The following is a 56,856-nucleotide window of genomic DNA, read 5'->3' as shown; positions in this document are numbered from 1 at the left end:
ACCGCTGGGTGAAGAGGCGGTGCTGTGGGTTGAGAATTACCTTGAATACGGGCGCCCCTGGCTGCTGAACGGCGTGGCGTCCGATGTGCTTTTTCCCAGCCAGCGCGCGCAGCAGATGACGCGCCAGACGTTCTGGCATCGAATTAAGCACTATGCCGTACTGGCGGGGATTGACAGCGAAAAGCTCTCCCCGCACGTGTTACGCCATGCGTTCGCGACGCATTTACTTAACCATGGCGCCGACTTACGCGTGGTGCAGATGCTGTTAGGACACAGCGATCTCTCCACGACGCAGATCTACACCCACGTGGCGACCGAGCGTCTGCGACAACTCCATCAACAGCATCACCCGCGTGCGTGAGTGCTGAAAAAAAGGACTGAGTATGAAAAAAGGTTTACTGATGTTCACTCTGCTGGCGACCACCTTATCCGGTGCGGCGCATGCCGATAGCGCGGCGATCAAACACCTGCTGGCGAAGCTGGGCGTGCAGAGTTCGGACGTGCAACCTTCGCCGATCAAAGGCATCAGCACCGTATTGACGGACAGCGGCGTGATATACGTTACCGATGACGGTAAGCACATTATCCAGGGGCCGATGTACGACGTCAGCGGCGCGCAGCCGGTAAACGTCACCAATACGCTGCTGGCCGGTAAGCTGAACGCGCTGGAAAAAGAGATGATCGTCTATAAAGCGCCGCAGGAAAAACACGTCATCACCGTCTTCACCGATATTACCTGTGGTTATTGCCATAAATTGCATGAGCAGATGAGCGACTATAACGCGCTGGGTATTACCGTGCGCTATCTGGCCTTCCCGCGCCAGGGGCTGCAAAGCGAAGCCGAGCAGAATATGAAGGCTATCTGGTGCGCTAAAGATCGTAACAAAGCGCTGGATGACGCGATGAGCGGTAAGGGCGTGCAGCCGGCCAGCTGCGATGTTGATATCGCTAAACACTACATGCTGGGCGTGCAGCTTGGCGTTAACGGCACGCCGGCGATGGTGCTGAGCGACGGCACGCTGATGCCCGGCTATCGCGATCCTAAAGACCTGAAAGCGCTCCTTGATGAGCATCAAAAACAGACAAGCGGTAACTGATTCGCGTGAAACAACAGATACAACTACGCCGCCGCGAGGCGGCTGACGGCGTCGATTTACCTGCCGATCTCCCACCGCTGCTGCAGCGGCTGTACGCCAGCCGCGGCGTGCGTAACGCGCAGGAGCTGGAGCGCGGCGTGAAAGGCATGCTGCCGTGGTCGCAGCTGACCGGCGTCGAAAAAGCGGTAGAGATGCTCTACGGCGCATTTCAGCAGGGGCTGCATATTGTGGTGGTCGGCGATTTTGACGCCGACGGCGCCACCAGCACCGCGCTGAGCGTTCTGGCCCTGCGGGCGCTGGGCTACGGCAACGTCTCGTACCTGGTACCAAACCGTTTTGAAGATGGCTACGGCCTGAGCCCGGAAGTGGTCGATCAGGCTCACGCCCGCGGCGCGCAGATGATTATGACCGTGGATAACGGTATTTCTTCGCACGCTGGCGTCGATCGCGCCCATGCGCTGGGTATTCCGGTGCTGGTGACCGATCACCACCTGCCGGGGGATTCGCTGCCCGCGGCGGAAGCGATTATTAACCCGAACCTGCGCGACTGTGAGTTTCCGTCGAAATCGCTGGCCGGGGTGGGCGTGGCCTTTTATCTGATGCTGGCGCTGCGCACTTTTCTGCGCGATAAAGGCTGGTTTGAGGAACGCGGCATTGCGCCGCCGAATCTGGCTGACCTCCTCGACCTGGTGGCGCTCGGCACCGTGGCGGACGTCGTACCGCTGGATGCCAACAACCGTATTCTGACCTGGCAGGGGCTGAGCCGCATCCGGGCGGGGAAATGCCGTCCGGGCATTAAGGCGCTGCTGGAGATCGCCAACCGCGACCCGCAAAAGCTGGCGGCAAGCGATCTCGGCTTCGCGCTCGGTCCGCGGCTTAACGCGGCTGGGCGGCTGGACGATATGTCCGTCGGCGTGGCGCTGCTGCTGTGCGACAACACCGGCGAAGCGCGGGTGCTGGCCAATGAGCTGGACGCGTTGAACCAGACGCGCAAAGAGATAGAGCAGGGGATGCAGGCGGAAGCCCTGACCCTGTGTGAGAAGCTGGAGCGCAGCGGTGAGACGCTGCCCGGCGGCCTGGCGATGTACCATCCGCAGTGGCACCAGGGCGTCGTTGGCATTCTGGCCTCGCGTATCAAAGAGCGTTTCCATCGTCCGGTTATCGCCTTTGCGCCCACCGGCGACGGTACGCTCAAAGGCTCAGGTCGGTCGATTCAGGGGCTGCATATGCGCGATGCGCTGGAGCGTCTGGATACGCTCTATCCCGGGCTGATTCTGAAGTTTGGCGGCCATGCCATGGCGGCGGGGCTATCGCTGGAAGAGGCGCGCTTTGAAGAGTTCCAGCAGCGCTTCGGCGAGCTGGTGACCGAGTGGCTCGATCCTGCGCTGCTGCAGGGGGAAGTGGTCTCCGACGGTCCGCTGGCGGCGGCAGAGATGAGCATGGAGGTCGCGCAGATGCTGCGCGACGCCGGACCGTGGGGGCAGATGTTCCCGGAGCCGCTGTTTGACGGCCGTTTCCGTCTGCTACAGCAGCGCCTGGTCGGCGAGCGTCATCTGAAGGTGATGGTTGAGCCGGTCGGCGGCGGCCCGCTGCTGGACGGTATCGCGTTCAATGTTGATACTTCCCTTTGGCCGGATAACGGCGTTCGCGAAGTTCAGCTTGCCTATAAGCTTGATATCAATGAGTTCCGCGGCAACCGCAGCCTGCAGCTGATCATTGACCACCTCTGGCCAAATTGAGAACAGTATATTAATGAGGGCGCGAATCCGGTAGAATTCCGCTCTTATCACCGCATTTTGACGAATCCATTAAAAGAAACCGACCATGTTTGAAATAAATCCGGTAAAAAACCGTATTCAGGACCTCACGGAGCGCTCGGACGTTCTTAGGGGGTATCTTTGACTACGATGCTAAGAAAGAGCGTCTCGAAGAAGTAAACGCCGAGCTGGAGCAGCCTGACGTCTGGAACGAACCAGAGCGCGCGCAGGCGCTGGGTAAAGAGCGTTCCTCGCTGGAAGCCATCGTTGATACGCTGGATCAGATGTCTCAGGGGCTGGAGGACGTTTCCGGCCTGCTGGAGCTGGCCGTTGAAGCCGAAGACGAAGAGACCTTCAACGAAGCCGTCGCCGAGCTCGATGTGCTGGAAGAGAAGCTGGCGCAGCTGGAATTCCGCCGGATGTTCTCCGGTGAATACGACAGCGCCGATTGCTACCTCGATATCCAGGCCGGTTCCGGCGGAACGGAAGCGCAGGACTGGGCCAGCATGCTGATGCGCATGTATCTGCGCTGGGCCGAAGCGCGCGGCTTCAAGACCGAGATCATCGAAGAGTCTGAAGGCGAAGTGGCGGGCATTAAGTCCGTGACCATCAAGATTATCGGCGACTACGCCTACGGCTGGCTGCGTACCGAAACCGGCGTTCATCGCCTGGTGCGTAAGAGCCCGTTCGATTCCGGCGGCCGCCGCCACACCTCTTTCAGCTCCGCGTTCGTTTATCCGGAAGTGGATGACGATATTGATATCGACATCAACCCGGCGGATCTGCGCATTGACGTTTATCGCGCATCCGGCGCGGGCGGTCAGCACGTTAACCGTACGGAATCCGCGGTGCGTATTACCCACATTCCGACCGGCTTAGTGACCCAGTGCCAGAACGACCGTTCACAGCACAAGAACAAAGACCAGGCCATGAAGCAGATGAAAGCGAAGCTTTATGAGCTGGAAATGCAGAAGAAAAATGCCGAGAAGCAGGCGATGGAAGATACCAAATCCGACATCGGCTGGGGCAGCCAGATCCGTTCTTACGTGCTGGATGACTCCCGCATTAAAGATCTGCGCACCGGGGTGGAAACCCGCAACACTCAGGCGGTGCTGGACGGCAGCCTGGATCAATTTATCGAAGCAAGTTTGAAAGCAGGGTTATGAGGAACCAACATGTCTGAACAACAAGCACAGGGCGCTGACGCGGCAATTGACCTTAATAATGAACTGAAAGCCCGTCGTGAGAAGCTGGCCGCGCTGCGTGAGCAGGGTATCCCGTTCCCGAATGATTTCCGTCGTGACCACACCTCAGACCTTCTGCACGCTGACTTCGATGGCAAAGAAAACGAAGAGCTGGAAGCGCTGAACGTTGAAGTCGCCGTCGCTGGCCGCATGATGACCCGTCGTATCATGGGTAAAGCCTCCTTCGTTACGCTGCAGGACGTTGGCGGCCGCATTCAGCTGTACGTCGCCCGCGACGATCTGGCGGAAGGCGTCTATAACGAGCAGTTCAAAAAGTGGGACCTCGGCGATATCATCGCGGCGCGCGGTAAGCTGTTCAAAACCAAGACCGGCGAGCTCTCTATTCACTGCACCGAGCTGCGTCTGCTGACCAAAGCCCTGCGCCCGCTGCCGGACAAATTCCACGGCCTGCAGGATCAGGAAGCGCGCTATCGTCAGCGCTACCTGGACCTGATCTCCAACGATGAATCGCGCAACACCTTTAAAGTGCGTTCGCAGATCCTGGCCGGCATTCGCCAGTTCATGGTCGGCCGCGGCTTTATGGAAGTTGAAACCCCGATGATGCAGGTGATCCCCGGCGGCGCGTCCGCGCGTCCGTTCATCACCCATCACAACGCGCTGGATCTGGACATGTACCTGCGTATCGCGCCGGAACTGTACCTGAAGCGTCTGGTGGTTGGCGGCTTTGAGCGCGTGTTCGAAATCAACCGTAACTTCCGTAACGAAGGTATCTCCGTTCGCCACAACCCTGAGTTCACCATGATGGAACTCTATATGGCGTATGCGGATTACAAAGATCTGATTGAGCTGACCGAATCCCTGTTCCGCACTCTGGCGCAGGACGTTCTCGGCCATACTGAAGTGCCTTACGGCGATCAGACTTTTGATTTCGGCAAGCCGTTTGAAAAGCTGACCATGCGCGAAGCGATCAAGAAGTATCGTCCGGAAACCGAGATGGCCGATCTGGATAACTTCGATTCTGCAAAAGCCATTGCGGAAAGCATCGGTATCCACGTTGAGAAGAGCTGGGGTCTGGGCCGCATCGTGACCGAGATCTTCGAAGAAGTGGCGGAAGCGCACCTGATTCAGCCGACCTTCATTACCGAATATCCGGCAGAAGTCTCTCCGCTGGCGCGTCGTAACGACGAGAACCCGGAAATCACCGACCGCTTTGAATTCTTCATCGGCGGGCGTGAAATCGGTAACGGCTTTAGCGAGCTGAACGATGCGGAAGACCAGGCGCAGCGTTTCCTCGATCAGGTTAACGCGAAAGCCGCCGGTGACGACGAAGCGATGTTCTATGACGAAGACTACGTTACCGCGCTGGAGCACGGCCTGCCGCCGACCGCGGGCCTGGGTATCGGTATCGACCGTATGGTGATGCTGTTTACCAACAGCCACACCATCCGCGACGTGATCCTGTTCCCGGCGATGCGTCCGGTAAAATAAGTTCTGAACCCTGAATCATTCGAGTTGCATGAAAGCCAACGCACATGCAACCTGAAGTATGGCGGGTAGACTGTAATAAACCAAACCCCAGCAGGCTGGGGTTTTTTATGCCTGGCGGCTAAAGCTTATTAAGGCATTACGCGCATTATCATCCGCAGCCTGCATGACCATCCACGGGCTAAAAGCCCAGGGCGTCGCGCGAATTGCGCTTAACACATCCGCAAGATTGCTCCACTGAAAATCCATCACTTCGTCAGGATTTATCCGTAACGCGCTGGCTACTCGTGCCGCATAGACCGGGCAGACCTCGTTTTCGACAATGCCATTCGGAGCAACGGCCCGATAGCGGAATCCCGGGAAGACCGGGGCGATGCGGGTAATCTCAACGCCGAGCTCAAAGCGGCAGCGGCGCTCAACGGCCTGTTCGAAGGTTTCGCCGGTTTGCGGATGCCCGCAGACTGAATTCGTCCATACGCCTGGCCAGGCTTTTTTGCCCAGCGAACGGCGCGTGACCAGCAGCTGACCTTGTTCATTGAACAGCCAGCAGGAAAACGCGAGATGCAAAGGGGTATCGAGGGTGTGGGCGGCATACTTCTCCAGCATACCTGTAGGCTTATCTTGCTCGTCCAGCAAAATGACATGTTCCCCGGCCATGACAACTCCTGAAATAAAAAATGACCCGGCACAAACCCGCCGGGTCATGTACTCAGGCCACTAGGGTAGCCCATAAATGGGACAAAGGCATTACCAAAACATGTTGGCCTCCGGGAGAGCGTGATATTGCAGAGGTGCCGGCAGGGGGCTAATTGAATCACGAGCGGCTTAACCTGGACGCACCGCGACTGCCGGGAGAGTGAAGATGTTCAGCCGTTTAGCAGGCCTTTAATACTTCTGTATGACGGGTAGCGATTGGGGAATGCCTTAGGGACTGGTATGATAATCGCCCCTGGTTTTGAGGTGAATGTTTGTGTTAAGCGCAGGACGCCTGATGAGAAAACGCTTTGTTATCGCAATAATGTTGCTGAGCAGCCTGATCGTCGCGGGGTGTTCCAGCTCATCCGATTCCGGTTCCACCTATACCGTGAAGCGCGGCGATACGCTGTACGCTATTTCACGCTCCACTGGCACCAGCGTCAGGGATCTCGCCCGTCTCAATAATATTTCACCTCCTTATACCATCGAAGTCGGGCAAAAGCTGAAGCTGAACAGCGGTTCCGGGACCACGGCGAAGGCGGGGGCATCCGGCAAGACATCGTCAGCGAAACGTACCGCCGCCGTGACGCCATCTTCGGCGGTGCCGCAATCCTCCTGGCCACCGGTCGGGCAACGCTGCTGGCGCTGGCCAACCAGCGGTAAAGTAGTGCTGCCATACTCCACCAGCGATGGCGGCAATAAAGGTATCGATATCGCCGGTAAGCGCGGCCAGCCGGTGTATGCGGCAGGGGCGGGCAAAGTGGTCTACGTGGGCAACCAGCTGCGCGGCTACGGCAACCTGATTATGATTAAGCATAATGAGGACTATATCAGCGCCTACGCGCACAACGACAAGCTAATGGTGAATAACGGCCAGAGCGTGAAGATTGGCCAGCAGATTGCTACCATGGGCAGCTCGGACGCGGATTCCGTGCGCCTGCACTTCCAGATTCGCTACCGGGCGACGGCGATCGACCCGCTGCGCTATTTGCCGCCGCAGGGCAGTAAGCCTAGGTGCTAAAAGGTTATTTTATCGGCATTTAGCCTGGTTTGGGCTTGTCAGCGGGTGCGTAAGGTCTATAATGGCCCTCGCACCTCTTCGCGGGCGTAGTTCAATGGTAGAACGAGAGCTTCCCAAGCTCTATACGAGGGTTCGATTCCCTTCGCCCGCTCCAGACTTCTGAACTCTTTTCTTCCCCTATAAATTGATCTGGTTAACCCGCCAGGCATACTTGTCTCTTTTTTTGTTACTTAATATATGTGATTTTTCATATGTGTTGTTGAACTTATATCTCTGTAGAGTATCCTGTCCGTCGACGATTGGGAGGAATGATGTCATTAACACCCTTACAGCTTTTCAAAAATCTGTCCGATGAAACCCGTCTGGGTATTGTGCTACTGCTTAAAGAGATGGGGGAGCTTTGCGTGTGCGATCTCTGCACGGCGTTGGATCAGTCGCAGCCTAAGATCTCCCGTCACCTGGCTATGCTGCGGGAAAGCGGATTGTTGCTGGATCGCAAGCAGGGTAAGTGGGTACACTATCGCTTATCACCGCATATGCCTGCATGGGCGGCACAGGTAATAAAGCAGGCCTGGTTAAGCCAGCAGGAGATCGTACAGGCCATCGCCCGCAAGCTGGCATCAGCAAACTGTTCTGGAAGCGGTAAAGCGTTCTGCCTTTAAAAATTTGCCGTAACATATATGTTTTTTCGAATGTGATTTTCAGGGAGGGGGTATGCTACTGGCAGGTGCTATTTTTGTCCTGACCATTGTTCTGGTTATCTGGCAGCCGAAGGGGTTAGGCATCGGCTGGAGTGCGACGCTGGGCGCGGTACTGGCTTTGATTGCTGGCGTCGTACATGTAGGTGATATTCCGGTGGTGTGGAATATTGTCTGGAACGCGACGGCGACCTTTATTGCGGTGATTATTATCAGCCTGCTGCTCGATGAGTCCGGCTTTTTTGAATGGGCTGCGCTGCACGTATCTCGTTGGGGAAACGGTCGTGGCCGTTTGCTGTTTACGTATATCGTTCTGCTCGGCGCGGCGGTGGCGGCGTTGTTTGCCAACGATGGTGCGGCATTAATATTGACGCCCATCGTGATTGCCATGCTGCTGGCACTAGGATTCAGCAAGAGTACGACGCTGGCCTTCGTGATGGCTGCCGGGTTTATTGCCGATACTGCCAGCCTGCCGCTTATTGTGTCGAATCTGGTGAATATCGTCTCGGCGGATTTCTTTGGGCTGGGATTCACCGAATATGCGTCGGTAATGGTGCCGGTCGATATTGCCGCCATTGGCGCCACGCTAGTGATGCTGCACCTGTTCTTTCGCAAAGATATTCCGCCGGCCTACGATCTGGTCCTGCTTAAATCACCGGCAAACGCAATTAAAGATCCGGCTACGTTCCGCACCGGCTGGATAGTATTGATTCTGCTGCTGGTAGGTTTCTTCGTCCTCGAGCCGCCTGGCATTCCGGTCAGCGCGATTGCCGCGGTAGGGGCGGTAATACTGTTTACCGTGGCGAAACGAGGCCATGCCATTAACACCGGCAAAGTGTTACGCGGTGCGCCCTGGCAGATCGTGATTTTCTCGCTGGGAATGTATCTGGTGGTATATGGTCTGCGCAACGCCGGGCTAACCGAATACCTTTCAGGGGTGCTGAACGTGCTGGCGGATAAAGGACTCTGGGCCGCGACGCTGGGTACTGGCTTCCTGATGGCTTTCCTGTCTTCCATCATGAACAACATGCCTTCCGTGCTGGTTGGTGCGCTCTCTATTGATGGAAGCACCGCAACCGGCGTTATTAAAGAGGCGATGATCTACGCTAACGTAATTGGCTGCGATCTGGGCCCGAAAATTACACCAATCGGTAGCCTGGCAACGCTGCTCTGGCTGCACGTACTTTCACAGAAGAATATGACCATCACCTGGGGCTACTATTTCCGCACCGGGATCGTCATGACTCTGCCTGTGCTGTTTGTAACGCTGGCCGCGCTGGCGCTACGTCTCTCTTTCACTTTGTCATGAGATACTGCTATCTATGAGCAACGTCACCATTTATCACAATCCGGCCTGCGGCACCTCGCGTAATACGCTGGAGTTGATCCGCAATAGCGGTACTGAACCCACCGTTATTCATTACCTTGAAAATCCACCGTCACGCGATGAGCTGGTCAAACTCATTGCCGATATGGGGATCGCGGTGCGGGCGCTGCTGCGTAAAAATGTTGAGCCTTATGAAGAGCTGGGGCTGGCGGAAGATAAATTTACCGATGACCAGTTAATCGACCTTATGCTGCAGCATCCGATCCTGATTAACCGCCCGATTGTGGTGACAGCGTTGGGAACGCGTCTGTGCCGTCCTTCTGAAGTTGTTCTGGAAATTCTTCCCGATGCTCAGCAAGGAGCTTTCGCTAAGGAAGATGGCGAGAAAGTGGTGGATGACGCGGGTAAACGGCTGAAATAAAAAAATCCGGGGCGATCTCATTCTTTATGAACATTGCCGTGGAGGTGACGATTATCTGTTGATGCCTCCTGATGCCGCTTACGCAGTTCCAGCAGCCGGGAAACCAGTATTACCACGGCGATACCGGCCATCAGCGCCGCGCAGTGGAAGGCGATTCTGCCTCCGGCATGGAAGTAGATCCAACGGGTTGCCTCAATGGAAGTGGCAAACGTGCTCAGGGCCAGAATATTCAGCGTGGCGGACACGGTACCTTTTGGCAGATGATGGGAAAAGAGCGTGAAGCGGAACAGCACCGGGTAGAGTAGCCCAATCCCCAGCGCATAAATGCTGGTACCCAGCACCGACCAGAACCAGACATGCGGCCACAGAAGATTACCGACCAGCAGGATCAGCAGGCCGGTCAGCTGTATCGGAACGGTACGCCAGATAAAGCGCGGTGAAGTTGGGTTTTTTACCACGTTCGCCACGATCGCGCTGGCGATAATCAGCCCACTGAACACCGGCACCTGAGTCCAGGCATATGCCGCAGGAGACAGGCCGCCGTGTTCAATCAGAATCACCGGAGAGAGCGCCACCCAGGTGATCATCGGCACGTTGCCAAAGGCCACCGCCAGCGAACCGGTCAGCACCACGGGATGACGAAACGCCGCGATGAAATCAGCCAGCACTTCCCCCGGTTTAAATCCCCGTCCCTGAGAGATAACGGTTTCCGGCATCTTAAAAAGCAGCAGGGCCCAGGCCACCAGGCCCAGCGCGCCAATAATGGCAAACAGCAGTTTCCAGTGCATCACCGTCATTAGCGCCGCGCCCGCCAGCGGTCCGATAACTGGCGCAAGCAGGACGATAGAGGTTAGCGCAGCCATGATTCTGATCGAATCGGTTTCCCCAAACGCTTCCTGAATCGACACATAGCCCACGGTTGAGATAAAGCAGATGCTTGTTCCCTGGATAAAACGGGCGACGAAGTATTGCGCGATCGAAGCGACAAACAGCATGCTCAGGCAGGAGAGAGCAAAAATCAGGGCACCGGTGAGCAGAACGGGGCGGCGGCCGATACGATCTGACAGAGGGCCCAGCAGCCACTGCAGCGCCAGGCCTCCAGCCATATACAGGCTGACCGATGCCGGAGCAAGGGTGACATCAGCCTGAAGCTCGTTGATGATATGAATAATGCCTGGCTGAATAAGATCCGTGGTCAGGTAAGCCGAAAAATCATAAATAATCATCGCCAGCGGAAACAACATGACGCTGCCGTACTGGATTAAACGCCGTGGCGGGGTATTCATGCGGGCTCCGGGGAATCTGCCATCCTGCATCTTAGTATCTGTAAACCAACTCAACCGACCCTAAACGGAGATAAAATAAGCATGTTGTTTGTGTGGTTTTTTGGGCCTTATACCACGTGCGCGCATCAGCGCTGGACGTGAGGCGATCGGCGCTCTATTGTCATCAACGTCCGGAAGTTGTCATTCATTAAAGGTTCTTGAATAACGGGATATCTATGTTACTGATCTTTGGCGGCCTGCCCGGTACCGGGAAATCAACCATTGCTCGCCTGCTGGCCGCCAGGCTGGGGGCCGTCTGGTTACGGATTGATTCAATTGAACAGGCGCTGATCCGCGCCGAAACCGTCACCCTGCACGATATAGGACCGGCCGGATATCTGGCGGCGTACGCCATTGCCGCGGATAACCTCAGGCTGGGCAACGTGGTGATTGCCGACTCAGTTAACCCTATAGCCATTACCCGCCAGGCCTGGAGAGCGGTCGCGAACGAGAATGCCGCGCCTTATCTGGAGATAGAAGTGATCTGCTCCGACCAAATGCAGCATCGGTATCGCGTGGAAAACCGCGCAGCGGACATTCGCGGCCATATCCTGCCGGACTGGCAAAAGGTCATCACCCGTGATTACGAACCCTGGCACACCGCCAGCCTGACTCTGGATACCTCGGTGCTGACCGCAGAAGAGGCGGTAGAGCGGATCGTTGAGCATATTGCGTCACGCGGCCGCCACGCGCCGGTAGGTTCATAGAAGCCGCCGGGCCATCGGCGGCAACAATCTACATAAAGAATTTCACGGCCTGCTGGAGGGTGGTACCGACGCCCCATAACAGCGGCACGCTCACCGCCAGCCAGCTTACGGTTAACAGCAGCGTGGACGGGCGGGGCTCCCACGTGAGCTGGGCATCCTTGTTGATGGTATACAGTCCTTTCGCCTGCTGCTGCTGTTCCGCGGTCATCGCATGCTCTTCCGTCAGCGGACGCACCAGCTGATTACAGATAAAACCCAACACCAGCAGGCCGGTCAGGACCATCAGCGTAATATCGTAGACGCGCTCGGGCGAGACCCCGTGCGTTAGCTGATACTCGCGCAGATAGTTCACCAGAACCGGGCCGCTGATCCCCGCCGCCGACCAGGCGGTTAACAGGCGCCCGTGAATCGCGCCCACCATTTGTGAACCAAAGACGTCGGCCAGATAGGCGGGAATACTGGCAAAGCCTCCGCCGTACATCGAAATGATAATGCACATCGCGCAGACATACAGCGCGATATAGCCGCCGTGATTCACCAGCGGCAATGTGCCGTACAGCACGGCGCCCAGGCAGAAAATGATCGCAAAGGTCATTTTGCGCCCGCACAGGTCGGATACCGATGCCCAGAAAAAACGTCCCAGGATGTTAAACAGGCTGAGCAGGCCGGTAAATCCTGCGGCCATGGTAGCAATGCGTTTCAGCTGCTCGCCGTTCAGCTCATGCCAGCTGAGATCGAGCGACAGCAGTTTGCCGGCAAAGATCTCCTGCAGCATCGGCGAAGCCATACCGAGAATACCGATTCCCGCGGTGACGTTGAGCCACAGCACCATCCACAGCAGCCAGAACTGCGGAGTGCGGCAGGCAACGCGGACGTGCACCTGGATCGTGGGATTATTGCGGATCGTTTTTTGCGCCTTCTCGCCCGAAGGATGCCAGCCCATGGGCGGCAGGCGATAGCCAAAGGTACCGGCGAGCATAAACAGCGCATAAATCGCCGCCAGCGCCAGAATGCTTTGCCATACCCCGTTGCCGGCCGGCCCGGCGAAGTAATTCATCAGACCGTTTGCCAGCGGCGCGCCCACCAGCGCTCCCCCGCCAAAACCCATAATCGCCATCCCGGCCGCCATTCCGCGCTTGTCAGGAAACCAGCGCAGCAGCGTCGAAACCGGTGAAATATAGCCCAGTCCGAGACCGATTCCGCCGATGACCCCGGCCCCCAGCCACAGCAGCCATAGCTGATGGAAATAGATAGCGACGCTGGATAGCAGCAGGCCGCCGCACCAGCACAAGGTGGCAATAAAGCTCACCAGCCGCGGTCCAACCTTCTCAAGCCAGCTGCCCCACAGCGCCGCCGAACAGCCGAGAAAAACAAAAAACAGCGTGTAGGTCCAGCCCAGCATGGAGATTTTCCAGTCGCAATCGCGGGTAAACAGCTGCTGCCAGAACGACATCGTGGCGGGGCATTGCAAGGACGCGCTTCCTCCTATGAGCTGCGACATAGGCAGCCAGTAAACGGAAAATCCATAGGCCATACCTATGCAGAGATGAACCGCCAGCGCGGCCGGTGGCACCAGCCAGCGGTTAAAGCCGGGCCTGGCGATGATACGGGGTTTCGCGAAAAAATCGCGGAGGGGAGAGACCGGTGCGGTCGCGATGTTTTCATTCATTTGCGCCATTTTCCTGTCCTTTTTATCGATATTGGCCGACGAATGCTGCGGTCGGGGAACGTAGATAAAAGGCAAGAACGGTGCCATTTGATTAAATTGTGTACAAAAATGGCGACTGAAGCGAGCAAGCTTCGCCGAACGGCTGAGGCGAAAAGCCCGCCATCGGCGACGGAGGCACCGCCCGCGATAAAATCGCCGGGCGCGCTATTATTTTGATAAACGGCGATCTCAGAGTGATACGCGGTGCCAGGTGGCGAGGGCGCGTACCGGCCTGCTCGCCCGCCGCACGTTAGCTTAAGGTATCAATCCATTCGCTCTGGCGCGGGTTCTGCCGACGATAGCAGTGTACCGACACCGCCAGCTGTGTCAGGTCGGTGAAGACCATCGGATCGAGCTGAATATGCTTTTTAATCTGCTGCAGCCGGTAGGTGAGCGTATTGCGATGAATCCCCAACAGCAGCGACGTTTTTCCCGGCTCGGCGTTATTGGCAATAAAGCTGCTCAGGGTATCCAGCAGCACTTCGCCGGAATCATGCTCAAGCAGCTGGCGTACGTTATTGATAAAAAAATTGACCATATAGCTGTCTTCCAGCACCCGGAACAGGCAGAGCATCGCCATTTCGCGAAAGTAGTAGATCTGCCGCTGCGGCTGCACTTTGCTCCCCACCTCAATCACCGAACGGGCGAATCGGATGGCCTCGCGAATATCCGGAGCGCTGTCCGCCTGCACGCCAATGCCGATATGGTAATGGCTGATCTGATTGCTGAGGACAAACTCGATGCCCCGCAGCAGCGTTTCCTGGGGTTCGCTCAGCGTATTGAGGAGCAATATTTCATTGCTGCCCAGCAAAATAACGTCTCTTACCCCGGCCAGCTGCGAGAATTCCCGCAGCAGCGTACTCAGTATTTCGCTTAGCTGGTGCTGTTCGACCTGGACGGTTACCACGACCGGCACCAGCGGCGCATCAAAAGCGAAGCCAAGCTCCACCAGGCGATGAAGCGCTTCCTGTCCGGCGGGCGAAGCGCCTTGATCAAGATATTGACCAAACAGGGTATCGCGCAGACGCTGTCGCCAGTTGGTTTCCCGCATCTCTATGGCCTGGCGGACCAGCAGCTCGGCGGTGAGTACCGCCAGTTCAGCATAGCGGCTGATCGCCGCGGGATCGCCGCTGATGCCCACCACCATCACCACGCGATCGTCATAGATAATGGGATGATTAATACCGGGATGCACATTCTGAAAACGCGCGGCTTCCGCGGTGTTATTAATACAAATGCGTTTACCGGTGCGTATCACCTCACGGGCGATCTCATGCTGCTCGCCGATACGATGCCGTTCACCTGAGGCAATGATCTGTCCATGATGGTCAATCACGTTCACGTTATGATGAATTATCGCCATTGCCCGGGCGACAATTTCATTAGCCAGCGCCGTCGTAATAATCATACAGTTATCCGCTTATGTGCCTCTCCGCGCCGCCCGCTCAGAAAGGTTCGTAGAACATTCTCCGCTGCGTCGGCGAGGAGCTGTTCGCATGTGTTCATCGACTCCGCCAGCGGCATAGGGCGCTGGCAGATAGACCACATCGCGTCAATATGGTGTTGATACAATTGCCGACTGCTTTCATCGCGTCCGCCGCAAAGGGCCACAACCGGTACGCCGTGGCGCGCCGCTTTGCCCGCCACGCCCACCGGGGCTTTACCAAAGGCGCTCTGACGATCGAGCCAGCCTTCCCCGACGATGGTCAGTGCGGCATCGCTAAGATGACGGTCGGCGTTAAGCAGTTCGAGCACCAGGTCAATGCCCGGGCGCAGCGTGGCGCCCGCATAGGCGATCAGCGCGGCCCCCATACCGCCCGCGGCCCCGGCGCCGGGCCGTTCGCTGACGTCGTAGCCGAGCGTTTGCGTAAGCTGCCGACTGTAGTGCGCCATACCCGCCTCCAGCTCCCTGAGCGCCGCCTCATCCGCGCCTTTCTGCGCGCCATACACCCAGGTGGCGCCATCTTCCCCAAGCAGAGGATTTGTGACGTCGCAGGAGGCCTGTATTTCGGCCTGTCGTAAGCGCGGGTCCATGGCGCTTAAATCGATGCGCTGAATATGCGCTAGGTCCTTGCCCGCCGCGGGAACCGGCAGCAGCGTGCCGTCCTCGCGCCAGAAGCGGGCGCCAAGCGCCTGGGCAAAACCGATGCCGCCATCGTTGGTCGCGCTGCCGCCCAGCCCGATAATCAAACGCCGACACCCGGCATCCAGCGCCGCTTTTACCTGCTCACCCAGGCCAAAGCTGCTGGCCTGGCGCACATCCCGCTGCGCTTTCGGCGTGAGCTCCAGCCCACAGCTTTGCGCCATCTCGATAATGGCCCGTTCGCCGGGCAGGATCAGAAACGCGGCCTGTACGGAGAGACCGTAAGGCGAGGCGCAACGCTGCTGCTGCCACCTCGCGCCCTTCAGCTGCGGACTTTCCGCAAGGGCCGAGAGCAGCCCCTCTCCGCCGTCCGACACGGGCATTTCGACCAGCTCCAGCTCCTCGTCAACCCGGCGCAACCCCTGTGCTACCGCTGCGCAAGCGGCCTGCGCGCTACAGCTACCCTTAAACGAATCCAGCGCGATAACAATCTTCATGCGTTCTCCTGCGTTAATGCGCTTTGCGCGGCGTTTTATCGGTGGTCATGAGCTGCAATAACATCCCCAGCAGCGCGCATCCCGCCATGGTAAAGAAGGCGTAGATATAACCCGCCGGATTTTCCCATCCCCCACCGAACTGGATGAGCCAGCCCATAAGCAATGGCGAAATGCCGCCGCCGATAAACATCGCCGTGGTGATAATGCCGTTGGCGGTAGAGGTGGCGCGTTCTTCGGCGGAGTCCGAAGCCATGGCGTAGTAGATAGGCCACACGGCGTTGGCCACCAGGCCAAAAAATAGCTGAATGGCGATAAGGCGCGGCATATTGGTGGCGAAATAGAACAGCGCAATGCCGATACTCATCCACAGACCGCAGACGATCAGAGTACGTTTACGGCCAAAGCTATCGGACAGCCAGGGCCAAATTATCTGGCCCAGGGTACCGGTAAGCGTGAAGATAATACTTAGCCCGGCGGATGCCGCCAGCGACAGGCCGGAGACGTGATAAAGGTACGGCGGCAGCACAACGTTAATGCCCATATAGACAATTTGCGTCAGCAGGGTATTGCCCGCCGTTAGCGAAATATTGCGGTTGCGCAGGGTGCGTAAAAAGGTCTTCATCCCTTCGCCTTTGGCAACATGGCTGCTTTCCTGGGTCGCCGGGCGAGTCATCCCCTGGCTATCGATATGCAGATAAAGCGTGTTGATGCGATCGGCGGTGGAATATTTCGCCCAGAAAATCATCAGCGGGATGGCGACGATCAGCGCCAGCAGGAAGCAGTAGCGCCAGCTGCCTTCGCCAAATGCGGAAAGCACCAGACTTGCCACCACGCCGCTCAGCAGCGCGCCAATCGGATAGCCGGTATGATGCACCCCCAGCGCGAAGCCGCGTTTCTCTTTCGGCCACCACTCTGCGGTGTTGCTGACGCCGACGGGCTCGCCCCAGCCGGCCCCGAGGTTGACGCCAACGCGCAGCAGCACAAAAGCCGTCAGCCCGTGGCTGATCGCTTTAATTCCGGAAAGAAAAGAGAGGGCGGTATAGCCCAGCACCAGCGGTACCTGAAAGCGCGCTCGCTTCCAGCCTGAACCGTAGCGATCGCTCCAGATGGAGCCGGGGATATCCAGCACCGCAAGGGCAACCATAATCAGGGCGACGACGTTGCCCCACTGTTCCGGCGAGAGCGAAAACTCTTTAGAGATGACCGGGCCAAGGCGCAGGATCATCTCGCGATCGTAGGCGTTAAGCACCCAGATTAGCCAGCAAACCAGCAGCGAAACCCAGGAGAAACGATGTATCAGCCGCTTTTTTCCACCTTGTTCGCCGGCAGGCGTGTGATTGATTGTTGTCATAGTCGTGTTTACTCCGCGGCGTCGCGACAGCATGATGCGCGCCGCCTGGTGTCAGGGTCCGAGTCAGTTCGCCGGGTATTATTGTTATCGCGGCGAGCCGGAGGTTGGCTTAGCCGGCAAAACGCCGTTCCGCTACGCCGGTCACGCCCAGGTCGTATAGGGCGAACAGGCTGCCGCGCAGCTGATTATCTTCCGGGAAGCGCGGGAGGGGCGGCTGCGCCATTGAGGTGACGTACAGCACGTCGAGGTTTTCGCCGCCGAACATGACGCTGGTCACTTTTTTCACCGGCATCTCAATGATGCGATCGACCTTGCCCTCCGGCGTGTAGCGCACCAGCTTGCCCGCGTAGACCAGCGCGTTCCACAGGTAGCCTTCGCTGTCCACGGTGGCGCCATCCGCCGCGCCGCCTTCGCTGCTATCGACACGGCAAAAGACTCGTTCTGCGGAGAGATCGCCGGTCGCGGTGTTGTAGTCCCAGGCGCAGATTTCGCCTGTCCAGGTATCGGCAAAATAGAACGTCTCGCCGGAGGGGCTCCAGCAGGGGGCGTTAGAGACGATGATATTTTTCTTCAGCACGTGCAGTGACAGATCGGCGTCCAGGCGATATAGCGCGCCGCTCGGCTCCTCTTCACGCATATCCATCGATCCAAACAGAAAACGTCCCTGACGATCGACTTTGCCGTCGTTGAGCCGGTTAAAGGGTCGGTCCGCTTCCGGATGGTGCAGTAGCGTCAGCTCACCGCTGGCGAAGTCGAGCAGATGCACGCCATTCTGTAGCGCCACCACCGCGCCTTCGCCGTTCTGGCGCAGGGCGAACGAGCCAATTTTCTGCCGCACGTCCCAGCTCTTAATCGCGCCGCCCTGCGCGTTACAGGCGAACAGGCGCCCGTCGAGGCTGTCCACCCACCAAAGACGCTGCTGTTCGACATCCCAGACCGGGCTTTCACCGAGTCGAGTTTTTAAATCCAGTAAGACTTCGATGCGCATAAGAACCTCCTGATTACGCTTTTTCGCCGTCGGCTTGTTTTGCCGATGCACTGCCGGGGGATGACGAACTTTTGATGAACACAGACACCAGCGCGCCGACGATCAGTAGCGCGACGGCGAACCATAAGCCGGACGTTGCCGCGCCGGTGCGGTCCTCAAACGCGCCGAGGATAAACGGCCCGAGAAAGCCGCCGCACAGCCCGAGGCAGTTAAGCAGGCCGAAGCTGCCCGCCAGCATATGCCCGCTCATGATCGAGGGGAGCCAGTTAAAGATGATGGATTGCATGGCGAAGAACATGAAGGCGGCCAGCGAGAAGCCAAGCAGCGCCACGCCGTGACCGGCAATTGCGCCAATGGCCATGCCGGTCGCCATGACCAGATATCCAGCCATCAGCATGCTGCGCGAACGCTGCTCCGTCCGGGCGAAACGCGGCAGCAGGATCCCGCCAGCGGCGGCTGCGATCCACGGGATGGCGGTCAGCAGACCGATCTGCAGCGGGGTAAGCTGGCCCCAGCTACCGATGATCCCCGGCAGGAAATAACTCAGGCCGTAAACCGAAAACTGGTGAGTAAAGTAAATCAGCACCAGCAACAAAAACACCCGGGTGGTGAGCGCGCTTTTCAGGGAAAAACGGCTCGGCGTATGGCGCGTCTCCTCGGCTTCTTTCTCCAGTATCGCGTTGATTGCCTGCACGTCGTCGCTGTCCAGCCAGCGGGCGTCAGCCGGTTTATCCGGCAGTCTGCGCCAGACGACGAAAGCCAGCGCTATCGCGGGCAGCCCTTCGATAAAGAACATCCACTGCCAGCCGTGCCAGCCGGACATTCCATCAAGGCTTAATAACAATCCGCCCAGCGGCGCGCCGATAATATTGGCCAGGCAGACTCCCAGCAGGAACAGGCCGGTGGCTTTAGCGCGCTCTTCGCGGCCAAACCAGAGGGTCAGGTAGTAAATAATGCCCGGATAGAGCCCCGCTTCGGCGGCGCCGAGCAAAAGGCGCATCACGTAAAAGGACGTAGGCCCGGTGACAAACGCCATGCCGCAGGAGATGATCCCCCAGGTGATCATGATGCGGGCGATCCAGCGCCGTGCGCCAATCCGGGTTAAAAACAGGTTGCTGGGGATCTCCAGCACCGCGTAGGTGAGAAAAAACAACCCGGCCCCGAGGCCGAATGCGGTTGCGGAAAGGCCGATATCCACCGACATGGTCGCTTTCGCCATGCCAATATTGGTACGATCAATAAAGCTGATGATGTACGCCACGATAAGCAACGGCATCAAATGGCGGTAGATCTTTTTATGGGTGCGCTGTAGCTGCGCCCCGTTTACCGCCTTTTCATTTATTGCGGACATGGTTATTATTTCCCCGTATTCGTGGTCAGAAGCCTTGCCGGGATCGCGTCGATCCCGTTCGTCAGCTCACAGGTTGTCGCCGGGTGCTGACCCGAACGACGCCCGGCCCGAAGCCCCACTTCGGGCCGTCTTTTCCTAAGCGCCTTCGCGCTCGAACAGCATAGAAATCCCCTGGCCGCCGCCAATGCACATGGTGACCAGACCGGTGCGTGCGCCGCTGCGCGCCATTTCATACATCAGTTTGACCGGCAGGATCGCACCGCTGGCGCCCACCGGGTGGCCGAGGGCGATCGCGCCGCCGTTGACGTTAACGCGGGCTGGATCGAGACGCAGATCGTTCATCACCGCCAGCGCCTGGGCGGCGAAGGCCTCATTGAGTTCAATTAAATCGATGGCGTGAACATCCATATTGAGACGGTCCATCAGGCGTCGGGTAGCGGGAGAGGGGCCAAACCCCATAATCTCCGCGCCGCAGCCGGCGACCGCCCAGCCGCGAATCCGCATGCGCGGGGTTAAGCCGCGCTGTTCCGCCTGCTGGCGGGTCATCATCACCAGCGCGGCCGCGCCGTCGTTAATGCCGGAGGAGTTGGCCGCCGTCACCACGCCGTCGGCTTTAAATGCCGGACGCAGCGCGGCGAGCTTTTCGCGCGGGGTGTCGCGCGGGTGTTCATCGGTCGCGAACAGGCGGGTCGCTTTTTTGCCGTCCGGTACCTCAAGGGCCAGAATCTGCTCGCGGAAGCGATCCTCAGCGATCGCCTTCAGCGCCTTCTGCTGGCTCGACCAGGCGAAATCGTCCATCGCTTCGCGAGAGATACCGAAGCGTTGCGCAACGTTTTCCGCCGTGATGCCGTTGTGATAAGGCCCTTCTGGCCAGGTAAGGATGGAGATCAGTCCATCTTCCAGCTCGCCGTGGCCCATGCGATAGCCATCGCGCGCTTTGCGCAGGTAGTAGGGCAACTGAGTCATATTTTCCGTTCCGCAGGCGACGACCACCTCGGCCTGGCCGCTTTGCAGCTGCATCATGCCGTCCGCCAGGGCCTGAAGCCCGGAGCCGCACTGGCGGTTAACCGAATACGCGGTGCTCTCCTGCGGGATCCCCGCCCGCAGCTGGCAGATGCGGGCGATAAAACCGCTTTCGGCGATTTGCCCGACGTTGCCGACGATCGTTTCATCGATATCCTGCGGCGCAAGCCCGGCGCGGGCGATCGCTTCGCGAATAACCGCTGCCCCGAGATCGTGCTGGTGGGTATGCTTAAGACTGCCGTTAAACGTGCCAATAGCGGTACGAACGCCGCTGACAACCACAATATCATTAGCCTGTGTCATCGTTTTTCTCCTTACAGCACCATGCCGCCGCCGACGTTAATCACTTCACCGTTGATATAGCGCGCGCCGTCGGACGCCAGAAACGCCACGCACTCGCCAACGTCTTTCGCCTCCCCGGCGTAGCCCGCAGGGATCTTGTTAATCATGATTTGCCAGACGTTTTCCGGGACGCCGCGCGTCATATCGGTATCGATAAAGCCCGGGCAGATGGCGTTAACCGTGACGCCTTTTTTCGCCAGTTCGCGGCAGGCGGTTTTGGTCATCCCCACCACGCCGGCTTTTGACGCCGAATAGTTGGTTTGTCCGACGTTGCCAAGCCAGCTGGCGGAAGCGATATTGATAATGCGGCCCGCGCCGCGCTCGCGCATGCGGATGGCGGCCTGCTGCATACAGAGAAAAGTGCCCTTCAGATTGACATCGATCACCGTGTCCCAGTCCGCTTCGGAGAGTTTGTGCAGCATGGCGTCGCGGTTGATTCCGGCGTTATTCACCACAATATCCACCGGGCCAAACGCCTCTTCGGCCTGGGAAAACAGCGCTTCGACCTGCGCTTTTTCACCGATATTGCAGTTGATAAACAGCGCCTGTGCGCCCGATTCGCGCAGGGACGCGGCGGCGGCTTCGCCGTGCGCGTCGCGATCGGCGATGATCACTCGCGCGCCTTCCCGCGCAAGCACCTGAGCAATGCCAAAGCCGATACCGCGCGCGGCGCCGGTAACAATGGCGGTTTTACTGGCAAGTTTCATAGCTAATTTCCTTGTGAGTCAGAGGATGAATTCCGGGACAGATGTTCCGCGAGGCCGCAAGGCTGCGGGGTGAACAAGCGACTGTCCATAACCTGAAGATCCGCGGCGATCGCCGGACGAAAATCCATATGCGCCAGGATGTCGCGCTCAAGATCGATACCGGGAGCGATTTCCGTCAGCACCGGCCCCTCCGGGCGCAGTTCGAAAACCGCCCGTTCGGTGACGTAATGCATGGTTTGTCCTTTGGCGCGGGCCAGCTCGCCGTTGTAGGAAACCTGATTCACCCCGGCGACGAATTTGCGTACCTCGCCTTCGCGGCGGATATGCAGGGCCCCTTGTTCACAGGCGATCTCCAGCCCTTTGGCGGTAAAAGAGGAGCAGAACACGACGTGGCGGGCATTCTGGGTGATATCGATAAAACCGCCCGCGCCGGGGCAGGATGCGCCGAGCCGCGTGGCGTTGACGTGGCCGTGCGGGTCCATCTCGCCGGCGCCCATAAAGGTGATATCGACCCCCGCGCCGTTGTAATAGAGCATTTGATCCTGGTGGCTTATCATCGCGCTCAGGTTACGACCGATGCCGAAATCAACGCCGCCCGCCTGCTGCCCGCCGTAGATCCCTGACTCCACGGTGATGGTGACCTGCTCGCCGAGCCGTTCTTCGTGAATGATGGCGCCAATAACATCGTTAGGAATGCCGGTGCCGAGATTGATGACGCAGCCGGGCGTCAGATAGCGGCAGGCAATCCGCCCGATAAGCTTGCGCAGGTCGAGCGGCAGCGGTGCGTTCTGCGCGGCAGGCAGCTGGATATCGCCGCACAGCGCCGGATCGAAGTCCCAGCTGGAGGTCTGGCGGTGATCCATCTGCGGCTCTTCGCATACCACAATGGCGTCGATCAGGTTGCCGGGAACGGTGATGCTTTTCGGATGCAGCGAGCCTTTCGCCACGCGATATTTCACCTGCGCCAGCACCTTCGCCCCATAGCGTCTGGCGGCGAGAACCGCGTGCAGAACTTCCAGCTTCATCACCTCTTCATCGGTCGTGAGGTTGCCCTCTTCATCAGCATGGGTGCCGCGCACAATGACCACGTCCAGAGGAATGGCCGGGTAGAACAGATATTCGTCGCCGCGAAACGTCACGTGCTCGATCAGATCGGGCCGTTCGCGGGTGCGGGCGTTCATCCGCCCGCCTTCCATGCGCGGATCGACAAAGGTACCGAGCCCGACGGGGGAAAGCCGCCCGGTAAGCCCGGCGGCCATCGCGCTATAGAGATGGACGATCTGCCCCTGCGGCAGACACCAGGCTTCCACTTCGTTGTTGTTGATCATCGCCATCCAGCGCGGCGCCAGGCCCCAGTGCGAGCCGATAAGCCGCGTTACCATACCCGGGTGGGCGAAGTGCTGGATGCCGCGCTGGCGATCGCTTTGTCCTGCGGCATGCAGCAGCGTCAGGTCGCGCGGTTCGCCCGCGGTCAGAAAGCGCGCTTCGATAGCGCTTAAAATGGACTCCGCCGCGCCGATAAGCGTCATCCCGACGGTGCAGACGGTGTCGCCGCTGGCGACCCGCTGGGCCGCTTGATGGGCGTCGATAAATTTGCTGCTCACTTTTTATCCTCCGTTGATAGCGTGATGATGGATTCCGCGAGGCGCGTTTTGAGCTGTTGTTTGCTCACTTTTCCGTTATGGGTGCGCGGTAAAACGCGGGTGAAAATAATGCGCGCCGGCAGCTTAAAGCGGGCGATTTTGACCTTCAGCCAGCCGAGGATCTCTTCGCTGGTCAGGTGGTGCTGGCCGTCCGGCACGATAAACGCCACCGGCTCTTCGCCATAGATCGGGCTGGGGGTCGGGATGACGGCAACTTCCCGCACTCCCCGATAGGTAGAGAGAATGTTTTCCAGCTCCAGCGAGTAAATCTTCTCTCCGCCGCGATTGATCATGTCCTTGCTGCGGTCTTTTATGTACAACCAGCCTTCATCGTCGAGATAGCCCAGGTCGCCGGTACAAAACCAGCCCTGCGCATCGCAGCTCGGGCGTCGTTCGCTGTGCTGCCAGTACTCGCGGATCACCACGTCGCCTTTTAGCCAGATATGCCCGATTTGCCCGGCGGGGAGGAGCTGCTGGCGATCGTTGCGGATCGTAATGGCGAGGCCGGGGATCGCCTGGCCCGAACTGCCGCATTTATCGCTGCCCCAGACGTCGCCCGGAAAAATCGTCGCGGGTGAGGTCGTTTCGGTGAGCCCGTAGATCGGCTGAATCGCCGTATGCGGAAACAGGGTTTTTAACTCGTTGATCAGTCCATCGCTCAGGTGGCCCGCGCCGCAGGCAATCGTGCGTAACGCGGGGAAATCGCCTGGATGACTGGCGCTCTGCTCGCGTGCCGCCTGGCAGAGAAGGATAAAGATGGTTGGCGAGCCGTGCAGAAAGGTAATGTTCTGTTCGCGCAGGGTGCCGATCACCTGCGGGGCGTTGAACCGGTGCTGCAGCCAGATGCTCGCGCCGAGGCTAATAAACAGCGCCAGCAGCGCCGACAGGCCGGTGATGTGATAGATAGGTACCGCCAGAATGGTGCTATCCGCGGCGGTGAGATTCAGTTTTTGCGTATAGGCGTCAATCGCGCAGAGCAGGTTATTGTGCGTGATAATCGCCCCTTTCGGTTCTCCGGTGGTACCGGAGGTGAACATCATCACCGCCGTATCGTCGCGGTTAACCGGGACCGGCTGGCGGGTCAGCGGTTCGGGAAGGGTGAGCGCCTGCCATTCGCTGAGCGAAACCGCGCGCGCGTCGGGGGTGTTTTTCAGCCAGTCCTGCACGGTCGCATCGAACAGCACGACCCGCGGGGCGATATGGCCCACCAGCTCCTCGCTTTCGGCCTGCTTAAGCTTCGTGCTGAAAGGCACCACTTCGATGCCCAGACCAAGCGCGGCAAAAAGGACTTCGCAAAATGCGGGATGATTCCCCCAGGCCAGCAGGATTCGATCGCCTTTGCGCAGCGACCAGACCTGGTCAAGCTGCGCCATCGCTCGCTGTACCCGCAGGTGAAAATCGCGGTACAGATAGCGCCGATCCTCAAACGCCAGCGCCAGGGCATCCGGGCTGCGGGCGGCGCTGTGTCTCAGGGCCTGGTACAGATTCTGGAAGTCGGCGGAGGTGCTGCTCATTTGTCTCTCCTGATATTGCGTATTGACTGGAAGTAGTCTGGGGAAATTCAGGAGAGGAAATTGCCGAATGGCTCACAATAGAAAATCAACAAAACAGAAGCAATTTTGTAACATTGCACAATAGGCAGGAGAGGCCGGTTGGGGGAGAGAAAATCTGGAAGCAGACAGGCTTTTGTAAAGCCTGATGAAGCCCACTTTTAGACCCGTGTTAACCGGGCCTAAAAGGGAGAAGGGGATCAGCCCGGCCGTTTAGCGTTTAAAGGCATCGAACTCGAGCCGTTCGCCATCGGGGCCGCGAATAAGCAGGAAGCGCACATTTTCTTCCTCAATCGGCCCTTCATCGAGCGGATAACCGAGCGCTGCCAGCCGCTGCTGCACCGCATCCAGATCGCTGACTTCCAGCGCCAGATGATCGATACCGCAGCGAGGGGCGTCAAAAGGCGTTCCTTCGGGAAGCTGGTACAGCTCGAGGACGGCGCCCGCCATTTCAAGAAACGCGACTTCAATAGCGCCCTGCGGCGACGGTTTGCTAAACCGCTGCTGGCGCTGAAAGCCCAGCGGTTCATAGAAGGCAAGCGAACGCGTTAAGTCGCTGACCTGATAGCCAATATGAGCAATCGTGTTGATCAGTTCGCGCATGTTATACCCCCTTACGCACGCACCAGAAGCCGTAGAAAGCGACATACACAAAGCACACAAGTGGGGCGATAAAGGCGATTTGCATATTGCCGCCGTTCATATCCGAGATAATGCCCATCACCAGCGGAATAACGGCCCCGCCGATAATCGACATCACCACGATCGAGCCTGCGGTCTGGGTATCTTTCCCCATCCCTTTGATGACCAGGCCAAAGTTCGTCGGCCAGCATGGCGCCATACAGAAGCTGACCAGAATGAGCGCATAGACCGCCAGCATTGAACTGCTGAATACGGCAACCAGTAAAAGGGCGGTGGCGGCCAGGGCAAAGGTACCGAGCAGCAGCGCCGGGTTCAGGCGGTTCATCAACCAGGTGGCCACGGTTTTACCCACGGCGTAAATCACCAGAGAAGCCAGCAGCCAGTAAGTCGCGGAGTGCTCGCTGGTGCCCTGCTGCACGAGCTGCACAAAGCGAATCGTGAAGCTCCATACGCCAACCTGGGCGCCGACGTACAAAAACTGAGACAGGATCCCGAGGCGAAAGCGCGGGATGGCAAACAGGCGTTTCAGCGTAGGCCCCATGCTTTCCGTCGGGAGCTGTTGCTGCTGAGAGGGCGTGCCCTTGCAGGATGGGAATTTAATAAACACGAACACCAGCGCCAGCACCACCAGCACGGAGCCGATAATCAGATAGGGCCCGACCACCTGCCCGACCATCTGATGGCGCGCGGCGTCCGCGGCGGCGGCGGGCATCGCCAGCAGCTGTTCATGGCTTGGATCGTTTTCGCCGAAGACCATCACCTGGCCAATCAGCACGCCGGAAATCACGCCCAGCGAGTTGAAGATCTGCGAAAAGTTAATGCGCTGGGTGGAGGAGTGGATCGGGCCCAGCAGGCTGGAGTAGGTGTTTGCCGAGGTTTCCAGAAAAGAGAGTCCGCAGGCGATCACCCCCAGGCAGGCGAGGAACGCGCCGTAGGTCATGATCTGCGCGGCCGGAACGAACAGGAAACAGCCGAGGGCGTACAGGCACAGCCCAATAATAATCGCCGCTTTATAGGAATAACGCTTAATCAGCGCCGCCGCAGGCAGGGCGACAAAGAAGTAGCCGAGGAAAAAAATCGACTGCACCAGCGCCGTCTGGGTATCCGTTAAATCGAAGCCCTTTTTAAACTGGGCGATCAAAATATCATTCAGGTTGCCCGCCATCCCCCAGAGCGCAAACAGGCAACAGACCAGTAAAAATTGCAGCCAGGGGGTGTGCGGTAAATACGCGCTGGTGTCCAGTTTTTCATTGTGGACCGCCGCTTTATCGACCTTATCCGTGATTAGCGTACTCATTGAGCTATCCTCTTAATGGTTTTTATACAGTAGGGTTTAAGCCATTTCATAATCAGAGGCGGCACGTAAAAGCCGTTCTCGTGCCTCCTGGTAATCCGGTAAAGATGATGCGCCCTGCTTTTCGACGCTGACGGCGGCGTAGGCCGCCGCAAATCGGGCCGCGACATGCAGCGGCTCGCCGCAGGCCAGACGCGCCGCCAGCGCGCCGTTGAAAGCATCGCCCGCGCCAGTGGTATCGCGGGGATGAGAAGGAAAGCACGGAACAGGGGATTTCACGCCCTGCTCGCTCAGCAGGGCGCCCTTTGCGCCGAGGGTGATAATGACGTTGCGCGCGCCCTGGGCATGCAGCGCATCGGCGGCCTCGGCCGCGGCCGCCAGAGAGTCAACCCGGCGCCCGGTCATTAACCCGGCCTCTGTGGCGTTCGGCGTGAGCAAATCCACTTTGCTTAGAAAGGCGTGCTCAACGGGCTGCCAGGGAGCGGGATTGAGCACCAAGAAGGCCCCGGCTGCTTTCGCGGCGTCAACGACCTGTTCAATGGCGGAAAGATTATTCTCCAGCTGAACCAGCACCACATCCGCGCAGCCGATAGCGGGAATGCAGCTGGCGATTTCATCATCGGTCACCGTCATATTCGCGCCGGGGTCGACGGCAATCATGTTTTCGGCATCGTTGCCGGCCACATAAATCAGCGCATTGCCGGTGGGAACGTCTTCGGCGACCAGCAGCGTCACGGCGTTAAACCCCACGCTCTTCAGATGACGACGGGCAAAATGGCCGAAGGTATCATTGCCAATCTTGCCGATATAGTGGACATTCGCCCCCGCTTTTAGCGCGGCGGTGGCCTGGTTCGCCCCTTTTCCGCCGGCGCTGGTCATGCTCCCGCAGGCCACTAACGACTCGCCCGGCACCGGAAAGCGCTCCACTCTGGCCACCATGTCGAAATTGAATGAACCAAAAACACAGACTTTTCCTGACATCATTCGCTCCTTTATACGTGCTCGGGGGAGTGCAGCGCGGCGGACAGATCCCGGGACATTTTTTCCCAGGCCTGCTCGAGCGGCATATCCGGGCGGAATAAACCGCTGCTGCCCATCACCAATACCTGCGCCCCGGCTCCCAGCAGCTCACGGTAGGTGCTGCGGTTGCATGAGCCGTCGACTTCCAGCAAGAAGTTGAGGCTGCGGCTCTCTTTTAGCTGATGAAGCTGCGCAATTTTGGCGGTCATTTCGGGAATAAACGGCTGACCGGCATAGCCCGGATCGACGGTCATCACCGTGACCTTATCGAGCAGATGCAGATAGTGCTGGATGCTCTCAACCGGCGTGGCGGGATTAAGCACCATCCCCACCTCTTTCCCCGCCTGGCGAAGCATATTGATGACCCGAAAAGCTTCGCGGCAGATGGTTTCCGGATGCAGGGAAATGGCGTCTGCTCCGGCTTCTATCAGCGCCGGGATAAACGGGGCGGGCTCTTCGACCATCAGGTGGACATCGATGGGAAGCGACGTATAGGGCCGAATCTGCGCCACAAAGCTGGCCGATAGCGCCAGGTTTTTCACATAGTGCCCGTCCATCACGTCGACGTGCAGCCTGTCGGCTTTGCCGTTTAAAAAGTGCAGCTGTTCCGCCAGCTTCATCATGTCCATACACATGAGCGAGGGAGAAAGGTAATAACGCATAAGGCCTCTTTTATTCCGGTAGTGGCTGATTTCAGGCAAAGTCTGGCCCTGCCGCGGGAAGCAGCGTTTCGACAATGCGCGTAGTCACCGTCACGTCATGACGGCGTACTCAGGCGATCTGTAGCCCGACGTTATGCCAGGTCATCTCTTTTTCCAGCAGCGGATCGACAAACTTTTCGGTGATTAAACAGTCCAGCTCGCCCAATCCGCCGATCCGCGCGACGCCTGTTCGCCCCAGCTTGCTGCCGTCGACCAATGCCACGGTCTGACGGGCGGCCAGCATCATCTGTTTCAACAGGGCGGCATGGGCTTCCGTACCCGCATATAAACCGCTATCGCGCTCCAGACCCTGGCAGGAGAAAAAGAGCGTATCGACGGCGTACTCGCGCAGCGTTCGTGAGGCGGTTTCACCGAAGAACGACTCCTCGGTCGGGGAAAAATCGCCCCCCAGTCCCACGAGATGCAACGAGCGTCTGCTCATCAGCGTTTGCAAAATGCGGATAGAGGGCGTGATAACCGTTAGCGCCATCTCCGGCATCTGCCGGGCCAAAAACCAGCTGGTGCTGCTGCCGTCCAGGACGATGGTCTGTCCCGGCTGGAGACACTGCAGCGCTTTGCGGGCAACGCGCATTTTTCCTTCGCTGTGCAGCAGCGTTCTCTGCTGAAAGCTTCCCTGGCTATCTTCGACCGGCAGGGCGGGAGACGCCGCTCGGATCGCCGGCAGCGGGTTCTCCGCCGCCAGCGCTCCGCCATGGCTCCGATTTAAAATCCCTTTCCGTTCCAGCTCGCTCAGATCGCGGCGAATCGTTTCCCTGGAGACCCGAGTCGCTTGCGCAATCTCATTCACCCGCATCACGCCGCGTTGGCCCAGCAGTTCAACAATCAAACGATGACGTTCCAGCGGCAACATAGCTCTCTCCTGAAGTACATAATCAGATTACCTTTCCCTTGCGCAGGGCGTTGAGACCTCCGGAATATCCGGCGAAGGCGACCGTTTTGTCGCCGGTCAATGTGACAGCGTACGCATTTTGGCGTCATATCCGGCAGCGGTTTCGCTCTCTCGCCCGTTATTCAGGCATAAACAAAAACAAACAAAAATAAATGCAATATTGCCTTTGCGCCCGTTTATGCCCGTTTGCGCCCGTTCATCAAGGGCATCGTTCATTTCTTGCCTGCTAATTAAAAGCAAATGAAAATAAAAAAATGCTAATTTGATCACGTTATTTTCATTTGATGCGTTTTTAAATGGATTTAAGCCGATTAAGAGCATTAAATGAAAGCAACTAAAAACAAAGAGCAGGATAAAACCATGAATGAAACAACCCGTCGTTTTGCACGTTTAGTCGACCTGAGCGCAGTCCAGGCCACCAGTACCGAAGCGGACGTTCGCGCCTGCGCCGAGCTGGCAACCCGATACAACATTATTTCCGTCCACGTTCTGCCCTGCTGGACGCGTTTTCTCAGTACGTTGCTGCCGCAGCAGGGGACAGGAGAGGTGATGATTGGCGGGCCGGTCGGCTTTCCCGGCGGCGGGCATGCGACTGACACCAAGGTTCAGGAAGTGCGGCAGCTGATTGCCGATGGCGCCCGCGAAGTGGATATGGTGGTGAATATCGGCAAAGTGTTATCCGGCGATTATGACTATGTGCGCGAAGATTTGCGCCGCGTGGTGGAGGCCGCCGCGCCGGTACCGGCGAAGGTGATCCTCGAAACGCACTATCTCAATGAGGAGCAGATTCGCCGCGTGTGCGATATCGCCGTAGAGGTGGGGATGAAGTGGGTCAAAACCTCCACCGGCTGGGCGCCGACCGGCGCGACGGTGGAAAAAGTCAGCATTATTGCCGACCAGCTTAAAGGACGAATCGATATCAAAGGCGCCGGGGGGATTCGCGATCTGGCAACGGTGCGCGCCCTGTACCAGCTTGGCGTCCGCCGCTTTGGCATGAGCCATGGCGCGGTCACAAAGGTGCTGGCTGAACTGGAGCAGCACCCGGAACGCTTTCCCGAGCTGAACGCCGATTAAACTGAGAGACCGCGGGCCTGATGGCCCGCCTTAAGACGTCACCGGAGTCAGTGATGAAAGATAAAATACTCACGATTGATGTTGGCACTGGCAGTACCCGCGCCGCTCTTTTGCGCGTTGACGGCACGATGGTCGGCTTTGCGCAAAGAGAGTATGAACAGACCACGCCGCGTGCGGGTTGGTCAGAACAGTCCCCGTCTTTATGGTGGCAGGCCGCCTGCGACTGCATACGCGAGGTGCTTTACCGCTATCCTGAAACGGCTGCGCAGATTGCGGTTATTGGCGCCTGCGGGCAGATGCACGGCACCGTCCTGCTGGACGATCGCGGCGAGCTGGTGGAGGACAGGGCGCTGCTGTGGAATGACAAGCGCAGCCAGCCGCAGGTGGAAGCTTTTACCGCGCGCGAAGGGCGGGAAACGTGGCTGGCGCATTTAAATAATCCGCCCGCGGCGGCCTGGCCCGCTTTCAAATTAGCCTGGTGGCGTGAACATCATCCGGAGCGCTGGCCAAAGCTTGCCAAGGTGTTGATGCCGAAGGACTATATTAATTTCATGCTGACCGGCGCCCTGGCGACCGACTATAGCGAGGCGTCCTGCTATTTCCTGATGGACAGCGAAACCCGCGCCTGGTCTTCGCAAGCCTGCGAAACGTTTGGCCTGCGGGTCGATCAGCTACCGGACCTCAAACTTTCCAGCGACATTATCGGCCAGGTAACCCCACGCGCCGCCGGCCTGACGGGCCTGCCGCCAGGGATCCCGGTGGTTGCCGGTACGTCGGACATGGCGGCCTCTCTGCTGGGCTCGGGAGTATATGAGCCGGGGATGGCGTCCGACTCCACCGGCACGTCAACGCTGATCACCGTAGTGTCGCCGCGGCCGTTACGCCACCCGCTGGTCAATAACCTTCATCTGGCTAACGCGGCCTGGGGCGGATTTACGATTCTCGACGCCGGCGGCGATGCCGTCCGCTGGGCGCGGCTGGCGCTTGCCGATAACCAGATTACCCACCCGCAGCTTTTGCAGGAAGCGGCGGCGGTGCCGGCCGGTGCGGAAGGGCTGCTCTTTCTTCCCTATCTGACGGGAGAGCGCCTGGCCGAACATACGAATTCGCGGGCGCAGTTCTTCGGCCTGCAGCGCAAGCATCGCCGCGGTCATTTATTCCGCGCGGTCCTGGAAGGGGTGGCCTTTGCGTCCTGGCGCAATCTGCGCCAGCTGCAGGCGTGCGGGCAATATCCGCAACAAATGATCGCTTCCGGAGGCGGCGCGCGCAGCCCGCTGTGGCTTGAAATCAAAGCCGCGGCGTACAATCTTCCGATATTATCTACGCGCAATCAGGAGAATGGCGTCACCGGATGCGGTATTATCGCCGGGGTTGGCGCGGGGCTGTACGCGGATTTTGCCAGCGGCGTGAGGCAGACGGTGCAGTTCGATAAGCTGATTTCGCCGGATCCCCGTCTGCGGGATTATTACCACGCCTGCAGCGAGCTTTTTGATACGCTCTACCGGCAATCCGCCGCCTTATACGACAGGCTGGATGCCCTGAGCGCAGGACCCGAGTGATAAGCAACGGTAAGCCAGCGCCGCGTCGCGCGTAACGTGCCGTAAATAAGAGAGAGGCAGAATGTTTGCAGAAGAAAGACAGGAGAAGTTGCTCAGTATTCTCAGGGAAAAACGCAAAGTGGCTGTTTCTGAGATGTGTGACGTCTTTAATGTATCTGGCGCCACCATTCGTGCCGATCTCCGCCAGCTGGAAGAGGAGGGACTGCTGACCCGTACCCACGGCGGCGCCGTCCTTCGCACGCGGGCGAGCTTTGAACAGGCGTCGGACGCGCGTGAAATTGTCAACCTCAGCGCGAAAGAGCGGATCGGCCAGCGCGCGGCGGCGCTGGTTGAGGATGGCGACATTATCGTGCTGGATACCGGCACGACGACCCTGCATATCGCGCGCAATATTCGCGACCGACAAAACGTCACGGTGGTCACCAACGATTACCAAATCGCCCGCGAGCTGGAAGCCAGCCCCTCTATTCAAACCATTCTGCTGGGCGGGATCGTGAAGAAGGGATACCACTGCGTGGTGGCGATCAACGGACGCTCTATTCTTGATACCCTGAACGTCGATAAAGCGTTTATGGGCGCCAATTCGCTGTCGCTGAAACACGGCGCCTGCGTGGCCGATATCATGCTGGCAGAAACGAAACGCGGCATGGTTGAACACGCCAGCCAGGTGATTATCGTCTGCGACTACAGCAAGCTGAATAATACCTCGCTTGCCCAGTTTACCGCCGCGGATCGGATTGATACCGTGGTGGTCGATCGTCTGCCCGATGACGTTCAGGCGTATCGTAATGCCGGCATTCAGGTGATCTCCCTGGATGAAGAGGCGCACCTCTAGCGTTCTGTTCCGGCAGCGGTGCACCGATCCGGAGTACTACGGTAAAGGGCTCGGTATTGCGCCGCGTATCAACCCGGCGCTGGAGAAAGTGATGGCTTCTCCCGAATATAGCGCAATTAAAGCGCGCTGGATTAAAGCGTCGTTGATAGTGGCGTACAGGAAAGATACCCCCTAAAGGGTATAGCCCCTCAAACGTTCCTGTATGCCATTGGGATCATCGGCTTATCCGTCAACGAACAAACGGGTTACTGGTTTTCTCCCTTTTTAAAAGTTTTCAATACATTATGCGCGTAGCTAATATAATTCTTAGCGCGCGGACATTTAAAATGTAACGCGAAACTTCTGAAAAACATGCCCAATGAAATAAAAAGTGGATTTTATTTCAATCTTTATGTCAGAATCGCTTTATGGCAGTAAAAACCATATTTTATATATTGTCATTATGCAAGCCATAATGAGCGGATACTACCCAACGCTACAGAAATAACATTCTGAGGCGTTGTCTGATTATTCGCATGGAGAATTATCGTGATGCTATCCTGTCTTAAAAACCTCGCTGGTGATTATATAGGATATAAATCATATGGCAGGAAGAATAAATGAGTTCGATGACAAATAGCCTGGAAAGATTAAGGAAGGAAAAGGAGGAGATAAAGCGACAGCGGCGTGAATTTAAAATAAAATTCGTGTGCTTATATGTCTCAATATTGTCACATCTGAAAGCAAATCCTGATAATAAAGTTACCAAGGGTTCTTTTGGCGATGCCAAAAAAATCACTGTGGCAAACGATGGTTTCTTTTTTGATATTAGTTTCAAATATGACTACGCAAGAAATAAAGTGCGGATTATTGTATCTGAAGAAAGCCTGTCGCTGAAAGTCAGGCTCACCCTGCGGCTGACGGCATCAAAAGCGAAATGGCGCATTGTAAAAATATCCCATAAAAAGTTTAAGTATATTTTTAGAGTCATGAAGCCTCAGCTGATTGAGGAGCTTATCGTCTTTTTGATCCGCTATCTGTAGATATCTCCTCTCCGTCAATGGGCCAATGAGCCGGGATGCTCGCTTCGATCGTTCTTCCGGCTGCAGGTTGGATATTCCCTGCCGCGAGTTCCTCCTGGTTTGAGTCGATGAGAATGTCATTAAACGGCATTACTCAATAAAGCCCCCATTAATGCTGTTTTTTCCCGCTTTTACCCCTTTTATCGCCCGGGTTTTCTGGCGGGATGAGGTTGCCAGGGTAATTTCTTAACTCATTGTAAATAAATGAAAAATTATCATTTTTGTCATGAATGCCTCTGTCAATCACATTTCCTCTCTCGCCAACTTTAAATCTGTAAAAGTAGACGTTTGTCGACTTTTCATCTAAAAAGTTGGGGGAAGGGACTAGACAGGACCATTATTAGGTTATCAAATGGTTAAATTACGTCACATTAAATGTGAATGATTGGCCTTGTGTATAAAAGGCCAACACGCTTTCCGCTGCGTTAAAGCGCTGCGGACATCTTTGGGAGAAGTTATGCATTCCTCTGTTAATAAAAATGAAACTCGGACCTTTTTTGGTCATCCTTACCCCCTCGGTTCGCTGTTTTTCACCGAAATGTGGGAACGGTTCTCGTTTTACGGTATTCGACCATTACTGATCCTGTTTATGGCGGCCACCGTCTATGACGGCGGGATGGGGCTGGCGCGCGAGAACGCGTCGGCCATTGTCGGGATCTTTGCCGGGACCATGTATCTTGCCGCGCTGCCCGGCGGCTGGCTGGCGGATAACTGGCTCGGGCAACAAAAGGCGGTCTGGTACGGCTCGATTCTGATCGCCCTCGGCCATCTCTCCATCGCGCTGTCGGCGGTGATGGGGGATAGCCTGTTCTTTATCGGTCTGATGTTTATCGTGCTCGGTTCCGGCCTGTTCAAAACCTGTATTTCGGTGATGGTCGGTACGCTGTACAAGAAAGGCGATGCGCGCCGCGACGGCGGCTTCTCGCTGTTCTATATGGGCATCAACATGGGGTCGTTTATCGCCCCGCTGATCTCCGGCTGGCTGATTAAATCTCACGGCTGGCACTGGGGCTTCGGCATCGGCGGCATCGGGATGCTGGTCGCGCTGATTATCTTCCGCGTCTTTGCCGTTCCGGCGATGAAACGCTACGACAGCGAAGTCGGCCTCGATTCCACCTGGAACAGCCCGGTAGTGAAACGAAACGGCGTCGGCGCATGGCTGCTGGCGCTGACGGTCGGCGTGGCGGTTATCATCGCGTTGATTGCCCAGGGCGTTATCGTGATTAACCCGGTGGCGGTCGCCAGCGTGCTGGTCTACGTGATTGCGGCGTCGGTGGTGCTCTATTTTATCTACCTGTTCGTCTTCGCCGGACTGAGCCGCAAAGAGCGCGCCCGCCTGCTGGTATGCTTTATCTTGCTCATCTCCGCCGCCTTTTTCTGGTCGGCGTTTGAGCAGAAACCGACCTCGTTTAACCTGTTCGCTAACGACTATACCAACCGTATGCTCGGCTCCTTCGAGATCCCGGCGGTGTGGTTCCAGTCGATCAACGCCCTGTTTATTATTTTGCTGGCACCGGTATTCAGCTGGGCATGGCCTGCGCTGGCGCGCAAAAACGTCCGTCCGAGCAGCATCACTAAGTTTGTTATCGGTATTTTATGCGCGGCGGCGGGCTTTGGCCTGATGATGCTGGCGGCGCAAAACGTCCTGAGCAACAACGGCGCGGGCGTTTCGCCGATGTGGCTGGTGGGCAGTATTCTGATGCTGACGCTGGGGGAGCTGTGCCTTAGCCCGATTGGCCTGGCGACCATGACCCTGCTGGCGCCGGAAAGAATGCGCGGCCAGATGATGGGGCTGTGGTTCTGCGCAAGCGCCCTGGGTAACCTGGCGGCGGGCCTGATTGGCGGCCACGTGAAGGCCGATCAGCTGGATATGCTGCCTGACCTGTTCGCACGCTGCTCCATTGCGCTGCTGATCTGCGCCGCGGTGCTGTGCCTGCTGATTGTTCCGGTTCGCCGGATGCTGGAAAACACCCGCAGCGACAAGCCGCAGGAGCCCGCGGCTAACGCGTAATCCCGCAAAAACCCGGCGCGTTCTGCGCCGGGTTTATCCCTTAACGGTAAACAATACCGCCATCGATCAGAATCGACTGACCGGTAACATAATCGGAGTCCGGGCCTGCCAGATAAGAGACCAGGCTTGCCACATCGTCCGGCGTTTCGGCGCGGCCAAGGGCGATACCTTCCACGTATTTTTTATAGGTTTCGCCCACCGGCGCACCGGTAATGTCGGCGAAGCGCTTATCGATCTCGGTCCACATTCCGGTTCCCACAATCCCCGGACAGTAGGCGTTAACCGTGATGCCGCGGCTGGCGTACTCTTTCGCCGCTGCCTGCGTCAGGGCGCGTACGGCAAATTTCGTGGCGGAATAGACGCCCAGCAGCGCGAAACCATCATGACCGGCGATAGAGCAGGCGTTGATGATTTTCCCTTTCTGCTGACGATCGATGAATTTTTTCGCCGCCGCCTGAATGCCCCACAGGGTACCCTGAACGTTGATGCGCATGATGCGGTCCACTTCTTCAGGCGTCACATCGGCCAGCGCCTGAACCTGGGCGATCCCGGCGTTGTTCACGATAATATCAAAGCCGCCCAGCTGTTTTTCCGCTTCATCAATGGCGGCGTATACCTGCGCGCGGTCGGCGATGTTAGCGACGAAGGTGGCCGCTTTGCGCCCCAGCGCTTCCACTTCGGCGGCGACGGCGGCAATCCCTTCCGGGTTCACGTCGACCAGCATCAGCGACGCGCCGTCTTTAGCCAGACGCAACGCGATACCGCGACCAATGCCCTGACCGGCGCCGGTCACCAGCGCAACTTTATTTTCGATAGCCATGTCTGTACTCACCTTGTACTGATTAATAAACCAGGGAGGCCCGCGGCCGATGTCGTCGTAGCCGCTGCGGCGAATGGCACTACTCTATCGGGCGCAATAAGCGTGGCCTACCCCCCTGATGGGGGGGATAATGAGCGTACGGACTGGATTTAAGGAGTAATCGCGGTATGGCTTTTTTACCCTCGGCGGATGATTCACTGACAGCGTTTGTTCATCAGGAACCTTTACGTTTCACCGGGACGCTGCCGCTTATCTCCACGCGCTTTACGCCGCCCCGTACGCCGGAAAGCCTGCTGTCGCGGGAGCGCCTGCTGCAGCGCCTCGACGGCGCCGTCTCCCGCCGTTTAACCCTGCTGCGCGCGCCCGCCGGGTTTGGCAAAACCACCCTGCTGGCGCAGTGGTACCGGCACCGCCTTCGACAAGGGGATGCGCTGGCCTGGCTGAGCCTTGAAGAGGACGACAACGCGCCGCTGCTGTTTATGCGCTATCTACAGGAGGCGCTGCGGCCGCTGTGGCAGGGGTGGAGCCCGTCGTTTCTGCATCTGTTACAAGGTGAGCTTCCGGCCGAGCTCCCCCTGTTCTTTGCTGAGCTTGTTAATCAGCTTAATCAGTGCCCGCACCCGCTGTACCTGATCCTCGACGACTATCAATGCATCAGCGACCCGGCGATTCATCAGGGAATGAGCTGGCTGCTGCACCATGCGCCGCCGGCGCTGCATCTGCTCATCGGTAGCCGTAGTCAGGCGCCTTTAGCCCTGAGCCGTCTGCATATGCAGGACCAGCTGCTGGAGGTCGATGACCCGGAGCTGCGCTTTAACCCCAGCGAAGCCCGCGCTTATTTCGCTGGCGCGTCGGGGCTGGATCCGCAGGCGATCCCCCGGCTTATCGCGCTCACACAAGGGTGGGTCGCGGGAATGAAAATGGCCGCGCTCTCCCCGGACGCGTCTACGGCGATGGGCTTCGGCGCCGGCTCGCGGTCAATCTCCCGCTATCTGGATGAAGTGATTTTCGCGCCGCTGCCGCCCGAAGTATTCGACTTCCTGCTGCATACCTCCGTGCTTAATCGCCTGCATCCGGATCTGTGCGATGCCGTCTGCGGCCGCCATAACGGCGGCGAGATGCTGAGGTGGATAGCGCAGCACAATCTGTTTCTTTCCGCGCTGGACGACAGCGGCCGCTGGTTTCGCTATCACCCGCTGATGCGCGACGCGCTGCTGCATCGCCTGCGCCACGGCGGGGATATTGATATTCGCCAGCTGCACGATCGCGCCAGCGCCTGGTTCGCCTCGCAGCAGCTGTGGGCCGAGGCGATACGCCATGCGCTGGCCGCCGGAAAATCGGCGGCCAGGGATGCGGAAGCGGGCGCGCAGTCTCTGGCGGAGGAGGGGGATATCGATACCCTGGTGCAGTGGATACGCTACCTGCCAGCCAATCTCGACCCGTCGCGCATCGAGCTTCAGCTTAACCTGGCCTGGGCGCTAGCCCACCGCTTCCGGTTCAGCGACGCTCGCCAGCTGCTCGACGCCATTGAGACGCAATCGGCGGCACATGGCGGGGCGCTGGCCCACAGCTCGTGGGTGAAGCTGCGGGTCGTTCGCGCGATCTGCGAAGCCTTTGCTGACAATATTGCCCGCAGTATCGCTATTGTCGAACCGCTGCTGCGCGAGGTGCCCTGCGGCGATATCTGGGTTGATGGCCTGGTGTGCAACATCCTCAGCTACTGCCATCTTGCGGACTCCCGGCCGCAGCAGGCGCTGGAGGTACAGCAGCGGGTATCCGGCGTCAGCGTTGCTAACCGCAACCTGTTCGTGACGGTCTACCGGGCCTTTGTCATGGCGCAGAGCTATTTGCGCCAGGGGAATCTCGCCGAAGCGGAACGTCAGGCCGCGGGGGCGCTGCGCTATGCGGAGCAGCATACCGGCGAGAACGCCAGCAGCGGCGCTACCCTGGCGCCCATTCTCGCCGAGATCGCCTGGGAGCAGGGGAAGGGCGAGCAGGCGCAAAGCCTGCTGGTTCCGCGTCTGGAGACCATCGACAACTTCTGTCCGCCCGACGGCCTTAGCCGCGGCTATATCATCCTGGCCCGTCAGGCCCGTGAAATGGGGAGACTGGCGGAAGCCGAATCACTATTACTGCACGCCGAAGGGCTGGCGGCCCAGCGCGGCTGGCTGCGGGCACAGGCTCCGCTGCTGGCGGAGCGGATTGCCGTTGCCCTTCACGCGGGCGACAAACTGGCCGCCGACGCGCTGCTGCTTCGCCTGCAGACCCTTAGCCAGACGGAGGCTGCCGGCGGATATATCGCGCTCAGCCAGAGCCGTCTCCTTATCGCCGCCGGCGAACCGCAGGCCGCCGCCCGGCTGTTGGATACGCTGGCCGGCGTGCGGGAAACCAGCGGCGAGTGGCTATTCGCCGTGCGTTTGCGGCTCAAACAGGCGCTTGCCCTCTGGCGTGCCGGCGAGCGGGAGCAGGCGATGGCTGTCTGCCGACCGGCGCTTGCGCGCGCGCTGCGTCAGGGGCTGTGGCGCAGCCTGCTGGAGGGGAGGGAAGAGATGGCTGCGCTGCTGGCGGAGATGCACAAGCGCGGCGCGGCGGATGATGCGCTGACCGCCGATATCGTCGCTTTGCTGTCCCGCTTCGCCGCCGCCGGTATCGTGATTGATACGGCGCGTCCGCAGCCGCCCGCGCTGCGGCTGACTGAACGGGAGCAGCAGACCCTGCGTTTGATTGCCAACGGCCATTCCAACAAGGGCGTCGCGCGCGAGCTGGGCATTTCGGCGGAAACCGTCAAATGGCACCTTAAGCAGCTGTATGAAAAGCTGCAGGTGAAGGGGCGCATCCAGGCGGTAAACCAGGCGCGCGAATGGCGCCTGTTAAGCTAGCGCGATGGGGCGTTCTCGCTCAGCGCCGGGCCGCGATAATCGCCGCCCAGCGCTTTAATCAAGGTGATATCGGTGCTGAGCTGCTGGGCCTGGATATCCAGCAGCAAAAGCTGCTGCGCGATGGCCGGGCGACGCGCCTCCTGCGCCGCATAGTAGCTGACCAGCCCGCGCTGATGGTGCGCGCTGGCGCTGCGGGTGGTCACCATCGCCGCCGTCACTTTCTGCTGCTGCAGGGCGGCCTGCTGGTTCAAATCGTTCAGCTGGCTCGAGCTAATCGCCACGTCGCGCACCGCGTCCAGCACCGCCTGGTTGTACTGCTTAATCAAAATATTGCTCGCCGTACGCGTCGATTTCAGGTTGGCGTTTAAGCGCCCGCCGTCAAACAGCGGTAAATAGAGCCCCGGCAGTATATTGATCTGCTGGAATGAGGACTTAAACAGATCGCCGACGCTCAGCGCGTTGTAGCCCCAGAAGGCCTTGATATCAAAGTGCGGGTAAAAGGCCGCTTTTGCCGCGTCCACCTGGCTCATGGAAGCGCTAACGTAGCCGCGCAGCGCCTGCAGGTCCGGGCGGCGGGCCAGCAGCTCAAACGAGAGCGAGTCCGGGAGCGTTTCCTGCAGCGTCGGCAGCGCCACGGGGTGAATCTCCGGCATGCTATGCGCATCGGCGCCGATCAGCGCCCGCAGGGTTTCCCGGTACTGCGTCAGCGTCCCCTGCGCCGTAATCACCTGCTGCTGCGCCGCCAGCAGCTCCGCCTGGGCATTGGCGACATCGACGCTATCCTCGACGCCGCGCGCGGTACGATGCTCGTGCGCCTGCACCGAGAGGCGGGCGATAGCCTCCAGCTGGTTGAGTAATTCGATTTTCTGAAAAGTTGCCTGCATCGCGAAATAGAGCTGAGCCACGCTGCTGGCGAGATCCAGCTCGATACCGGCGGTCTCCGCCTGGCGGGCATTCTTTTCGCCAATCGCGGCGACGACGCGGGCGCGGTCGGCGCCCCATAAATCGATATTCAGCGTCGCTCCGACGCCGACCGTATTCAGCGTGTACCAGGGGCCGTTTTTATCCACCGGCAGGGAGAAGGAGTAGGGCCAGGTAAACTGTTTATTGGTCACCCGCAGGCGGTTTTGCGCCGCCACGGCGGTGGCCTGAACGCCCATTGCCGACTGCGCCAGCTCAACCGTGGACTGCGATTGCGAAATACGCAGCCGCGCCGCCTGCATAGTAGGAGAGTTCTGCAGCGCGCGATTAACCAGCATATTGAGCTGGGGATCCTGATAGCCTTCCCACCACCGCGCCGTCGGCCAGCCGCTGTTCGCCAGGTGGATCACCTGCGCCAGCTCGGCCTGCTGCGGGTTGACCAGCGGTACCTGGCCGGGATCGTCCTGAATTAACGCGCAGCCGGCTAATTGCGTGAGGGCGAAGGCAAGCGCCAGGGAGCGCCAGACGCGCGGAAGAGGAGTGGTTTTCGTCATGATCGGGTTGCCTGTCGCGGAATAACGGAAGACGCAAGCGGCCACGTGGGCAGCGCGGCCAGCGCATTGACCAGCGGCGCGCCGAACGGATTCGCCGGATCCGGCTGCTGCGCCTGAACGCGCTCAACGCTATTTTGCTGCGCATCGATATCGCTGGCGTAGGCTTCAAGCCGCCGGGCGCAGCGGGCTAAAAAGGTATCTTCCGGCGCGGCGTAGAGGCGATAGCCTTCGCTGAGGCGCAGGATCTCCTCTGCCTGACGAAAGGTTGCCCGCGCCGGCCAGCTTTTGGCTTCCGGCCACGGGTGCGCATAGGTTCCCAGCGGCTCGGCGGCCACCCGGTTGATTAAGGTTTCGCTCTCGGTCAGCGCGGCAAACAGCGGTACCTGCTGAACCTCATCGTCGCGGGCGGCGAGGGTTTGCGCCAGCTGGCGATACAGCTGGGCCAGACGCGCTTTCAGCTGCGGCGCTTCGCTATCGGGCCATAAATAGAGATGAACAATGGAGGAAACCAGCACGCCGAGCAGGATGCCGATAACCCGGTCGCGCAGCTCGGTAAGGTTGCTGAGCGGGCCAAACCAGCTCAGGAACGCCAGCGCGAAGGTAAAGCCTATCTGAATGCCGGCGTAGGCGATGCGCTCCGACCCCGCCGCAATCCACGCCGCCAGCGCGAAGACCGGCAGGGTCATCGCCAGCAGGCCGCTCAGCGAATCGGTCCAGGGCTGCACAAAGACGATCAGAAGCAGCGCAATCAGCGTGGCCAGCAGCGCGCCGCCGATGCGTAGCCACGTTTTCTGCATGGTGGCGCCCAGGCCCGGCTGGGCGACGATCACGCAGCTCAGCATGATGGTGTGGACGCCCTGCCAGTCGGCGGCGGTGTAAAAAACGTAGCACAGCAGCGTCGCCAGCAGCGTTTTCAGGGCAAAGTGCAGATAGGTCGGATTGGACCACGCGTCCGGCAAAAGCAGCGGCGCTTTTTCCACTTCGCCCTGCGGCAGCGGGATGGTTTCGCCGCGCGCCAGCCGCGCCAGAACCTCGGCGATCTCCTGCAAAATGGCGCTGTTGGCGCCGTCGCGCGGGACAATCAGCGGCTGGACCTCCGCCGCCGCGGGCAGATTATCCGCCAGCGCGTTAAGCTGGCTGGCTATCCGCCGACGCGCATCGGGATTGTCGTCGCCCGGCTGGAGCAGCGCCGTCAAATGAGAGCAGCTCAGCGCGGCGGCCATCAGCGACTGCCAGGCCTGCGGGCTGGCGGCAATCTCCGGCGTGGCGCGCGCGGCCTGCTGATACAGGGACCGCAGTTGGTTAAACTGCCCGGCAATCTCGGTAACGGTGGGCGGCGGCGTGCCATCGTCCGGCTGGCTCAGGCGCCGCGCCGTCTGGCGGAGCATCACCACCAGCCGGGCTTTAAACTGATAGCCGGGAAAGGCCTGCTGGAAACAGGCGTTGACCAGCAGGGTCACCAGAATCGCGGTGTTGATCGCCACCCATAGCCACAGCAGCAGGCGCACCAGAATTTCGCTCTGGCTGGTCATCGACGGGAAGGTCTGGGCGTAGATGACCGCCAGCGCCACCACGAAAAACGCCAGCCCGAGCTTGCCGAGCACCCGCATCAGGTAAATGGCGCAGAAGAACAGGATCACCGAGGCGACCAGGCGGATCAGCGGATAGTCATAGGTCCATTTGATAATCAGCAGCACGCCGCCCAGCGCGACGCTGACGGTCACCACGAAAACCACGCTCACCAGTTTGATCATCAGGACGTTCGGCTGGCTGACGTAAAACACCACGATCAGCGCGACGGCGAGGAAGGGAATATGCAGCGTCATAAACAGCACAATCAGCACCGCGCAGCTGAGCGTCAGGCGCAGGGTGTAGTTCGCCCGCCCCGGCGCATCGCGGAGTTCCCGGGTCAGAAAGGGCCACAAGCTCTGCATGCCGTCTCCTTATTGCGGCTGCAGAACGGCGCTGGCGGAGGCGCCCATACGAAACAGGTTCGGGTCGGGGTCTTTAACGGCGATTTTGACCGGGAAGCGCTGGGAGACGTGGACCCAGTTGATACTCTTCTGGATAACCGGCAGGCCTTCAATCACGCTGCCGCCGTCGGGCAGAACGCCGGTGCCGACCGAGTCGACCACGCCCTCGAAGGCGCGACTGTGGTTGGTCATCACGGTGATTCTGGCCGGAACGCCGGGCCGCACGTTTTTTAAATCGGTTTCGCGGAAGTTCGCCACCACGTACCAGTGGTCGTCATCAAGCAGGGTAAAGACCGGCTTCAGGGCCGAGGCGTACTGGCCGATCGTGGTTTTCAGCGCTACCACCACGCCGTTAAACGGCGCGCGGACTTCGGTAAATTCGAGGTGCAGCTCGGCCAGCGCAATTTGCGCGAGGATGCCCGCCCGCTGCGCCACCATGGCATCGACGCCGGTCACGGCGGCGGAAGCCTGTTTGGCCTGCAGCAGGGTGGCTTCCAGCTCGGCGCGCGCCGCTTTTTCTGCCGTTCGCGCCTGATCAAGATCCTCCTGGGAGGCGAACCCTTGCGGTACCAGCGGCTCAAGGCGAATGCGTGAAGAGGTGGTTTGTTTAACCAGCGCCTTAGCCCGTTCAACGGCGGCGCTGACCGACTGCGCGTTATATTCCTGTGCTTTAATCGTGCGCTGGGTCAGCACGATCTGCGCATCAAGCGTGGTCAGGCGGGCTTTTGCATCGTCGAGCATCGCCTGGTAGGGGCGCGGGTCGATGCGGAACAGCAGGTCGCCTTTTTTTACCCGCTGATTGTCGCGAATCGGCATCTCGACGATCCGCCCGCTCACTTCCGGCACCACGTCGATAGTGTCGGCATACACATAGGCATCGTTGGTTTCCGGCGAGGTTTGCAGCTGCCAGATAACCAGAATCAGCGCCACGATAGCGGCGAGAACGAGCGCCAGCAGGGGCCATTTTTTGCGGATAACGCTTGAGCGGGATGAGGTCATAGGTATCTAGTTTACGAAGAGCAGGAACCACAGAATCGTGGCGAACAGGAACATCAGCGCCAGATAGCTGAAGACCAGCGGAGAAAATCGCGACTGCCATCCTTTACGCACAATCAGGATATGGCAGGGAATAAGTAACAGCGCGGCGCCTGTTAAGCAGAAAAACCAGCCCGGGAATGCGGCGCCTAATACCGGAATCGCCGGGGATAATGAGCAGCCGGAGAGCGTAAATAGCAAGAATAAGAGCGTAGGGCGCGGCAGCTTTACAATGCGATTCAAGACTGAATACCTGAGTGCTCGGGTTAAGATGAAATGAGTGTAATCTCCCTATCGGGGAAATAAAAGATAGATATAACCGAAGCATCTGTATTTCATCGATAAACAGAACATTTTCTTTGGATAACGAGTGCATAGAAAATCATTCATTCTGCATTAATGGCGTGAGGCCGCTGGAATATAAATTTCGCCCGTCGCCGATAGTCAGCGGTTGTTGGCAGGGCTATGCTTAGAGCCAAAGCTAAAAAAATAGTCAGAACTGAGGCAATGTCATGGATAAAGAACTACAGGAAGCGGGCTATCGCGCCTATACCGGCGAGAAAATCGATGTCTACTTTAACACCGATATCTGTCAGCACTCGGGTAACTGCGTGCGCGGTAGCGCGAAGCTTTTCAACCTGAAACGCAAACCGTGGATCGTCCCGGATGAAGTGGACGTGGCCACGGTGGTTAAGGTTATTGATACCTGCCCGAGCGGCGCACTAAAGTATCGCCAAAAATAAGCGAGGAAATGATGGAAATACTGGAAGGTCATAACAAGTTTTACGTCAATGACGCCGACGGGAAGCAGGTGGCGGAAATTGTTTTTGTCCCCACCGGCGAGCATCTCAGCATTATTGAACACACCGACGTCGACCCCAGCCTGAAAGGCCAGGGGGTGGGGAAAAAGCTGGTGGCGAAAGTGGTGGAAAAAATGCGCGGCGAGCAGCGCAAAATTATTCCGCTGTGCCCGTTTGCCAAACATGAATTTGATAATACTCGCGAGTACGACGATATTCGCGCCTGAAATAAATGCGCCAGCATGCTGGCGCAACAATGTTAGCCCGGAGCGGGCGGCGACGTACTGTGGCGTCTTCTATTATAAGCTAACCCTTTGCCAGCCATATGGCTGGCAAAGGTTATAAGCCATCGGCACCGGCGCGTTATGGCAAGAGATTACTGATAGACAAATGTTACCCCAATAATCGATTGCACGTTGCCGGCGGTCACCTGGCCGCTGGTTCGGGCATAATTAGCGATCAGCCCTAGATTGACCGGTGAGGTGCCTACCGTTCCTAAAGAAACCTCTTTATTGGCTGCAACAACGCTGCTATTTCGGGTTAGCTGAATGCCGATACCTTGCGCCGCCGAAGATGACGCGGTGTTGGTAAAAATGGAATTGGCTGCGTCCGCGGTGGTGCCAGAGAGGTAATAACCCAGTGCCTGATTTTTCGCGCAGTGTACCGTCAATGGAATCGCCGTTGAGGCGGGGTAGTTGGGAAGATTAACCGTGACGCTACGGGATGAGACATCGCAGCCGCCGGTAGGCACAATAACGTCATTATTAGCATAAATATTCCATGTGAAACGTGCCTGATATTCGTTGCTACCACTATTAATGTTGATACCAACATGAAGCATAACCAAACTGGCAATTAATGAGCCTGACTTGACGACGACTCCAGAAGCGGCTGTGACCGGGGTAAGATAAAGTATCGCATTCCAGGGCACAAAATCACCTGAACGCAAATTGTAACTTGCCGTACTCGAAGTCAGCGGGAAGTTATAGCTTGAACCATAATACTTCAGCGAACCGGTAAAGTTAGCAAGCACGCCGCTGTAGGCTGAGCCCTGGCGTATGCTTGTCCAATCGTAACGTTCTCCTGGATTGTCATTCTTACAGTATATGGATTGGGATAAGTCTACCACCAGATTTTGGCCAACCCCCAGGGACGGCTGTAAATTAACATAGACATTTGTGGACTGATCGCCGTATACGCTTTCCAGGGTCGCGCCCGTAGCGTCATAGCAGGTAAAAGCGTAAGCAGTCGTGGAGGAGCCTGCCACTAAGGATAAAATACAAAAAAATTTGTATATCAGGTGCTTAATCTTTGATGTGGTTTGATTTTGATAATTCATTTGTTTCTCCTGATTCAGGCGTAGGTATAGGTGACGTAAATCACCGCCTGGATCGTTCCTTGAGTCGCGCCTCCGTTGACCGTCAGCGCCCTGACCTTCAGAGGAAAGCGGGTTGATTGCGTTGAATCATCCACCTGCACCTCTTTTCTCGCACCGTTGTTCAGCGTGTTTCCACCTTCATCCTGTAGCTCAAGCTGGATATTGCGGGCGGTGCCCTGGTTTCTGTAGTAACCAGTGGCGTCCGCCGTACCGCTGAAGCTGGCGGTGACCCGCGAGGTGCCGACCGGGCAGTTGCTTAAATCGAGCTCGGTACCTTGCCAGGCCGACGCGGAGCCCGCTGATAGCAGGCTGAAGGTATAGAGTTCCCCCAGATCGACGCTGGCGTTAGTGGTGGAAACGGTACAGGGTTTGGCCACCACTTTGCCGTTAATGGTAATAGTAATGTCGGCGGCCTGTAGGGCCGGGGAAGATGCGGCCAGCATTATTGCCAGAAGCCACCCGGCATGAATCCATTTCATCAAAGCCTCCGGTTACTGAAATTCGAGCGTGAATGTCGCGGTAGCACTAACGTGCCCGGCGGTGACTGGTACCCGGGTGGCCATCAGCCGGGCGGAAAAGTTCAGCGTGTTGGTCTGGCCGGGGGTCAGCGTGGTCCAGGGGATCGCTGACGACGCGGCATTGAGCGGCAGCGCCGTCTGCTGCGCGCCAAGGATCTGCACGCCCATCCCCGCTGCCGCTGAGGTGCCGCCATCGAGCTGTAGCAGGTCGGTATTGATGCTGTCGGCAACGCCAACAAAGCCGACCTTCACCGCGGTGACCGAGCTGCCGCAGGGCGACAGCACGATACGAAACGGCACCAGCGGCGTGGTTGCCCCAACCGTATGAAACTGCTTCGCGGCGTTATCCATCAGATCGACGGTAAAATCTTTCGACTCGCCCGCCACGGCGCAGGCGTTATCGCGAACGTAGCCGCTGATGGTGATGGTGCTGTCCGCCGCGCAGGCGTTGGCAACCACCAGCGACAGAAGGGCACCGAGGAGATAAAAAGGTGTTTTCATCATCATGACTTCCTTAGCGGCAGACTGCCGACAGCTGGCTCAATGCCTGGTTCTTGCTTTCGGGCGGCAGGCTGTAGTCAGCCTCGCAGCTGGCGTTCGGACCTTCGCCCCATTTCGCCAGGACTTTGCCCGCCAGCGGCATCCCGCTCAGGTAGACCTGGCCGTTATCGGCGACGATGCTGCTGCCCTGGCGACCAACCGGGGTGGCCAGCGCGCCGAAGGGAACCGGCTTACCGTTGTAAATGAGCGACATCAGCAGCTTGAGCCCGACGTGGGCCTTAAACTCCGCGCGGACAATGGCGCCGTGGGTCGGTACCACGCTGGCCACCGCATCGTCCAGGTCGACGTTATCGGCCAGGCTGTTGGTGTCCAGCGCCACCCGGTTTTCCCGGTATTCGGTGGCGTAGGGCAGCACGGCGTAGCCGCGCCAGTCGGTCTGAACCCCGGTCTGGTTTTCCACTTTGACGTTGTCTGCGCCAGGGGCTTTGATCAGCACCACCGTGTCGTTCATCGGCTGGCTCAGCGTGACGCCGTCGGCGTGGGCCAGCACGCCGCCGCTCAGGCCGTAGTACAGCTGTTTGATACCGTCGCTGCGGCTGTAGCCGACGTTGGCGTTGCCGTAGCCGCCGCGGTAGTTCAGCGCCGCGTAGCCGGTGCCGCCGCTGTTGCCCTCACCGCCGCCGGCGTAGCCGGTCTGCATGCTGTAGCTCAGGTTGTTGTCCTCCAGCAGCGTGCCGTGCAGGCCCGCCAGAGTGCTCATCCGACCATGCAGATCGTTTGACATGCTGCTACTGGCGCTGGCGTGCCGCCAGGCCGATTTGCTGTCGGAACGCAGCCAGTGGCTGAACGGAATATTGACGTTGACTGCCAGCATCTGGTCGCGCCCCTGCTGCCAGGCGTTTTTGGTCAGGCTGTAGCTGAGCGTCCAGTTGATATCATTGACGGCGGTGTTCAGCCCCGCCTGGAGCTGCTGATCGGCCTTGCCGGTGCCCCAGTAGGTCTGATGACTGCCGTTCAGGTAAAGAGTCGCAGTACGCCCCAGCTGCTGGGTGATGCTGGCCTGTATTTTGCCGCGCTTGTTGTAAGCGAGGTTGTAGTAGTCGGTGAACGTCGGCTTCACTTCAATCACCCCGTCCTGGGTCGCGACGTTGTAGCCGCTCATCCGGCTGTAGGTGGTATCGGCGAAGCTGAAGTAGCCGTGCGTGGAGTAGCGGTAACCCACCAGCTGAATATTGGTGCCGGTATCCGTCAGCGACTTGTTATAGAGGAAGCGGACCGACTGACCCTGACGATCGCTGTCATCGGGCAGGGTGGCATTGGCCTGGGTGACATCCAGCGACAGCGCCCCCAGCTCCCCCATGTTTTTCCCCACGCCGAGGTTAAAGGCGTGGTAGCGGTCCGCCAGCTGGGTGCCGCCGTACAGCGTCCAGCCCGCCGGGAGTCCTTGCAGCAACGTGCCCTGGAAGAATTTAGGTTTCTCCTGCTGATTGTTGCCGCTGCGGTACTCGCCGGCGGTGACCGTATAGCGGGAGTAGCCTTCGCGCTGGAGCACCGGAACGGAAGAGTAAGGGACGGTGAACACCTGACTGCTGCCGTCGGCCTCTTTGATGGTGACCTGTAGATCGCCGCTATTACCGGCCGCATAGAGATCGTTGATGGTAAACGGGCCGGGCGGTACCGTGCTCTGGTAGATCTCATACCCGTTCTGTTTAATCGAGACCTGGGCCGTGCCGCGGGCAATCCCGTGAATGACCGGGGCGAAACCCTTCTGGCTGTCCGGCAGCATATTATCGTCGGAAGCTAACTGCACGCCGCGGAAGTTGATGCCGTCAAAGATATCGCCGTTGGTGTAGCTGTCGCCAAGGGTCAGGCGCGAGCGTAATGGCGTAACGTCTCGCTCCAGCCAGGTGTTAATGTGCTGCCATTGATTTTCGTTGTTTGCGGAACCGCTGCTGTAGCTCCAGGTGGTGTTGTCGCGCAGGCGCCAGGCGCCCAGATTCAGCCCGCTCTGCAGGTTCAGGTACGCGTAGTTGCTGCTGCCGCCGATATCGTTATGCACGGTGTTGCCGGTGAAGTTGTAGTTCAGCAGTAGCGCATTGATACCATCATCCCACAGCTCCGGAGGAATGCTACCGCGGGCGCGGTTGCCCATAAATGCCTGAGGAATGGTGAGGTAAAGACGTTGTTGAGCCACATCGAAACGGATCGTCATATCCTCGATCATCTCAAGTAAGGGGACGCAGCTATCGGCGGGCAGTTCCCCCAGCCCTGCGATTGAAGAGGTGCTGAGGCCCATGCTGGCCAACTGCCCGCGGGTAAGGCAGGGCAGCAATCCTTTACCTTTATCTCCGGCATCAAACGTGACGTCGCGGGTGGTCATATAACCGTCATTGAGATATATATCCACACGGTAGGTTCCCGGCGGTATCTCTTGTCCATTTTCAAAACCGGACAGATCCGCTACGGCGGTAGGATCGTCTGACAGGAACCGTGGATTGAAATAAAACTCTGCCTGCGCAGAAAAAGCCTGTGAGGTGAGTAAAATAAAAAGGGGAATCCTGGCCAGGATGCGTGTTGAGCGCAGGTGGTTGCGCCGAATGCACTGTGAGCCCAAATTGTAAAGTCCATATTTCAAATATGACATAGTCCCTCCGGTCAAAAATTACCGGCTGTCAGTTCTTTTTATTTCAAGCGGTAGCGTTCACTATCGCTTTAAGTTATTGTGTCCTGCCCTTCATTTTCGGGGTCAGTGCGCCATAATCATTAATCGTCCGGTAGGTAATTTCGCTACCAGCATCTGACGGTAATTTGACGGAAGTTTCTCCCAAAGGCGGAACCAGCGCATTTTCCAGTACCCGTTTTCCGGCGTTGAGCTCGGTGACCGTCTGGTAGTAGGGCGTCGGATTGCTCAGCGTGAGAACATTTCCATTACGACGAAATGTTAATTTTTCAGCAGCCTGATCTGGAGATAGCGCCAGGTTTGCCGGGCGATAATAGAGCTTGATACGGCTGATAATCGCCAACTGTAGGGTATTATCATTAAGCTTTGATTTATCCATTGAAGGAATAGCTTTAACGTTAATCCAGAACAGCGTTTCCCGATCCTGCGGTAATTGATTGTTAGTAGCATCAATAATTCGCAGCGTATTTTCTTTTTTCCCCTGCATCGAAAATAGTGGTGGCGTAATGACAAAACGACCATCTTTGCCGCCATCATTATTCTCTATCCACGATTGAATCAAATAGGCGCTTTTCTCGTCATTATTAGTAACGGCTAACTGGACCTGCTTGAGGTCGGACGGATAAACAACTCGTGTTGCCCCCAGAGCCACACCTGCTTCAGCGGAGAAGGTAAAGCCTGCCAGGACGGTCATCATCGCGCCAGCCAGCAGGCTACGTGTCATTTTCAGCGTATTTTTCACATATCTTCCTTGTGTATTCACCGTGATTTCCCTTATCGGTAGGCCGGCTGGCGAATTATTGATAGGTTAAAGAGAACGAGGCCTGCGCATTTGCGACGCCCCCAGTGACCTGTTTTCCTGTGGCCCGATACTTCGCTACGAAATGGAGAGTGGTAGGGCCGGTATAAATTTGCATCCATCTTCTGGGAGGCTGGTTAAGCGGTATAAGACTGTTATCTTTGTCAAAGAGGGCGATACCTATACCCGTAGCGATGCCCGGACCCTCGCCAACCGAAAGTACGTCCGGATTCTTACCGTCCGCGACGCCGGTGAACGCTACGCCAACATGCTGGCTAACGGCGGTAGTGCAGTCCTGCAGATGAATATCGAAGGGTACCGGGGCGGCATCCTCGCCGGTTGCATGAAAGCGGTTACTGGCAATCTGCCCCATATTGACAACCAACTGCCGATCCCCGGCTTCCACCCGGCAGGATTCAGCGATAATTTCCCCCTGAAAACGCATATTTCCACCAGGTAAAGTGACGTTCCACCGATTACCCGCCAGGGCGAGTGTCGGTAGCAGAAAAATGAACAAACCTGATCTCATTTTATGCATCGCGATCGCTCCAGTTGTTTAGTGAAAAACGGGCCATCCCTGGCCCGAATTGCTTCCCTGCAAACAAATGGATTATTCGTACTGTACTTTGAAGGTTGCGTCAGCGTTCGCGATACCGGCAGTGGCTGCACCGGTTGCGTAGTAGCGAGCCTGGAACGGAATGACGTTAGTGCCGTCGTTCAGGGTAGACGCCTTGCTGAAGGTTGCGCCATCCAGTGCCAGCGGGGTACCGGTGCTGTCGAGGATCTGTACGCCAACGTTGGTTGCGCTGCCCGCAGCGGAGTTCTGCAGTGCCAGTACGTTTGTATTGGTGTTATTAACCGCAGTACCAGAGAACGCAACAGACGCTTTAGTTGCAACGGTGGTGTCACATTCATCCAGCTGGATATTGAAACCAACGGAAGAGCTGGTGCTGCCAGCGGTAGCCAGTTTTGCTGAACGCACCTGACCTAACATAACGGTTTGATCGAGAGAACCGGCATCTACCGCACAGGCTGCGTTGACCACTTCCCCTTTAAAATGCACGGTGCCGCCGTTTACGGTGGTGGTTGCGGCCAGAGCAACGGTAGAACTCAGGGAAAGAGCTGACAGAGCAACGATAGCCAGTGTTTTGATTTTCATGTTGTTTTCCTTTAAACATTATCGATATTACGAACCGTTGTTGGCAGTCGTTATGCCTTCCAGGCACTCCATTTTTAGCCGATGGTCCGACTGCCGGTTCTTCAAAGTTTTTACCTGACTGATGTAACAGTTAGGACCATTTTGACTCATTGAAATAAATGTCTTGTTTTATCGCTTTTCATTTTTTTAAGCGGGTTTTTAATCTGTTTTTTGTTGTTTTCTTGGTTCTTTATCGTATGTGGTGAGGTGGGGAAGGAAAACAAACAAGCTGATGATGAGAGTCGATGGAAAAGTGAATATGCTGAAACAGGAGGAGGAATACCATAAATGGTGGAGGTAATTTATTTATGAATCAGGTGGTTATATTTATTTTGCCAAAAAAGAACATATTTGAGTTGCAGAATGTTTCAAAACTTTTTTATTATACGGACAGTTTGGTCCTAATTGACCCATTCGTTTTTCAAAAAAAAGAAAAAAAATCAATAAATTAGCCACAAATTATTGATTGTATAAATTTTCAGCTAATAAGTTTTTTCTCTCCCATAATCCAGCGAATCGAGCAGCGTTACTGGCGGTATATCGTACTGTGTGGCGAATGTTACGATGACCGAGATAATCCTGTATCAGGCGGGTATCCGCTCCTCTCTCTGCCAGTTCGTAACCACAGGCATGGCGTAACATATGCGGATGGGTAGGCGTAGCGGTGCCGGCAGCGATACCTGCGCTTTTAATGATGCGGTAAGCCTGTTGACGGGAAAGTCGGGTGCCGCGGCGCGAGATGAACACCGCATCGCTTTTATCTGCCCTATACCAACTGGCGCGAATCTGGCTCCAGCATTCAAGCGCGTCACGTTCATCAAAACGCAAGGGATGCACCGTGGAGAAGCCGTTCTTCAGCCGACGGATATTGATGCGTCCTTCATTGAGATCAAAATCCCGATAATGCAAATCAAGAAGTTCACTGATGCGCATACCATGGCGAAACGCTAGCAAGATAAGGCAATAATCGCGTTCGCCGGTAGGGCCATGACGTACAGCTAACATCATTGCCTGAACTTCTTTAGCTGTAAGAAAACGACGTCGATTCATAATGTATCACTCCTGATATATGCATGTGGGCGGATGTCGCGGGACAAATCATCAGCATGCGTCAGACGCACCGCAATAAAGCCGAAAATTATCTGCGCATATACCCGTCATACTTCCAGTTGCTTGTGCGTTGGCAATACTCGGCCTCCTCCTTACGCGGCCAGCGCAAGCGCTGTGCAAAACGGTTAACCGTGTTGTCCTGCAACGCGATTTATTTAGGGTATATAAATACGGGTTACTGAAGCTGTGATAAGTTCAAGCTGACAAATTTGTCACCCATAATGTTTATCGATTTTTATTTGATATCACAAGAGACGCGCAGTCCCCCTGCTATCAGGTTATTAAAATTAAAGGAAAAATAATTAAATCTGATGGGTTTGAGAAATATCTTACTTAAATATTTTGCATTACAGCAAATCAGTGCGGAAGGTCATAATTATTTTGCAATGTAGTTATGTGTGTGACTGTTTTGATTTTAATAGTAACGGGTTGGTATGTGTTGGCGCTAAAGATGTATTCGCTGCGTACGGAAGGATTCCGACGCCGTAATCGGCGTCGAAGAGAAGGGTTATAAAATAACTCGCCTTTTTTTATCTCGGGCGCAATCCCAGATACCATAGAAACGACCGGCATTGCTGGCGGTATACCAGACGGTATGGCGAATATTTCGATGCCCGAGATAGTCCTGAATCAGACGGGTATCAATGCCCATGTTGGCCAGAGCAAAACCACATGAGTGGCGAAGCATATGCGGATGGATTTCAATTGGGAGGCCGGCATTTCCACCTGCGACAGAGATAACATGATAAAACTGCTGCCGTGATAGAGGGTTTCCTTTACGTGATAAAAACAACCATTCGCTGTCCGCTTGCGGATAGGTTTCCCGGATAGCCAGCCAGCGATTTAATGCCTCAATTTCTTTATTAATTAATGGATGGGAGGTCGAGAACCCTCTTTTAAGCCGGTGGACGTAGATGCATTTTGACTGGAGATCGATATCTGAGACCCGCAGACGGCAGATCTCACTGGCGCGTAGCCCGTGAATAAAGCACAGTAATGTCAAACAGTAGTTACGTATGGCGTGAGGTCCTGTGTTCGATGCGGCCAGCAGTGCCTCAATTTCGTTTTGCGTTAAGAAATTCCTTTTCGTATTGCCTGCATTGCTTTTCATAATGTCCCTTTTATTACGCTATATGGAGATAGCATTCAGCTAACAGTCATTTAACTCATTTATATCCGTCATACTTCAGGGTACGTGTGCGCTGGCCGCTGCGTGACGCGTCATCATCCTGGATGACTTGCCCTTACGCATCGCCACTCGGCGACGTGCATATCTGTTCTTGAAAGACTTGTTGCTTACCCCAGTGACAGACTCCAGTCAGTTCGCGGAGACTCACCCTTCAGCCTCACCTCTTCGGGGCCAGCGTAAACGTTATTGGAAACGGTTAATCGCTGGTCCTGCATTTTGAATTATTTAGGGTATGTATAATTACTCCATTATTTATTGACGATGAATGTTTTTTTTATTTTCGTCTGTGCGTCTTAACATATTATTATTCTAGGTAAGTGTGTAATGAGGCGAAATTATATTTTTTTTAGCGGAAGTCCATGAGTTGCCAGTCAACGTCATCACGGTTGGCATAATGGCGTTGTATACCGCCTGAACCACGGATATTAATTTTCTATAATATTAATCATACGTTCCTCATACTTGTTTATTATGTTTAATTTGTATGGTGAATTTTATAATTTTTATGCTTGTACTTTTTTTTGATATCATTTGCACTAATGCTAATGTCTCTTTGAATGTACAATTCTGAAGAGATTTCAATTATTTATATTTTTATTAATATTATTTAAATCAATGGGTTATGTGTTTTTAAGAGGTGGTAGAAGCGTGGTGGTAATATAACCACTTTATTAAAGAGAATCTACAACACATGTTAAACAAAACTAAAAAAAAGCCTGGCACAAATTATGGGCCTCATTTGAGGGGGATTACGTATAACTACGTAATGGATGAGAGGGAAAGCGGCGATGTTACATGTGTAAAATAATTGTACTTAATAAAAGATCTGCCTATGCATATTCACAGATAGGTTCTGAGCTTTAGCTTTGGCACAACGACTAATAAGACAGAGTGTGAGCCCCGTTCTGTTCTCACACCCTGGCGCTTTGGTTATGCCAGCTCTCCGTAAATCAGGATGGAGGCGGTCAGAATCATAATAGAGCCGGATAGCATACTAATTAAATACGCCACATGAGGGCGGGTTGTTAAAATAGCGCGTGAACAGTATCCAACGACCAGGTAAACCAGTGTGCAGGTTAACAGATGTAAACTGCTGAGTATCAGCATTTGCTGCGTGACCGACCAGCTTCCCTGGGGGTCGGTAAACTGCGGCAGGAGGGCCAGAAACAGAAGAAAGACTTTTGGATTCAGGCCGCTAATGCATAATCCCTTAATCGCCCAGCGATTCCAGCTGCCCGCGCTGTGCTGCTGGGTATCAGGCATCGGCGGATGGCGTAAAATAGCGATCCCCAACCACATCAGATAGCCTGCGCCCAGCAGCGTGAGCGTCGATAGCGCCAGCGGATGATTGGCGATTAACACGCCGATTCCGGCGATGACGATCAGCGTGGCCAGCAGGTGGCCAGACATGAGTCCGGCGACGGCGGGTATCACGCGCCGTCCGTTGATCCCCGCGCTGATGGTATAGGCCCAGTCAGCGCCCGGCGTAATGATCAGCAGAAAGGAGACCAGCCAAAAGCTGGCGATAAAGCTCATTTCCATGGACGGCTCACCTCTGCGTGCTGACGGCAATTTCTCATCATTTTCCCTCGTTAAGCGGCGGTTATTTGAGGGAAAGAATATCGAGTTTATTGCGCAATGAGCTTTCAATGTTATGCTTTAAGGCGTTCTTCTGAGGGAAAATCTTCCAAATGGATAGCATCGATCGAAAAATTCTTGCTGAGCTACAGGCTGACGGACGGCTGTCGATAACCGAGCTGGCCGAGCGGGTGAATCTCAGCCTTTCGCCCTGTCATCGACGGCTGCGGACGCTGGAGCAAGAAGGGGTGATTACCGGCTATCGGGCTAATCTGGATCCGGCCAAAATGGGCTTTAACTTTTTGGCGATCGTCTTCGCGACGCTAAAAGAGGGCGATAAGAAAGCGGTCAGCGCGTTTGAGGAGGCGGTGGAAGAGATACCGCAAATCGTGCTGGCGCAGCGCCTGTTTGGCGATCCGGACTACCTGATGCACGTGGTAACCCGCGATCTCCCGGCGTTCCAGAAACTGTATGATGACAAACTCTCGGCAATGCCCGGCGTGCAGCACCTGCGGTCGACGCTGGTGATGAAAACGGTTGTGCAGGATCGCCCGTTTCCGCTCGGTAAGGGGTGATTATGCTACTCTGCGCTTTGCTCCCGGGGGCGGCGCAAAGCGCCTGCCCGGGCTACAGGTTAACAGCCGTCCGCGGGCCGGTAGCCCGGACAGATGCGCAGCATCGCCTCCGGGAAATTCAGCTACTCTGCGCTCTGCTCCCCGGTCGCGGCTAACGCCTTACCGGGGCTACGGGTTCACCGCCGTCCGCGGGCCGGTAGCCCGGACAGATGCGCAGCATCGCCTCCGGGAAATTCAGCTACTCTGCGCTCTGCTCCCC

At 57.2% G+C, this 56,856-nt stretch carries 53 protein-coding genes and 1 tRNA gene (1 of these 54 only partly in view); 21 read left to right on the top strand and 33 right to left on the bottom strand.

The annotated features are described in order from the left end of the window. From xerD to lysS, 5 genes are all read left to right on the top strand, one after another. Positions 1 to 361, top strand: partial view of a site-specific tyrosine recombinase XerD gene (gene xerD, locus ACESQ2_RS26175; protein WP_004105555.1) — the final stretch only. 536 nt of this gene lie to the left of the window's left edge; 361 of the gene's 897 nt are visible here — the last part of the coding sequence; its start codon lies beyond the left edge, outside the window; it ends in the stop codon at positions 359 to 361. 22 nt (positions 362 to 383) lie between these two features. Beyond that, positions 384 to 1,097 carry a bifunctional protein-disulfide isomerase/oxidoreductase DsbC gene (dsbC, locus tag ACESQ2_RS26170; protein WP_103813948.1) on the top strand — a complete coding sequence of 238 codons (714 nt, stop codon included), beginning with the start codon at positions 384 to 386 and terminating at the stop codon, positions 1,095 to 1,097. Positions 1,098 to 1,102: 5 nt separating this feature from the next. Beyond that, positions 1,103 to 2,836: a single-stranded-DNA-specific exonuclease RecJ gene (recJ, locus tag ACESQ2_RS26165; RefSeq protein WP_345911541.1), complete on the top strand. Its 1,734-nt coding sequence runs from the start codon at positions 1,103 to 1,105 to the stop codon at positions 2,834 to 2,836. A gap of 85 nt (positions 2,837 to 2,921) precedes the next feature. Then, positions 2,922 to 4,020, top strand: a protein-coding gene (gene prfB / locus ACESQ2_RS26160) for a peptide chain release factor 2 (RefSeq protein ID WP_100248296.1) whose coding sequence is annotated in 2 segments (ribosomal slippage) — positions 2,922 to 2,996 and positions 2,998 to 4,020 — 1,098 coding nt in all. Because the reading frame shifts where the segments join, the coding sequence is not laid out codon by codon here. A 9-nt stretch (positions 4,021 to 4,029) separates the two neighbouring features. Continuing rightward, complete coding sequence (lysS, locus tag ACESQ2_RS26155; RefSeq protein WP_014226789.1) at positions 4,030 to 5,547, top strand: lysine--tRNA ligase; 1,518 nt, start codon at positions 4,030 to 4,032, stop codon at positions 5,545 to 5,547. 105 nt (positions 5,548 to 5,652) lie between these two features. On the opposite strand, the gene idi is transcribed toward lysS, so the two are convergent. After that, positions 5,653 to 6,201, bottom strand: a complete 549-nt coding sequence (gene idi, locus ACESQ2_RS26150; RefSeq protein ID WP_046876665.1) for an isopentenyl-diphosphate Delta-isomerase — start codon at positions 6,199 to 6,201, stop codon at positions 5,653 to 5,655. Positions 6,202 to 6,535: 334 nt separating this feature from the next. On the opposite strand from idi, the gene actS reads away from it, so the two are divergent. The 5 genes from actS (at position 6,536) to arsC (ending at position 9,707) form a co-directional block, all read left to right on the top strand. Further along, complete coding sequence (gene actS / locus ACESQ2_RS26145; RefSeq protein ID WP_224260850.1) at positions 6,536 to 7,261, top strand: amidase activator ActS; 726 nt, start codon at positions 6,536 to 6,538, stop codon at positions 7,259 to 7,261. A gap of 80 nt (positions 7,262 to 7,341) precedes the next feature. Beyond that, positions 7,342 to 7,415, top strand: a tRNA-Gly gene (locus ACESQ2_RS26140). 157 nt (positions 7,416 to 7,572) lie between these two features. After that, complete coding sequence (locus tag ACESQ2_RS26135; RefSeq protein WP_265798067.1) at positions 7,573 to 7,923, top strand: transcriptional regulator; 351 nt, start codon at positions 7,573 to 7,575, stop codon at positions 7,921 to 7,923. A gap of 52 nt (positions 7,924 to 7,975) precedes the next feature. Next, a complete protein-coding gene (gene arsB, locus ACESQ2_RS26130; RefSeq protein WP_373171550.1) occupies positions 7,976 to 9,268 on the top strand; it encodes an arsenite efflux transporter membrane subunit ArsB in 1,293 nt (430 codons plus the stop codon). Between the two features lie 13 nt (positions 9,269 to 9,281). Continuing rightward, a complete protein-coding gene (arsC, locus tag ACESQ2_RS26125) occupies positions 9,282 to 9,707 on the top strand; it encodes a glutaredoxin-dependent arsenate reductase (RefSeq protein ID WP_049070438.1) in 426 nt (141 codons plus the stop codon). 17 nt (positions 9,708 to 9,724) lie between these two features. Here the strand turns inward: arsC and ACESQ2_RS26120 are convergent, their stop codons facing one another. Beyond that, positions 9,725 to 10,993, bottom strand: a complete 1,269-nt coding sequence (locus ACESQ2_RS26120) for an MFS transporter (protein WP_373171549.1) — start codon at positions 10,991 to 10,993, stop codon at positions 9,725 to 9,727. A 215-nt stretch (positions 10,994 to 11,208) separates the two neighbouring features. Between ACESQ2_RS26120 and ACESQ2_RS26115 the strand changes: the two genes are divergently transcribed. After that, on the top strand, positions 11,209 to 11,739 hold the full coding sequence (locus ACESQ2_RS26115; RefSeq protein ID WP_049070442.1) for an AAA family ATPase: 531 nt from the start codon (positions 11,209 to 11,211) through the stop codon (positions 11,737 to 11,739). A 28-nt stretch (positions 11,740 to 11,767) separates the two neighbouring features. Here ACESQ2_RS26115 and ACESQ2_RS26110 read toward each other — a convergent pair whose 3' ends face one another. The 16 genes from ACESQ2_RS26110 to ACESQ2_RS26035 form a co-directional block, all read right to left on the bottom strand. Further along, positions 11,768 to 13,417 carry an OFA family MFS transporter gene (locus tag ACESQ2_RS26110; RefSeq protein ID WP_014226731.1) on the bottom strand — a complete coding sequence of 550 codons (1,650 nt, stop codon included), beginning with the start codon at positions 13,415 to 13,417 and terminating at the stop codon, positions 11,768 to 11,770. Positions 13,418 to 13,697: 280 nt separating this feature from the next. Continuing rightward, positions 13,698 to 14,855 carry a sugar diacid recognition domain-containing protein gene (locus ACESQ2_RS26105; protein ID WP_046876697.1) on the bottom strand — a complete coding sequence of 386 codons (1,158 nt, stop codon included), beginning with the start codon at positions 14,853 to 14,855 and terminating at the stop codon, positions 13,698 to 13,700. Beyond that, positions 14,852 to 16,027 carry a glycerate kinase gene (locus tag ACESQ2_RS26100; RefSeq protein WP_014226729.1) on the bottom strand — a complete coding sequence of 392 codons (1,176 nt, stop codon included), beginning with the start codon at positions 16,025 to 16,027 and terminating at the stop codon, positions 14,852 to 14,854. The genes ACESQ2_RS26105 and ACESQ2_RS26100 overlap by 4 nt, the downstream gene beginning before the upstream one ends. 13 nt (positions 16,028 to 16,040) lie before the next feature. Continuing rightward, positions 16,041 to 17,411 (bottom strand): MFS transporter, encoded by a 1,371-nt coding sequence (locus ACESQ2_RS26095; RefSeq protein ID WP_023321586.1) that lies wholly within the window; start codon positions 17,409 to 17,411, stop codon positions 16,041 to 16,043. A gap of 76 nt (positions 17,412 to 17,487) precedes the next feature. After that, complete coding sequence (locus ACESQ2_RS26090; protein ID WP_046876698.1) at positions 17,488 to 18,366, bottom strand: SMP-30/gluconolactonase/LRE family protein; 879 nt, start codon at positions 18,364 to 18,366, stop codon at positions 17,488 to 17,490. A gap of 13 nt (positions 18,367 to 18,379) precedes the next feature. Beyond that, a complete protein-coding gene (locus ACESQ2_RS26085) occupies positions 18,380 to 19,717 on the bottom strand; it encodes an MFS transporter (protein WP_286115491.1) in 1,338 nt (445 codons plus the stop codon). Positions 19,718 to 19,852: 135 nt separating this feature from the next. Beyond that, positions 19,853 to 21,043 carry a thiolase family protein gene (locus ACESQ2_RS26080; RefSeq protein ID WP_014226724.1) on the bottom strand — a complete coding sequence of 397 codons (1,191 nt, stop codon included), beginning with the start codon at positions 21,041 to 21,043 and terminating at the stop codon, positions 19,853 to 19,855. Between the two features lie 11 nt (positions 21,044 to 21,054). Next, positions 21,055 to 21,789 (bottom strand): 3-oxoacyl-ACP reductase FabG, encoded by a 735-nt coding sequence (fabG, locus tag ACESQ2_RS26075; RefSeq protein WP_009654978.1) that lies wholly within the window; start codon positions 21,787 to 21,789, stop codon positions 21,055 to 21,057. 2 nt (positions 21,790 to 21,791) lie between these two features. After that, on the bottom strand, positions 21,792 to 23,393 hold the full coding sequence (locus tag ACESQ2_RS26070) for an acyl CoA:acetate/3-ketoacid CoA transferase (protein ID WP_032751153.1): 1,602 nt from the start codon (positions 23,391 to 23,393) through the stop codon (positions 21,792 to 21,794). Beyond that, positions 23,390 to 24,946, bottom strand: a complete 1,557-nt coding sequence (locus tag ACESQ2_RS26065; protein ID WP_046876701.1) for a class I adenylate-forming enzyme family protein — start codon at positions 24,944 to 24,946, stop codon at positions 23,390 to 23,392. Before ACESQ2_RS26065 ends, ACESQ2_RS26070 begins: the two co-directional genes overlap by 4 nt. A gap of 249 nt (positions 24,947 to 25,195) precedes the next feature. Then, positions 25,196 to 25,585 carry a VOC family protein gene (locus ACESQ2_RS26060; protein ID WP_032694034.1) on the bottom strand — a complete coding sequence of 130 codons (390 nt, stop codon included), beginning with the start codon at positions 25,583 to 25,585 and terminating at the stop codon, positions 25,196 to 25,198. A 1-nt stretch (position 25,586) separates the two neighbouring features. Next, a complete protein-coding gene (gene fucP, locus ACESQ2_RS26055; protein WP_032751147.1) occupies positions 25,587 to 26,921 on the bottom strand; it encodes an L-fucose:H+ symporter permease in 1,335 nt (444 codons plus the stop codon). A 36-nt stretch (positions 26,922 to 26,957) separates the two neighbouring features. Further along, positions 26,958 to 27,899 (bottom strand): ribokinase, encoded by a 942-nt coding sequence (locus ACESQ2_RS26050; RefSeq protein WP_373171556.1) that lies wholly within the window; start codon positions 27,897 to 27,899, stop codon positions 26,958 to 26,960. Positions 27,900 to 27,910: 11 nt separating this feature from the next. After that, positions 27,911 to 28,600, bottom strand: a complete 690-nt coding sequence (gene alsE / locus ACESQ2_RS26045) for a D-allulose 6-phosphate 3-epimerase (protein ID WP_046876703.1) — start codon at positions 28,598 to 28,600, stop codon at positions 27,911 to 27,913. Between the two features lie 109 nt (positions 28,601 to 28,709). Further along, a complete protein-coding gene (locus ACESQ2_RS26040; protein WP_046876704.1) occupies positions 28,710 to 29,510 on the bottom strand; it encodes a DeoR/GlpR family DNA-binding transcription regulator in 801 nt (266 codons plus the stop codon). Between the two features lie 96 nt (positions 29,511 to 29,606). Next, the gene (locus tag ACESQ2_RS26035; RefSeq protein WP_171820939.1) at positions 29,607 to 29,819 is read right to left on the bottom strand and encodes a hypothetical protein; all 213 of its coding nucleotides are present in this window, start codon (positions 29,817 to 29,819) and stop codon (positions 29,607 to 29,609) included. A gap of 54 nt (positions 29,820 to 29,873) precedes the next feature. On the opposite strand from ACESQ2_RS26035, the gene deoC reads away from it, so the two are divergent. The 6 genes from deoC (at position 29,874) to ACESQ2_RS26005 (ending at position 36,089) form a co-directional block, all read left to right on the top strand. After that, the gene (gene deoC / locus ACESQ2_RS26030; protein ID WP_046876706.1) at positions 29,874 to 30,623 is read left to right on the top strand and encodes a deoxyribose-phosphate aldolase; all 750 of its coding nucleotides are present in this window, start codon (positions 29,874 to 29,876) and stop codon (positions 30,621 to 30,623) included. A gap of 53 nt (positions 30,624 to 30,676) precedes the next feature. Then, complete coding sequence (locus tag ACESQ2_RS26025) at positions 30,677 to 32,182, top strand: FGGY-family carbohydrate kinase (RefSeq protein ID WP_373171548.1); 1,506 nt, start codon at positions 30,677 to 30,679, stop codon at positions 32,180 to 32,182. Positions 32,183 to 32,243: 61 nt separating this feature from the next. Further along, positions 32,244 to 33,017 (top strand): DeoR/GlpR family DNA-binding transcription regulator, encoded by a 774-nt coding sequence (locus ACESQ2_RS26020; protein WP_009654966.1) that lies wholly within the window; start codon positions 32,244 to 32,246, stop codon positions 33,015 to 33,017. Beyond that, complete coding sequence (locus ACESQ2_RS26015) at positions 32,998 to 33,192, top strand: hypothetical protein (protein WP_373171547.1); 195 nt, start codon at positions 32,998 to 33,000, stop codon at positions 33,190 to 33,192. The genes ACESQ2_RS26020 and ACESQ2_RS26015 overlap by 20 nt, the downstream gene beginning before the upstream one ends. Positions 33,193 to 33,616: 424 nt before the next feature. Beyond that, a complete protein-coding gene (locus ACESQ2_RS26010; protein WP_009654947.1) occupies positions 33,617 to 34,039 on the top strand; it encodes a hypothetical protein in 423 nt (140 codons plus the stop codon). 496 nt (positions 34,040 to 34,535) lie between these two features. Next, a complete protein-coding gene (locus ACESQ2_RS26005; protein WP_004124798.1) occupies positions 34,536 to 36,089 on the top strand; it encodes a peptide MFS transporter in 1,554 nt (517 codons plus the stop codon). A 40-nt stretch (positions 36,090 to 36,129) separates the two neighbouring features. Here ACESQ2_RS26005 and ACESQ2_RS26000 read toward each other — a convergent pair whose 3' ends face one another. Beyond that, a complete protein-coding gene (locus ACESQ2_RS26000) occupies positions 36,130 to 36,909 on the bottom strand; it encodes an acetoin reductase (RefSeq protein WP_014226712.1) in 780 nt (259 codons plus the stop codon). Positions 36,910 to 37,076: 167 nt separating this feature from the next. Here ACESQ2_RS26000 and ACESQ2_RS25995 point away from each other — a divergent pair, with 167 nt between their 5' ends. Further along, positions 37,077 to 39,788: a LuxR C-terminal-related transcriptional regulator gene (locus ACESQ2_RS25995; protein ID WP_049070459.1), complete on the top strand. Its 2,712-nt coding sequence runs from the start codon at positions 37,077 to 37,079 to the stop codon at positions 39,786 to 39,788. Here ACESQ2_RS25995 and ACESQ2_RS25990 read toward each other — a convergent pair. Genes ACESQ2_RS25990 through ACESQ2_RS25975 form a run of 4 tightly spaced genes read right to left on the bottom strand, consistent with a single transcriptional unit; the run spans position 39,785 to position 44,514 of the window. Beyond that, positions 39,785 to 41,263, bottom strand: coding sequence for an MdtP family multidrug efflux transporter outer membrane subunit (locus ACESQ2_RS25990; RefSeq protein WP_049070461.1), 1,479 nt, complete (start codon positions 41,261 to 41,263; stop codon positions 39,785 to 39,787). The genes ACESQ2_RS25995 and ACESQ2_RS25990 overlap by 4 nt on opposite strands. Further along, positions 41,260 to 43,197: an FUSC family protein gene (locus tag ACESQ2_RS25985; RefSeq protein WP_373171546.1), complete on the bottom strand. Its 1,938-nt coding sequence runs from the start codon at positions 43,195 to 43,197 to the stop codon at positions 41,260 to 41,262. The genes ACESQ2_RS25990 and ACESQ2_RS25985 overlap by 4 nt, the downstream gene beginning before the upstream one ends. A gap of 9 nt (positions 43,198 to 43,206) precedes the next feature. Continuing rightward, a complete protein-coding gene (gene mdtN, locus ACESQ2_RS25980; RefSeq protein ID WP_046876712.1) occupies positions 43,207 to 44,235 on the bottom strand; it encodes a multidrug transporter subunit MdtN in 1,029 nt (342 codons plus the stop codon). 6 nt (positions 44,236 to 44,241) lie between these two features. After that, positions 44,242 to 44,514: a YtcA family lipoprotein gene (locus ACESQ2_RS25975; RefSeq protein ID WP_014226707.1), complete on the bottom strand. Its 273-nt coding sequence runs from the start codon at positions 44,512 to 44,514 to the stop codon at positions 44,242 to 44,244. A gap of 269 nt (positions 44,515 to 44,783) precedes the next feature. Between ACESQ2_RS25975 and yjdI the strand changes: the two genes are divergently transcribed. Both yjdI and ACESQ2_RS25965 read left to right on the top strand, forming a co-directional pair. Next, positions 44,784 to 45,014, top strand: a complete 231-nt coding sequence (yjdI, locus tag ACESQ2_RS25970; RefSeq protein WP_046876713.1) for a 4Fe-4S mono-cluster protein YjdI — start codon at positions 44,784 to 44,786, stop codon at positions 45,012 to 45,014. Positions 45,015 to 45,025: 11 nt separating this feature from the next. Further along, the gene (locus ACESQ2_RS25965; RefSeq protein ID WP_014226706.1) at positions 45,026 to 45,298 is read left to right on the top strand and encodes a GNAT family N-acetyltransferase; all 273 of its coding nucleotides are present in this window, start codon (positions 45,026 to 45,028) and stop codon (positions 45,296 to 45,298) included. 149 nt (positions 45,299 to 45,447) lie between these two features. On the opposite strand, the gene ACESQ2_RS25960 is transcribed toward ACESQ2_RS25965, so the two are convergent. The 10 genes from ACESQ2_RS25960 to ACESQ2_RS25915 form a co-directional block, all read right to left on the bottom strand. After that, entirely contained in the window at positions 45,448 to 46,380 is a 933-nt protein-coding gene (locus ACESQ2_RS25960) for a fimbrial protein (RefSeq protein WP_046876770.1), read from the bottom strand. 44 nt (positions 46,381 to 46,424) lie between these two features. After that, positions 46,425 to 46,928, bottom strand: coding sequence for a fimbrial protein (locus ACESQ2_RS25955; RefSeq protein ID WP_049070463.1), 504 nt, complete (start codon positions 46,926 to 46,928; stop codon positions 46,425 to 46,427). Between the two features lie 12 nt (positions 46,929 to 46,940). Continuing rightward, complete coding sequence (locus ACESQ2_RS25950; RefSeq protein ID WP_046876771.1) at positions 46,941 to 47,468, bottom strand: fimbrial protein; 528 nt, start codon at positions 47,466 to 47,468, stop codon at positions 46,941 to 46,943. Between the two features lie 13 nt (positions 47,469 to 47,481). Further along, positions 47,482 to 50,112, bottom strand: a complete 2,631-nt coding sequence (locus tag ACESQ2_RS25945) for a fimbrial biogenesis usher protein (RefSeq protein ID WP_373171545.1) — start codon at positions 50,110 to 50,112, stop codon at positions 47,482 to 47,484. A gap of 73 nt (positions 50,113 to 50,185) precedes the next feature. Continuing rightward, on the bottom strand, positions 50,186 to 50,872 hold the full coding sequence (locus tag ACESQ2_RS25940) for a fimbria/pilus periplasmic chaperone (protein WP_046876772.1): 687 nt from the start codon (positions 50,870 to 50,872) through the stop codon (positions 50,186 to 50,188). A gap of 73 nt (positions 50,873 to 50,945) precedes the next feature. Next, positions 50,946 to 51,485, bottom strand: a complete 540-nt coding sequence (locus tag ACESQ2_RS25935) for a fimbrial protein (protein WP_046876716.1) — start codon at positions 51,483 to 51,485, stop codon at positions 50,946 to 50,948. A 72-nt stretch (positions 51,486 to 51,557) separates the two neighbouring features. Continuing rightward, positions 51,558 to 52,106 (bottom strand): type 1 fimbrial major subunit FimA, encoded by a 549-nt coding sequence (gene fimA / locus ACESQ2_RS25930; RefSeq protein WP_025106048.1) that lies wholly within the window; start codon positions 52,104 to 52,106, stop codon positions 51,558 to 51,560. Positions 52,107 to 52,604: 498 nt separating this feature from the next. Continuing rightward, a complete protein-coding gene (locus tag ACESQ2_RS25925) occupies positions 52,605 to 53,195 on the bottom strand; it encodes a tyrosine-type DNA invertase (RefSeq protein ID WP_025106049.1) in 591 nt (196 codons plus the stop codon). Positions 53,196 to 53,763: 568 nt separating this feature from the next. Further along, on the bottom strand, positions 53,764 to 54,366 hold the full coding sequence (locus ACESQ2_RS25920) for a tyrosine-type DNA invertase (RefSeq protein ID WP_049072101.1): 603 nt from the start codon (positions 54,364 to 54,366) through the stop codon (positions 53,764 to 53,766). Between the two features lie 1,008 nt (positions 54,367 to 55,374). Then, complete coding sequence (locus ACESQ2_RS25915; RefSeq protein ID WP_286115509.1) at positions 55,375 to 55,986, bottom strand: LysE family translocator; 612 nt, start codon at positions 55,984 to 55,986, stop codon at positions 55,375 to 55,377. 149 nt (positions 55,987 to 56,135) lie between these two features. On the opposite strand from ACESQ2_RS25915, the gene ACESQ2_RS25910 reads away from it, so the two are divergent. After that, positions 56,136 to 56,597 carry an Lrp/AsnC family transcriptional regulator gene (locus ACESQ2_RS25910; protein ID WP_014226704.1) on the top strand — a complete coding sequence of 154 codons (462 nt, stop codon included), beginning with the start codon at positions 56,136 to 56,138 and terminating at the stop codon, positions 56,595 to 56,597. Positions 56,598 to 56,856: the final 259 nt, after the last annotated feature.

It is taken from the genome of Klebsiella sp. Q11, from assembly GCF_964241505.1.
Lineage (GTDB): Bacteria > Pseudomonadota > Gammaproteobacteria > Enterobacterales > Enterobacteriaceae > Klebsiella > Klebsiella michiganensis.
The sequence above is the reverse complement of the archived record's forward strand: the minus strand, read 5'-3'. Positions and strand labels throughout refer to the sequence as shown.

What these genes read in the sequence shown, in the direction of transcription:
- dsbC (WP_103813948.1), top strand. Translation starts at nt 384, where the DNA reads ATGAAAAAAGGTTTACTGATGTTCACTCTGCTGGCGACCACCTTATCC.
- lysS (WP_014226789.1), top strand. Translation starts at nt 4,030, where the DNA reads ATGTCTGAACAACAAGCACAGGGCGCTGACGCGGCAATTGACCTTAAT.
- idi (WP_046876665.1), bottom strand. Translation starts at nt 6,201, where the DNA reads ATGGCCGGGGAACATGTCATTTTGCTGGACGAGCAAGATAAGCCTACA.
- actS (WP_224260850.1), top strand. Translation starts at nt 6,536, where the DNA reads ATGAGAAAACGCTTTGTTATCGCAATAATGTTGCTGAGCAGCCTGATC.
- ACESQ2_RS26135 (WP_265798067.1), top strand. Translation starts at nt 7,573, where the DNA reads ATGTCATTAACACCCTTACAGCTTTTCAAAAATCTGTCCGATGAAACC.
- arsB (WP_373171550.1), top strand. Translation starts at nt 7,976, where the DNA reads ATGCTACTGGCAGGTGCTATTTTTGTCCTGACCATTGTTCTGGTTATC.
- arsC (WP_049070438.1), top strand. Translation starts at nt 9,282, where the DNA reads ATGAGCAACGTCACCATTTATCACAATCCGGCCTGCGGCACCTCGCGT.
- ACESQ2_RS26120 (WP_373171549.1), bottom strand. Translation starts at nt 10,993, where the DNA reads ATGAATACCCCGCCACGGCGTTTAATCCAGTACGGCAGCGTCATGTTG.
- ACESQ2_RS26115 (WP_049070442.1), top strand. Translation starts at nt 11,209, where the DNA reads ATGTTACTGATCTTTGGCGGCCTGCCCGGTACCGGGAAATCAACCATT.
- ACESQ2_RS26110 (WP_014226731.1), bottom strand. Translation starts at nt 13,417, where the DNA reads ATGGCGCAAATGAATGAAAACATCGCGACCGCACCGGTCTCTCCCCTC.
- ACESQ2_RS26105 (WP_046876697.1), bottom strand. Translation starts at nt 14,855, where the DNA reads ATGATTATTACGACGGCGCTGGCTAATGAAATTGTCGCCCGGGCAATG.
- ACESQ2_RS26100 (WP_014226729.1), bottom strand. Translation starts at nt 16,027, where the DNA reads ATGAAGATTGTTATCGCGCTGGATTCGTTTAAGGGTAGCTGTAGCGCG.
- ACESQ2_RS26095 (WP_023321586.1), bottom strand. Translation starts at nt 17,411, where the DNA reads ATGCTGTCGCGACGCCGCGGAGTAAACACGACTATGACAACAATCAAT.
- ACESQ2_RS26090 (WP_046876698.1), bottom strand. Translation starts at nt 18,366, where the DNA reads ATGCGCATCGAAGTCTTACTGGATTTAAAAACTCGACTCGGTGAAAGC.
- ACESQ2_RS26085 (WP_286115491.1), bottom strand. Translation starts at nt 19,717, where the DNA reads ATGTCCGCAATAAATGAAAAGGCGGTAAACGGGGCGCAGCTACAGCGC.
- ACESQ2_RS26080 (WP_014226724.1), bottom strand. Translation starts at nt 21,043, where the DNA reads ATGACACAGGCTAATGATATTGTGGTTGTCAGCGGCGTTCGTACCGCT.
- fabG (WP_009654978.1), bottom strand. Translation starts at nt 21,789, where the DNA reads ATGAAACTTGCCAGTAAAACCGCCATTGTTACCGGCGCCGCGCGCGGT.
- ACESQ2_RS26065 (WP_046876701.1), bottom strand. Translation starts at nt 24,946, where the DNA reads ATGAGCAGCACCTCCGCCGACTTCCAGAATCTGTACCAGGCCCTGAGA.
- ACESQ2_RS26060 (WP_032694034.1), bottom strand. Translation starts at nt 25,585, where the DNA reads ATGCGCGAACTGATCAACACGATTGCTCATATTGGCTATCAGGTCAGC.
- fucP (WP_032751147.1), bottom strand. Translation starts at nt 26,921, where the DNA reads ATGAGTACGCTAATCACGGATAAGGTCGATAAAGCGGCGGTCCACAAT.
- ACESQ2_RS26050 (WP_373171556.1), bottom strand. Translation starts at nt 27,899, where the DNA reads ATGTCAGGAAAAGTCTGTGTTTTTGGTTCATTCAATTTCGACATGGTG.
- alsE (WP_046876703.1), bottom strand. Translation starts at nt 28,600, where the DNA reads ATGCGTTATTACCTTTCTCCCTCGCTCATGTGTATGGACATGATGAAG.
- ACESQ2_RS26040 (WP_046876704.1), bottom strand. Translation starts at nt 29,510, where the DNA reads ATGTTGCCGCTGGAACGTCATCGTTTGATTGTTGAACTGCTGGGCCAA.
- deoC (WP_046876706.1), top strand. Translation starts at nt 29,874, where the DNA reads ATGAAAGCAACTAAAAACAAAGAGCAGGATAAAACCATGAATGAAACA.
- ACESQ2_RS26025 (WP_373171548.1), top strand. Translation starts at nt 30,677, where the DNA reads ATGAAAGATAAAATACTCACGATTGATGTTGGCACTGGCAGTACCCGC.
- ACESQ2_RS26020 (WP_009654966.1), top strand. Translation starts at nt 32,244, where the DNA reads ATGTTTGCAGAAGAAAGACAGGAGAAGTTGCTCAGTATTCTCAGGGAA.
- ACESQ2_RS26015 (WP_373171547.1), top strand. Translation starts at nt 32,998, where the DNA reads ATGAAGAGGCGCACCTCTAGCGTTCTGTTCCGGCAGCGGTGCACCGAT.
- ACESQ2_RS26010 (WP_009654947.1), top strand. Translation starts at nt 33,617, where the DNA reads ATGAGTTCGATGACAAATAGCCTGGAAAGATTAAGGAAGGAAAAGGAG.
- ACESQ2_RS26005 (WP_004124798.1), top strand. Translation starts at nt 34,536, where the DNA reads ATGCATTCCTCTGTTAATAAAAATGAAACTCGGACCTTTTTTGGTCAT.
- ACESQ2_RS26000 (WP_014226712.1), bottom strand. Translation starts at nt 36,909, where the DNA reads ATGGCTATCGAAAATAAAGTTGCGCTGGTGACCGGCGCCGGTCAGGGC.
- ACESQ2_RS25995 (WP_049070459.1), top strand. Translation starts at nt 37,077, where the DNA reads ATGGCTTTTTTACCCTCGGCGGATGATTCACTGACAGCGTTTGTTCAT.
- ACESQ2_RS25990 (WP_049070461.1), bottom strand. Translation starts at nt 41,263, where the DNA reads ATGACGAAAACCACTCCTCTTCCGCGCGTCTGGCGCTCCCTGGCGCTT.
- ACESQ2_RS25985 (WP_373171546.1), bottom strand. Translation starts at nt 43,197, where the DNA reads ATGCAGAGCTTGTGGCCCTTTCTGACCCGGGAACTCCGCGATGCGCCG.
- mdtN (WP_046876712.1), bottom strand. Translation starts at nt 44,235, where the DNA reads ATGACCTCATCCCGCTCAAGCGTTATCCGCAAAAAATGGCCCCTGCTG.
- yjdI (WP_046876713.1), top strand. Translation starts at nt 44,784, where the DNA reads ATGGATAAAGAACTACAGGAAGCGGGCTATCGCGCCTATACCGGCGAG.
- ACESQ2_RS25965 (WP_014226706.1), top strand. Translation starts at nt 45,026, where the DNA reads ATGGAAATACTGGAAGGTCATAACAAGTTTTACGTCAATGACGCCGAC.
- ACESQ2_RS25955 (WP_049070463.1), bottom strand. Translation starts at nt 46,928, where the DNA reads ATGAAATGGATTCATGCCGGGTGGCTTCTGGCAATAATGCTGGCCGCA.
- ACESQ2_RS25950 (WP_046876771.1), bottom strand. Translation starts at nt 47,468, where the DNA reads ATGAAAACACCTTTTTATCTCCTCGGTGCCCTTCTGTCGCTGGTGGTT.
- ACESQ2_RS25945 (WP_373171545.1), bottom strand. Translation starts at nt 50,112, where the DNA reads ATGTCATATTTGAAATATGGACTTTACAATTTGGGCTCACAGTGCATT.
- ACESQ2_RS25940 (WP_046876772.1), bottom strand. Translation starts at nt 50,872, where the DNA reads ATGACACGTAGCCTGCTGGCTGGCGCGATGATGACCGTCCTGGCAGGC.
- ACESQ2_RS25935 (WP_046876716.1), bottom strand. Translation starts at nt 51,485, where the DNA reads ATGCATAAAATGAGATCAGGTTTGTTCATTTTTCTGCTACCGACACTC.
- fimA (WP_025106048.1), bottom strand. Translation starts at nt 52,106, where the DNA reads ATGAAAATCAAAACACTGGCTATCGTTGCTCTGTCAGCTCTTTCCCTG.
- ACESQ2_RS25925 (WP_025106049.1), bottom strand. Translation starts at nt 53,195, where the DNA reads ATGAATCGACGTCGTTTTCTTACAGCTAAAGAAGTTCAGGCAATGATG.
- ACESQ2_RS25920 (WP_049072101.1), bottom strand. Translation starts at nt 54,366, where the DNA reads ATGAAAAGCAATGCAGGCAATACGAAAAGGAATTTCTTAACGCAAAAC.
- ACESQ2_RS25915 (WP_286115509.1), bottom strand. Translation starts at nt 55,986, where the DNA reads ATGGAAATGAGCTTTATCGCCAGCTTTTGGCTGGTCTCCTTTCTGCTG.
- ACESQ2_RS25910 (WP_014226704.1), top strand. Translation starts at nt 56,136, where the DNA reads ATGGATAGCATCGATCGAAAAATTCTTGCTGAGCTACAGGCTGACGGA.